46 protein-coding genes and 1 pseudogene (2 of these 47 running past the window's edge) are annotated in these 57,671 nt (G+C 67.5%); 24 read left to right on the top strand and 23 right to left on the bottom strand.

The features are described 5' to 3' along the window. The 7 genes from KZX45_RS09880 to KZX45_RS09850 form a co-directional block, all read left to right on the top strand. A protein-coding gene (locus tag KZX45_RS09880; RefSeq protein ID WP_248257565.1) for a sugar-binding transcriptional regulator crosses the window boundary here: on the top strand, nucleotides 1–591 show its 3' portion. Its footprint begins 384 nt before the window's first position; the window shows 591 of its 975 coding nt (coding positions 385–975); the start codon falls outside the window, past its left edge; its stop codon occupies nucleotides 589–591. 65 nt (nucleotides 592–656) lie between these two features. Beyond that, nucleotides 657–2,213 (top strand): autoinducer-2 kinase, encoded by a 1,557-nt coding sequence (gene lsrK, locus KZX45_RS09875; protein ID WP_248257564.1) that lies wholly within the window; start codon nucleotides 657–659, stop codon nucleotides 2,211–2,213. Between the two features lie 34 nt (nucleotides 2,214–2,247). Next, nucleotides 2,248–2,634: a cupin domain-containing protein gene (locus KZX45_RS09870; RefSeq protein ID WP_248257563.1), complete on the top strand. Its 387-nt coding sequence runs from the start codon at nucleotides 2,248–2,250 to the stop codon at nucleotides 2,632–2,634. 59 nt (nucleotides 2,635–2,693) lie between these two features. Beyond that, nucleotides 2,694–3,581, top strand: coding sequence for a 3-hydroxy-5-phosphonooxypentane-2,4-dione thiolase (lsrF, locus tag KZX45_RS09865; RefSeq protein ID WP_248257562.1), 888 nt, complete (start codon nucleotides 2,694–2,696; stop codon nucleotides 3,579–3,581). Nucleotides 3,582–3,664: 83 nt separating this feature from the next. Further along, complete coding sequence (locus KZX45_RS09860) at nucleotides 3,665–4,873, top strand: class II aldolase/adducin family protein (RefSeq protein WP_248257561.1); 1,209 nt, start codon at nucleotides 3,665–3,667, stop codon at nucleotides 4,871–4,873. A gap of 71 nt (nucleotides 4,874–4,944) precedes the next feature. Then, complete coding sequence (locus KZX45_RS09855) at nucleotides 4,945–6,108, top strand: hypothetical protein (protein ID WP_248257560.1); 1,164 nt, start codon at nucleotides 4,945–4,947, stop codon at nucleotides 6,106–6,108. A gap of 188 nt (nucleotides 6,109–6,296) precedes the next feature. Next, the gene (locus tag KZX45_RS09850) at nucleotides 6,297–6,929 is read left to right on the top strand and encodes a VOC family protein (RefSeq protein ID WP_248257559.1); all 633 of its coding nucleotides are present in this window, start codon (nucleotides 6,297–6,299) and stop codon (nucleotides 6,927–6,929) included. Nucleotides 6,930–7,038: 109 nt separating this feature from the next. Here the strand turns inward: KZX45_RS09850 and KZX45_RS09845 are convergent, their stop codons facing one another. The 3 genes from KZX45_RS09845 to KZX45_RS09835 form a co-directional block, all read right to left on the bottom strand. Next, nucleotides 7,039–7,785 carry a DUF559 domain-containing protein gene (locus KZX45_RS09845; protein WP_248257558.1) on the bottom strand — a complete coding sequence of 249 codons (747 nt, stop codon included), beginning with the start codon at nucleotides 7,783–7,785 and terminating at the stop codon, nucleotides 7,039–7,041. Between the two features lie 565 nt (nucleotides 7,786–8,350). Next, on the bottom strand, nucleotides 8,351–8,788 hold the full coding sequence (locus KZX45_RS09840; RefSeq protein WP_248257557.1) for a hypothetical protein: 438 nt from the start codon (nucleotides 8,786–8,788) through the stop codon (nucleotides 8,351–8,353). Nucleotides 8,789–9,382: 594 nt separating this feature from the next. Then, complete coding sequence (locus KZX45_RS09835) at nucleotides 9,383–9,631, bottom strand: DUF2530 domain-containing protein (RefSeq protein WP_248257556.1); 249 nt, start codon at nucleotides 9,629–9,631, stop codon at nucleotides 9,383–9,385. Between the two features lie 194 nt (nucleotides 9,632–9,825). Between KZX45_RS09835 and KZX45_RS09830 the strand changes: the two genes are divergently transcribed. After that, nucleotides 9,826–11,529, top strand: a complete 1,704-nt coding sequence (locus KZX45_RS09830) for a glycoside hydrolase family 55 protein (RefSeq protein ID WP_248257555.1) — start codon at nucleotides 9,826–9,828, stop codon at nucleotides 11,527–11,529. Nucleotides 11,530–11,768: 239 nt separating this feature from the next. Here KZX45_RS09830 and betT read toward each other — a convergent pair whose 3' ends face one another. The 9 genes from betT to KZX45_RS09785 form a co-directional block, all read right to left on the bottom strand. Further along, complete coding sequence (betT, locus tag KZX45_RS09825; protein ID WP_248257554.1) at nucleotides 11,769–13,982, bottom strand: choline BCCT transporter BetT; 2,214 nt, start codon at nucleotides 13,980–13,982, stop codon at nucleotides 11,769–11,771. Between the two features lie 293 nt (nucleotides 13,983–14,275). Beyond that, nucleotides 14,276–15,799, bottom strand: coding sequence for an NCS1 family nucleobase:cation symporter-1 (locus KZX45_RS09820; protein ID WP_248257553.1), 1,524 nt, complete (start codon nucleotides 15,797–15,799; stop codon nucleotides 14,276–14,278). A gap of 235 nt (nucleotides 15,800–16,034) precedes the next feature. Further along, nucleotides 16,035–18,134 carry a glycoside hydrolase family 3 protein gene (locus KZX45_RS09815; protein WP_248257552.1) on the bottom strand — a complete coding sequence of 700 codons (2,100 nt, stop codon included), beginning with the start codon at nucleotides 18,132–18,134 and terminating at the stop codon, nucleotides 16,035–16,037. Between the two features lie 256 nt (nucleotides 18,135–18,390). Beyond that, on the bottom strand, nucleotides 18,391–18,666 hold the full coding sequence (locus KZX45_RS09810) for a hypothetical protein (protein WP_248257551.1): 276 nt from the start codon (nucleotides 18,664–18,666) through the stop codon (nucleotides 18,391–18,393). Between the two features lie 332 nt (nucleotides 18,667–18,998). Beyond that, nucleotides 18,999–19,475, bottom strand: a complete 477-nt coding sequence (gene rraA / locus KZX45_RS09805; RefSeq protein WP_248257550.1) for a ribonuclease E activity regulator RraA — start codon at nucleotides 19,473–19,475, stop codon at nucleotides 18,999–19,001. Further along, a complete protein-coding gene (locus KZX45_RS09800; RefSeq protein WP_248257549.1) occupies nucleotides 19,472–19,891 on the bottom strand; it encodes a universal stress protein in 420 nt (139 codons plus the stop codon). Before KZX45_RS09800 ends, rraA begins: the two co-directional genes overlap by 4 nt. Continuing rightward, nucleotides 19,888–21,522 carry a tripartite tricarboxylate transporter permease gene (locus tag KZX45_RS09795; RefSeq protein ID WP_248257548.1) on the bottom strand — a complete coding sequence of 545 codons (1,635 nt, stop codon included), beginning with the start codon at nucleotides 21,520–21,522 and terminating at the stop codon, nucleotides 19,888–19,890. Before KZX45_RS09795 ends, KZX45_RS09800 begins: the two co-directional genes overlap by 4 nt. Beyond that, entirely contained in the window at nucleotides 21,522–22,100 is a 579-nt protein-coding gene (locus KZX45_RS09790) for a tripartite tricarboxylate transporter TctB family protein (RefSeq protein WP_248257547.1), read from the bottom strand. Before KZX45_RS09790 ends, KZX45_RS09795 begins: the two co-directional genes overlap by 1 nt. Beyond that, nucleotides 22,097–23,116, bottom strand: coding sequence for a tripartite tricarboxylate transporter substrate binding protein (locus KZX45_RS09785; RefSeq protein ID WP_248257546.1), 1,020 nt, complete (start codon nucleotides 23,114–23,116; stop codon nucleotides 22,097–22,099). The genes KZX45_RS09790 and KZX45_RS09785 overlap by 4 nt, the downstream gene beginning before the upstream one ends. A 249-nt stretch (nucleotides 23,117–23,365) precedes the next feature. On the opposite strand from KZX45_RS09785, the gene KZX45_RS09780 reads away from it, so the two are divergent. Continuing rightward, nucleotides 23,366–24,949, top strand: coding sequence for a sensor histidine kinase (locus KZX45_RS09780; RefSeq protein WP_248257545.1), 1,584 nt, complete (start codon nucleotides 23,366–23,368; stop codon nucleotides 24,947–24,949). Further along, nucleotides 24,946–25,611 (top strand): response regulator, encoded by a 666-nt coding sequence (locus KZX45_RS09775; protein WP_248257544.1) that lies wholly within the window; start codon nucleotides 24,946–24,948, stop codon nucleotides 25,609–25,611. Before KZX45_RS09780 ends, KZX45_RS09775 begins: the two co-directional genes overlap by 4 nt. A gap of 160 nt (nucleotides 25,612–25,771) precedes the next feature. Here KZX45_RS09775 and KZX45_RS09770 read toward each other — a convergent pair whose 3' ends face one another. The 7 genes from KZX45_RS09770 to KZX45_RS09740 all read right to left on the bottom strand — a co-directional run bounded on the left by KZX45_RS09770 (nucleotide 25,772) and on the right by KZX45_RS09740 (nucleotide 35,865). Next, a complete protein-coding gene (locus KZX45_RS09770; protein ID WP_248257543.1) occupies nucleotides 25,772–26,929 on the bottom strand; it encodes an SIR2 family protein in 1,158 nt (385 codons plus the stop codon). Nucleotides 26,930–27,154: 225 nt separating this feature from the next. Further along, nucleotides 27,155–28,318 (bottom strand): DivIVA domain-containing protein, encoded by a 1,164-nt coding sequence (locus tag KZX45_RS09765; RefSeq protein ID WP_248257542.1) that lies wholly within the window; start codon nucleotides 28,316–28,318, stop codon nucleotides 27,155–27,157. Further along, entirely contained in the window at nucleotides 28,315–29,751 is a 1,437-nt protein-coding gene (locus KZX45_RS09760; protein WP_248257541.1) for a hypothetical protein, read from the bottom strand. The genes KZX45_RS09765 and KZX45_RS09760 overlap by 4 nt, the downstream gene beginning before the upstream one ends. A 365-nt stretch (nucleotides 29,752–30,116) precedes the next feature. Continuing rightward, complete coding sequence (locus KZX45_RS09755) at nucleotides 30,117–31,196, bottom strand: hypothetical protein (RefSeq protein WP_248257540.1); 1,080 nt, start codon at nucleotides 31,194–31,196, stop codon at nucleotides 30,117–30,119. Between the two features lie 100 nt (nucleotides 31,197–31,296). Then, complete coding sequence (locus KZX45_RS09750) at nucleotides 31,297–32,139, bottom strand: CBS domain-containing protein (RefSeq protein WP_248257539.1); 843 nt, start codon at nucleotides 32,137–32,139, stop codon at nucleotides 31,297–31,299. Nucleotides 32,140–32,415: 276 nt separating this feature from the next. Further along, nucleotides 32,416–34,236 (bottom strand): calcineurin-like phosphoesterase C-terminal domain-containing protein, encoded by a 1,821-nt coding sequence (locus KZX45_RS09745; RefSeq protein ID WP_374112584.1) that lies wholly within the window; start codon nucleotides 34,234–34,236, stop codon nucleotides 32,416–32,418. Nucleotides 34,237–34,401: 165 nt separating this feature from the next. Continuing rightward, nucleotides 34,402–35,865 carry a polysaccharide biosynthesis tyrosine autokinase gene (locus KZX45_RS09740; RefSeq protein ID WP_248257538.1) on the bottom strand — a complete coding sequence of 488 codons (1,464 nt, stop codon included), beginning with the start codon at nucleotides 35,863–35,865 and terminating at the stop codon, nucleotides 34,402–34,404. Nucleotides 35,866–36,165: 300 nt separating this feature from the next. Between KZX45_RS09740 and KZX45_RS09735 the strand changes: the two genes are divergently transcribed. From KZX45_RS09735 to KZX45_RS09720, 4 genes are all read left to right on the top strand, one after another. Beyond that, entirely contained in the window at nucleotides 36,166–36,963 is a 798-nt protein-coding gene (locus KZX45_RS09735) for a class E sortase (RefSeq protein WP_308221722.1), read from the top strand. Then, on the top strand, nucleotides 36,963–37,118 hold the full coding sequence (locus KZX45_RS09730; protein WP_248257537.1) for a hypothetical protein: 156 nt from the start codon (nucleotides 36,963–36,965) through the stop codon (nucleotides 37,116–37,118). Before KZX45_RS09735 ends, KZX45_RS09730 begins: the two co-directional genes overlap by 1 nt. 98 nt (nucleotides 37,119–37,216) lie before the next feature. Next, nucleotides 37,217–38,431, top strand: coding sequence for a DUF1972 domain-containing protein (locus KZX45_RS09725; protein WP_248257536.1), 1,215 nt, complete (start codon nucleotides 37,217–37,219; stop codon nucleotides 38,429–38,431). Nucleotides 38,432–38,592: 161 nt separating this feature from the next. Then, on the top strand, nucleotides 38,593–40,065 hold the full coding sequence (locus KZX45_RS09720; RefSeq protein WP_248257535.1) for an NCS2 family permease: 1,473 nt from the start codon (nucleotides 38,593–38,595) through the stop codon (nucleotides 40,063–40,065). A gap of 108 nt (nucleotides 40,066–40,173) precedes the next feature. Here KZX45_RS09720 and KZX45_RS09715 read toward each other — a convergent pair whose 3' ends face one another. Next, entirely contained in the window at nucleotides 40,174–40,764 is a 591-nt protein-coding gene (locus KZX45_RS09715) for a low molecular weight phosphatase family protein (protein WP_248257534.1), read from the bottom strand. Nucleotides 40,765–41,038: 274 nt separating this feature from the next. On the opposite strand from KZX45_RS09715, the gene KZX45_RS09710 reads away from it, so the two are divergent. The 9 genes from KZX45_RS09710 to KZX45_RS09685 all read left to right on the top strand — a co-directional run bounded on the left by KZX45_RS09710 (nucleotide 41,039) and on the right by KZX45_RS09685 (nucleotide 52,072). Beyond that, on the top strand, nucleotides 41,039–42,751 hold the full coding sequence (locus KZX45_RS09710) for a DUF4012 domain-containing protein (protein WP_248257533.1): 1,713 nt from the start codon (nucleotides 41,039–41,041) through the stop codon (nucleotides 42,749–42,751). Between the two features lie 57 nt (nucleotides 42,752–42,808). Next, a complete protein-coding gene (locus KZX45_RS09705) occupies nucleotides 42,809–43,330 on the top strand; it encodes an LPXTG cell wall anchor domain-containing protein (RefSeq protein ID WP_248257532.1) in 522 nt (173 codons plus the stop codon). 72 nt (nucleotides 43,331–43,402) lie between these two features. After that, nucleotides 43,403–43,870: a CAP domain-containing protein gene (locus KZX45_RS20480; RefSeq protein WP_374112583.1), complete on the top strand. Its 468-nt coding sequence runs from the start codon at nucleotides 43,403–43,405 to the stop codon at nucleotides 43,868–43,870. Between the two features lie 565 nt (nucleotides 43,871–44,435). Further along, nucleotides 44,436–45,593, top strand: a complete 1,158-nt coding sequence (locus KZX45_RS20475; protein WP_374112582.1) for a glycosyltransferase family 4 protein — start codon at nucleotides 44,436–44,438, stop codon at nucleotides 45,591–45,593. Between the two features lie 220 nt (nucleotides 45,594–45,813). Continuing rightward, complete coding sequence (locus KZX45_RS09700) at nucleotides 45,814–46,680, top strand: glycosyltransferase family 4 protein (RefSeq protein WP_248257531.1); 867 nt, start codon at nucleotides 45,814–45,816, stop codon at nucleotides 46,678–46,680. Between the two features lie 54 nt (nucleotides 46,681–46,734). Beyond that, nucleotides 46,735–47,823 carry a polysaccharide pyruvyl transferase family protein gene (locus tag KZX45_RS20470; protein WP_374112581.1) on the top strand — a complete coding sequence of 363 codons (1,089 nt, stop codon included), beginning with the start codon at nucleotides 46,735–46,737 and terminating at the stop codon, nucleotides 47,821–47,823. 1,381 nt (nucleotides 47,824–49,204) lie between these two features. After that, nucleotides 49,205–49,861, top strand: coding sequence for a CatB-related O-acetyltransferase (locus tag KZX45_RS09695; protein ID WP_248257530.1), 657 nt, complete (start codon nucleotides 49,205–49,207; stop codon nucleotides 49,859–49,861). 2 nt (nucleotides 49,862–49,863) lie between these two features. Further along, entirely contained in the window at nucleotides 49,864–50,733 is an 870-nt protein-coding gene (locus tag KZX45_RS09690) for a glycosyltransferase family 2 protein (RefSeq protein WP_248257529.1), read from the top strand. Between the two features lie 433 nt (nucleotides 50,734–51,166). Next, nucleotides 51,167–52,072: an O-antigen ligase family protein gene (locus tag KZX45_RS09685; RefSeq protein WP_308221723.1), complete on the top strand. Its 906-nt coding sequence runs from the start codon at nucleotides 51,167–51,169 to the stop codon at nucleotides 52,070–52,072. A gap of 54 nt (nucleotides 52,073–52,126) precedes the next feature. On the opposite strand, the gene KZX45_RS20465 is transcribed toward KZX45_RS09685, so the two are convergent. The 3 genes and pseudogenes from KZX45_RS20465 to rfbA all read right to left on the bottom strand — a co-directional run bounded on the left by KZX45_RS20465 (nucleotide 52,127) and on the right by rfbA (nucleotide 56,404). Continuing rightward, nucleotides 52,127–53,095 carry a WcbI family polysaccharide biosynthesis putative acetyltransferase gene (locus KZX45_RS20465; protein WP_374112580.1) on the bottom strand — a complete coding sequence of 323 codons (969 nt, stop codon included), beginning with the start codon at nucleotides 53,093–53,095 and terminating at the stop codon, nucleotides 52,127–52,129. 169 nt (nucleotides 53,096–53,264) lie between these two features. Continuing rightward, nucleotides 53,265–54,428, bottom strand: a complete 1,164-nt coding sequence (locus tag KZX45_RS09680) for a Coenzyme F420 hydrogenase/dehydrogenase, beta subunit C-terminal domain (protein ID WP_282453505.1) — start codon at nucleotides 54,426–54,428, stop codon at nucleotides 53,265–53,267. 1,075 nt (nucleotides 54,429–55,503) lie between these two features. Further along, nucleotides 55,504–56,404: pseudogene (rfbA, locus tag KZX45_RS09675) on the bottom strand (glucose-1-phosphate thymidylyltransferase RfbA). 175 nt (nucleotides 56,405–56,579) lie between these two features. Here rfbA and KZX45_RS09670 point away from each other — a divergent pair. Next, a protein-coding gene (locus tag KZX45_RS09670; protein ID WP_248257632.1) for a sugar transferase crosses the window boundary here: on the top strand, nucleotides 56,580–57,671 show its 5' portion. Its footprint extends 393 nt past the window's final position; only the first 1,092 of its 1,485 coding nucleotides appear in the window; it begins with the start codon at nucleotides 56,580–56,582; its stop codon lies beyond the right edge, outside the window.

Raw genomic sequence — 57,671 nt, 5'->3', positions numbered from 1 at the left:
GTGCAGGCGACGGTGGACCTGGTGGCCGTCGACCTCATGACGCGCGTCTCCACCGTGACGCTCACGGGCGGGGTCAACGCCTACGTGAGCACCCTCCGCCGGGTCCGCGGAGCCGCCGCCGAGGGATGCACCGACGCCGTCATCCCAGCTCCGATCGTCGTCTCCTCTCCCACCCTCGCAGAGGCGCTCCGGCAGGAGGCCGGCGTCCGTGAGGTCATGGAGCTCTCGCACCGCAGCGACCACGCGCTCGTCGGGATCGGAGCGGTGACCGGCCAGGCCACCCTGGCGCAGCTCGGCTACGTCAACGACGCCGAGCTGGCCCGGATCGCCGAGGCCGGCGCCGTCGGCGACATCCTGGGGATCTTCTACGACGAGGACGGCCAGGTGGTCGACCTGCCGATCCACGAACGCCGCATCGGCATCGGCATCGACGAGCTCCGCGCGATCCCCAACGTGGTGGGTGTGGCCGGCGGGATCAAGAAGCTCGCCGCGATCCGGGGAGCGCTGCGCGGCGGGTACCTCGACGTGCTCGTCACCAACGAGGAGGTCGCCCGGGCGCTCCTCGAGGCCGAGGGCGTCGACGTCGACTGACCCGACCAGGCCGACGGCACCCTCCGACATCCATCACCCCGCAAGCAGAAAAAGGTCAGGGAAGCATGAGTCATCTACTGGCGATCGACGCCGGCACCGGGTCCGTCCGGGCGCTGGTCTTCGACGCCGCGGGAAGTCCCCGCGCGACGGCGAGCCGCCCCTGGGAGCACGATCCCGAACCCGGCGTGCCCGCCTCCATGGGGTTCGCGGTCGAAAGGAACTGGGCGCTCGTCGTCGAGGTCGTCCGGGAGGCCCTCGCCGCCGCCGGTGTCGCTCCCGACGACGTGCTGGCGGTCAGCGCCACGTCGATGCGGGAGGGGCTCGTGGTCCTCGACCGCGACGGCCGCGAGGTCTGGGCCTGCGCCAACGTCGACGCCCGCGCCGGGGCCGAGGTCGCCGAGCTGGCCGCCACGGAGGGGGTGGAGGAGTTCGTCTACCACCGCTCCGGCCAGACGTTCGCGCTCGCCGCCCAACCGCGGCTCCTGTGGCTCGCCCGCCACCGGCCCGAGCTCTACGAGCGGGCCGCCACGGTGCTGATGCTCAGCGAGTGGGTCCTCTACCGCCTGTCCAGCGTGTGCGCCATGGAGCCGTCCAACGGCTCGACGTCGGGGATGCTGGCGCTCGCCACCCGGGACGCCGACGACGAGCTCGCCACGATCTGCGGCCTGCGCACCGGCCTGCTGCCGCAGGTGGTCGAGCCCGGGACGGTGCTCGGCCAGGTCTCCGCGGAGGCGGCGCGGGAGACGGGGTTGTCGACCCGCACCCGCGTCGTCGTCGGCGGCGGTGACGCCCAGCTCGCGGCCCTCGGGCTCGGCATGACGGAGCCGGGCCAGGCGCTCGTCGTCGCCGGCACGTTCTGGCAGCAGATGGTCAACCTGGCCGAACCGGTGACCGACCCGCAGATGCGGGTGCGGGTCAACGCGGCCGCCGTGCCCGGGCTGTGGCAGGCGGAGGCGATCGCCTTCCACGCGGGCACCGCGATCCGATGGTTCCGCGACACGTTCGCCGGTCCGGAGGTCGCAGCGGCCCACGCGGACGGGCGCGACCCGCTCGACGTCCTGGCGGACGCGGCGGCCCGGATCCCCATCGGGTCCGACGGCGTCATCCCGATCTTCTCCGACGTCATGAACTACCGGAGCTGGAAGCACGCGGCGCCGTCGTTCCTCAACCTCCCGCTCGACGGCGGAGCCCGCCTGCGGGCCGCGATGTTCCGCTCCCTCCTCGAGAACGCGGCGATCGTCGCACGCGCCAACCTGGAGATGGTCGAGGACTTCAGCGGGGCCCGCGCGCACCAGGTCGTCCTGGCCGGCGGCTCCGCGAAGAGCCCCGTGTGGACGCAGATCGTCGCCGACGTCCTCGGCCGGCCGCTGCGCGTCCCGTCCGTCACCGAGGCGACGGCGCAGGGCGCGGCGGCGTGCGGGGCCAGCGGCGCCGGGCTCTTCTCGAGCCCGTCCGAGGCCGGTGCGAGCTGGGTCCGGTGGGACCGCGAGGTCGAGCCCGTGACCGGCAACCACGAGGCCTACGCGCCGGTGGTCGAGCGGTGGTCGCTCGCCTACGCCGCCCAGCGAGAACTCATGACAGCCGGCGTGACCACGCCGATGTGGCAAGCCCCCGGAACCTGACACACCCACGACTGAGAAGAAGAGGAACGAACACATGGAGACGAGCAAGGTCGACAGCGCCCCCTACCGGTTCGGGGAGTACGGGCCCGGCTACCTGCTGCGGGGACCGCGCACGGACTTCGGGGTGGTCCGCCTGCGGCCCGGCGACGACGCGTCCAACCACTACCACGCCCAGATCGAGGAGACCTTCGTCGTCCTCGAGGGCTCGGCGACCCTGTGGATCAACTGCACGGAGAGCTACACGGTGGGCGTCGGCGACGTCTACCGGTGCGAGCCGGGGGAGATGCACTACTTCGTCAACGAGACCGACTCCACCTTCCGTGCGCTGTTCGTCAAGGCGCCCTACGACCCGGCCGACGGCGTCCAGGTGCCCTGGACGCCGGGCGACCCGGTCCCCGCGGTCGCCACGACGGCGCGCTGACCACTGCCCCACCCACCCACCCGCCACGTCGGCGAACGAGACAACGAACGGACATCACCATGGCTGACCTCGACGGCAACCTCGCCGCGAAGAACTACCACCTCGACACGCCACAGGAGTCGGGAGGCTTCCACGTCAAGGGCGCGGCGAACCTCGACTTCGGGATGAAGCACCGGCTCGGTCGCATCTTTGACGCCGAGTCTGCCAGGACGGTCATGCTGGCCTTCGACCACGGGTACTTCCAGGGACCGACGCGCGGCCTGGAGCGGGTGGACCTCAACATCGTGCCGCTCGCTCCGGAGGCCGACGCGCTCATGGCGACGCGCGGCATCATCCGCACTGTCATCCCGCCCAGCGCCACGAACGCTCTCGTGGTCCGCGCCTCGGGCGGGCCCTCGGTGCTCAAGGAGCTCTCGGACGAGCGGATCGCGATGGACATCTCCGACGCGGTGCGCATCGACGCCAGCGCCGTCGCCGTGCAGGTGTTCATCGGCGGCGAGAACGAGACGCAGTCGGTGCACAACATGACCAGGCTCGTCGACGCCGGGCTCCAGCACGGTATTCCGGTGCTCGGCGTGACCGCGGTGGGCAAGGAGCTCACCCGCGACGCCCGCTACCTCGGCCTGGCCACGCGGATCATCGCCGAGCTCGGCGCGCAGCTGGTCAAGACCTACTACTGCGACGAGGGCTTCGAGCAGGTCACCGCCGCCTGCCCGGTGCCGGTGATCATGGCGGGCGGCAAGAAGCTGCCCGTCCACGACGCGCTCACCATGGCCCGCCGGGCGATCGACGAGGGCGCCGCCGGGGTCGACATGGGCCGGAACATCTTCCAGCGGGAGAACCCGCTGGCGATGATCCAGTCGGTGCGCGCCGTCGTCCATGGCGGCCTGAGCGCCGACGAGGCCGCCGCGATGTACGCCGACCTCTCCGGCGGGGCGCAGGACTGACCGGACTGCCCGTCCCGCGCCGCATCGCGGCGCGGGATGCGCTCGGTCCGGCGTCGGGAAGAGAGAGGAAGCACGTGCGGGACATGACGGGATGGGGCACGCCCACGGGGGTCGACGGGGTGCTGGCGCAGCGGGCGGAGCCGGGCGTCAACAGGTGGCTGAGGGAGACGCTGCATGCGTCGCGCCTGCTCGGTCGGGACCCGTTCCTGGTGCTGCACGGCGGCGGCAACACCTCCGTCAAGACGGAGGAGGACCTCTGGGCGAAGGCGTCCGGCTTCGACCTCGGCCGGCTCGACCTGGACGGTCTGGTGCGGCTCGACCGCACCGCGCTGGCCCGGATGCTTCGGTCCGGCGAGCTGAGCGACCTCGAGATGATGGCCGGGTACGCGGCCGCCAGCCGGCGGCCGGGCGCGCCCGCGCCCACCATCGAGAGCCTCCTGCACCACGCGCTCCCGTTCCGCTCGGTGCTGCACACGCACGCGGACGCGATCGTCGCGCTCACCGACACGGTGCACGGCCCGGACCTCGCGGCTCAGGTGCTCGGCGACGACGTCATCGTCGTGCCCTACGTGATGCCGGGCTTCGAGCTCGCCATGACCGCCTCGGCGGCGTGGCAGGCGCGCCGTGCGGACCGGTGCACCGCCATCGTCCTCGCCCACCACGGGCTGTTCACCATGGGTGACGACGTGGCCGAGGCCTACGACCGGCACCTCGAGCTGGTCCGGCGGGCCGAGGAGTTCCTCGGGCGGGAGGCGGGATGGCGCGCGGACCCGTTCGACGGGGCCGACGGTCGGGTCGCGGACGTGCCGCGCGAGCTGCGTGCGGCGCTGGACGCGGTCGCTCACACCCCGCCCGCGGTCGCCGTCTGCGCGGACCGGGAGGTGACCGATTTCGTCACCCGCGCAGACCTGCCCGTGGTGTCGCAGCGCGGGCCCACCACGCTGGAGCACGTCATCCGCACCAAGCGGCTGCCGTTGCTCGGCCGCGACGTGGACGCCTACGCGGAGGACTACACCCGCTACTTCGAGCGTCACGCGCACCGCTCGCCGGGGGCACGCATGCTGGACCCGACGCCGCGGGTGATCCTCGACCCCGAGCTCGGGCTGGTGACCACGGGCCCGGACCCCGCGACGGCGCAGGCCGTGCTGGACATCTTCCGGCACACGATCCGGATCATCGAAGCCGCGGAACGGCTCGGGGGCTACCGGACCATGACTGAGGCGCAGGCCTTCGACATCGAGTACTGGGAGCTCGAGCAGCGCAGGCTGCGTCCCGTCGACCCGTCCGGGTGAGGCCCGCCCGGCTCGGGCCTCGTCGCTCCGATCGGGCCCGCGGCCGGTCGTCGCCTCGCTACGCTCCCGCCGTGCCGACGACGACGCCGACCATCCCGGGCACCCGCACCTTCACCGCCGAGCGGGCGACGGCGGCGCGCGCGGTCGCCCTCGTGCTGGCCCTCGCGTGGTCCACCGTCGGGTTCGCGACGACGGATCTGTGGGTGGTGATCCCGCCCCCGCACCCGCTGTTCGCGGGCGAGCACGCCATGCTCGAGGCCGGCTGGGGCGTCACCATGACCTGCCTCGTGGTGGTGCCGCTCCTCGCGATGGTGCTGCGCCCGGGTCTCGGCCGCGCCGTCGCGGTGCAGGTCGCGCTGCTCGCGGCCTGCGCGGTGCCGGCCGCGGCCTTGGCGCTCGACGGCGCCGTCGTCCTCTTCGGTGCGGCCCAGCTGCTCACCGCGGGCGTCGTCGCCCTGGTCGCTCGGGGGCGGCGTGGTGCGCACAACGGTCGTCGCCGCGGGGAGCGCCGCCGTCGGGAGCGCCGCCGCGGAGTGGGCCGAGCGGGAGAGCCACGCCGGCTCACCGCCGTCTGGGCCGCCCTCACCGTGCTCGTGTTCGCCGGGCTGCCGTGGGTCGGCTTCATGCGCACCTCGGGCAGCTTCTACCCCGACGGGTCCCGCAACGGCGCGCTCCTCCTCGCGGCCACGGTCGTGGCGGCCTGGGCGCTGGTGTGGCTGGTCCGCCGGCCGGCCACGACGCCACCGGTGTCCCCGGCGGCCGCGACGCCCCCGGTGCCCCTGTCCGCCTCCGCGCCACCGGTGCCCCCGGCGGCCCCGACGTCACCAGAACCGCGGTCGGCACCCGACCGGGGGCGGCGCGGCCTGCCCGTGCTCGCCGTCACCGCGGCCGGGGCCGTGCCGTGGTTGGTGTACGTCTGGCACCTGACCGCCGAGGCCCGGGCGCCTGGTCACGTCCCGTACCTCACCAACGGCGTCGACCACTGGCCGCAGCAGGCCGCGGCGGCCCTTGCACTCGTGGTGCTCCCGGTGGCGGCCGTCGCCGGCCTCGGCTCGGTGCGGCTGGCGGGCTGGACCGTCGGGCTCTCCGCCGTCGGCCTCGGCGGGTTCTCGCTGCTCTACCCCGAGGTCGCGGCAAGCCTCGGCGCGACCTCGGGAGTCCTCTCCATGGTGTGGGGCGGGGGCCTCGTCGTCGCCTCGGCCGTCCACCCGGACGGGCGAGCGCCGGTGACCTGACGGCGCGGCGGCGAACCCATCCGGACGGGCGAGCGCCAGCGACCTGACCGCGCGCGGTGGCGCACCCGTCCGGACGGGCGAGCGCCGGCGACCTGACCGCGCGGCGGGCCACGCCCCTCGCGTCCCACTCCGCGGACCCCGGTCGGGGTGCCCGGCACCCGGCCACGGCGGGCCTGTACGGTGCCCGCGTGACCGACACCGTCCTGCCCCACCACCTCGACCACGTCGTCGTCGCCACGCCCGACCTCGCCGCGGCCGTCCGCGCGTTCGAGGAGGCCACCGGCGTCGCGCCCGAGCCCGGCGGCGTGCACCCGAAGTTCGGCACCCGCAACTACCTGGTCTCCTTCGGCGGCGACGCCTACCTGGAGATCATCGGCGCCGACCCCGAGAACACGACCTTCACCGGCACCCGCTCGTTCGGCGTCGACGACGTCCGGGAGACCGCCGTCGTCACCTGGGCCGTCCACCCCGGCGACCTCGACGCCGCACGTGCCCGGGCCCGCGAGGCCGGGCTCGACCTCGGCGAGGTGTTCGACGGCGCGCGACGCACCACCGACGGCACGCTGCTGGAGTGGCGCCTGACGGCGAACCTCGTGGAGCCCACCGGGCTGGTGCCGTTCCTCATCGACTGGGGGGCCACCACCTCGCCGGCGGTCACCACGAAGGCGCGGGTGCGGCCGACCGGGCTGGTCGCCACCCACCCGCGGCCGGAGGAGGTCACGCCGATCCTGCGGGCGATCGGCACCGATATCGAGGTCGGTCCCGGTGAGCCGAGGCTGCGCCTGACGGTCGAGGGGCCGGGCGGCAGCCTGACGCTCTGACAACGGGCCGTTCACTGGCGGCTCTGGTTCTCGCCGGCGCCGGGCGCTGGGCGGCAGGCGTTGGACGTTGGACGTTGGACGTTGGACGAGCCTCACCCGGCCATGAACCTCACCGTCGGGCGGACTGCAGGACGCGGCGGATCATCGCGACCATCTGGTCCCGCCGCGCGAACTGCGCGCGATCCACGACGAGCACGGTCCAGCCGGCAGCGCGCAGGGCGTTGAGGCGGGCGCGGTCGCGGGCGATCTGGCGCGGGTCGTCGTGGTGGGAGCCGTCGTACTCCACGATCACCCGCAGCTCAGGCCAAGCCAGGTCGACACGGGCGACAAACAGCCCGTCGCTCGTGCGGACCGTGTGCTGGGTGACGGGGCGCGGGAGTCCGGCCTCGACGAGGATCACCCGCAGCTGTGACTCACGCACGGACTCGGCGCCTGCGTCGACGAGGTCGAGCATCTCCGGGAGCCGGCGGATCAACCGCGCACCGCTGTGCTGACTGGTCACGTCCTCCACCTGCTGCCGCGTCAGACCGGTGGCGCGGACGAGGGCGTCGAGGAGCGGGACCGCGCGCAGCGGGTCGTCGTGGCGGCCGACGTCGAAGGCGGTGCGCGCCGGCGTCGTCACGCGGCCGAACCGAGAGCTCATCACTTCGGCGGGCAGAAGCTCGTCGCCGCGGACGTTTAGATACTCGCGGCTCCGCACGCGACGGTCGCGCGGCAGGACGATCTCCACCGGCTCGTCGGGCCATGCGACGTCGCCCCCGTGCACCCACACCGCGCTGATCCCTCCGAGCACCGCCGCCGGCACGGCGAGGCGCGTAGCGCGGATTCGGTCCTCGTGCGTGATCGGCCCGGCCACGGCGTGTATCCCTCGTAGCAGTCGCTGGTACGACGCTCCCTCGAGGATCTCGTCGCTGACCTGATCCAGCGCGGCATCACGACGGAACGGTCCTCCAGCGAGTTCCGGCGGTACGGGGGTGGGAGTGCGCATACCGCCACGCTCTGCGAGACCAGCCTTTCGGTGACGAGCTGGCGCCTGTGCTCTGTGCAGGTGCGGGCAGTCCAGCCTGATGTGGACAACCACGCGGCGTCAGGCCGACCACGCGGCGACAGCCAACCGTCTGAGCGCTGTGTCCGCCCCCGAGGCTGTTCGTGTCAGGTATCTGCCCGAAGCCCCGCGCCGAGTGAGACGTTGTCCGTCGAATAAGAGCCGGATAACACGGACAACGTCTCACTCGGCGCGGTGGCGGGCCTGCGGCGGGCCGGTGGGGGCCGGTGGCGGGCCGGTGGGGGCGGGGCGGCGACCCGGGCCGGCAACCGGTGGGGGCGGGGCGGCGACCCGGGCCGGCAACCGGTGGGGGCGGGCGGCGACCGGTCCGGCCGCGGGGTGGCGAGTGCTGGGTTCTTCGCGAGCCCATGTCAGGTCACGCCGGCATGGCCCCGACCGCGGGGACGCGGCGCAGCGCGTGGACCAGCAGCGCGAGGGTGACGGCGACGCCGACGAAGTAGCCGGCGAGGACCGGTCCGAGGTACAGGCCCGCGTCGCAGAGGACCCAGTGGCAGTTCTGGCGGGACTTCTCGACGCCGTCGATGAACCCCCAGACGCCATACCCGACCCCGACGACGGCGATCGCCAGGGCCGGCACCGCAAGTTTCCAGGATTGCCGGGCCCAGGCGAGCAGCGGCAGCGCGGCGAGCGCCAGCCAGAGCAGGCCCGCGGCGACGGGAGCGAGGTCGTCGCCGGGGGCGGAGCTGACCCCGAGGATGGAGACCAGCGCCGGCAGCACGACGAGCGTCGGGAGCGCGAGCAGCACGGTGGCGGTCACGGCCGCGGCGGTGCCCCGGCGGGCGGGTGTCTCCATCGGTGCTCCGTCGGTCGGTGGCGTCGGGCGGTCCCAGCGACGCGAGCCGCGCCACTGTTGCGAGCCGCGCTACGTGGCCGGCCGGGACGGCGTCCCGTCGATGCTGACGGATCCGCGACGGCGCCGGAGCGGTTTCGTCTGGATGCGGGGCGGGTCGGCCCGCCGCGCGGAGGTGTAGGGCTCGTGGGCGGAGCACGGCGCGGAGGCGCTGCGCTCGCGGCGGAGCAGCGTGCGGGGGAGTTTCGGTCGCGCGGGCGGGGCACCGCGCGGAGGACTAGCGCTCGCGGGCGGGGCACCGCGCGAAGGAGTAGCGATCGCGCGTCGCCGGGCATAAAAAGGCCCCCGGAGACAGACGACGCGTCTGGGGGAAAGCCGCGCCGGTGCCCCCGGGGGTACCTAGTAAAACACCCCGGACCCCGATTCAGTTCCCTGTCGGGCGGAGAATATTTGGCGGCCGACCCCACGCACCGCCGCGTACGCGGGGGACCGAGCCGGCGAGCGCACCGGCGGCGACGAACCTGCCACGAAAACCGAGCTAGACGTGACAGGTAGGCGGCGCGGCCGGATTCGTGACCTGCTGGCCGGAGAGCCCCGCTACCGGCGCTGGCGTCGCGCGGCCCGGTACTCGTGCACGTACCCCCAGCACACCGCGAGGAGGCCCATCCCGAGGCCCGCGAAGCAGACGTCGAGCCAGTTCCCCGGGACGCGGCCCATGAGGTCGAGCACCCCGATGACCGCCGTGGCGAGGATCCAGAGCGTCGTGAACGTGACGGTCAGCGTGATCGCGTTGACCTTCGCGGGCGGGGGATCCGCGCGACGTTCGAAGAAGTGCAGCTCCGGCATGCTCACGACTCTATCGGCGCCCGATGACACCGGTGCCCGCTTGGCCGGGCCGGGCATCGCCAGAGCACCGGCCCCGCTCGTCCACGGCAACAAACGGCAAGGGGTATCGGTCGCGGCCGTCCCGATGATCGTCTGGACCGAAAGTCCGTCCACGGTGCTGCCGCGGACGGGGACAACGACGTCAAGGGGGAACCGTGAACAATCCCGTGCTGCACCAGATCAGCCGCCGCAGCCTGCTGTCCGTCGCCGCAGCGACGACGGCGATGGCCGCGCTCGCCGCGCCCGCCGGCGCGGCGCCGGTCGCGCGCCCGAGCCGCGCCGTGCGCCCTGCCACCGGGGACCTCGGCCAGCAGCTGCTCGACGAGTGGTCGGCCTCGCCGTCGACCCACCGGCTTCTCGGCGACTTCACGCACGCCGGCTACCGGCTCGGCTCGCCGCGGCCGCACCCGCGCGTCGTCGCCAACGTCAAGCAGTACGGAGCCAAGGGCGACGGCGCCACGGACGACCTCGCGGCGTTCAACGCCGCCGTGCGCACGGTGGGGGAGAGCGGCGGCGGAACCGTCCTCGTCCCGGACGGCACCTACCACCTCAGCGGTCCGCTCTTCATCCACTGGTCCAACGTCGTCGTGCGCGGCGCGAGCACCGCGGACACCGTCCTGTACTTCTCCCGGCCGCTCAAGGAGGGGTACCGCGACAACTGGCAGGCGTCGAAGAACCAGGACCGCTGGTCGTGGGCCGGCGGTCAGATCTGGGTGATCCCGGAGCCCGTCAAGAGCAAGCTCGAGGTCGAGGAGTGGCTCGGCACGGAGGGGTGGATCCCCGGCGCCACGCTCGCCGCCGTCGCGCCGGCCCCGCGCGGCACTTCCGATGTCACCGTCTCCTCCACGGCCGGTCTGCGCGAGGGGCAGATGGTCCTCCTCGAGACCGAGAACCCCGCCGACGCCGGTCTGCTCGTCCACCTCGCGGGCGACACCGAGGGTGCCCGCGCCTACGACTGGCCGGTCGGCGCCCCGCAGCTGGTGCCCGGCACCGAGGGCTTCTACCCCCAGTACGGCACCCTCCAGTGGCCGGTGCGGATCGAGAAGATTCTCGACGGCGCCACCGTTCGCCTCGCCCAGCCCGTCAAGCACGACCTGAGCGACCGGTGGCCGTCGGTGCTCCGCGAGCTCGGCCCCGCCGTGACCGAGGTGGGGATCGAGCGCCTGACGATCCGCAACAAGCTCATCACGCAGACCCGGCACAACCAGAACCCCGGCTCCAACGGCGTGCACTTCCAGGCCGCTCACGACTGCTGGGCGGACCGGATCCGGGTGGAGAACACCGACGTCGGCTTCGGGCTGACGGGTGCGAAGTCGGTGACCATGTCCCGCGTCACGGTCGCCGGCCGCGCCACGCACCACCCGTTCGTTATCCGCATGCAGTCCCACGACAACCTCATCGAGGACTTCGAGGTCGAGCCGTTCACGGTGCCGTCCGTCGCGGGCGCGTGGCCGCACGGCATCAATGCCGAGGGGCTCTCGTCCGGCAACGTCTACCACCGCGGCGTCATGGCTGAGGGCACGTTCGACTCCCACCGGGCGCTGCCGTTCGAGAACCTGCGCTCGAACATCCGGATCAACAACACCGGCCGGGTCGGCGGCGCCGCCCAGTCTGGCCCGTACTTCGGCGCCCGCAACGCGCACTGGGGCATCGAGGTGACCAACGGCCGCCCCTACGCGGTGTGCCTGAGCGACGTCGCGCCCGCCAGCGTCACCCTCGACGTTGCCGGGGTGACCAGCGATACGAGCGAGCTGCGCCCGGACTACCCCGGGGGCCCGGAGGCGCTGGAGAGCGTCTCGAGCCTCGACCCCACCGTGGTCGAGGACCTCTACGAGGCGCAGCGCGGCGCGCGGCGCTGAGTTCTGCACGCAGGAGGAAACACGGCCGACGGCGGAGGGGCGGGATCGACGGGTCCCGCCCCTGTGCCCTCGTGCCAGGCGGGAGTGGTGCGAGGCACGCTCGCACCACTCCCGCCTGGCTGGCCCCGCCCGAAAAGGTCACCTTCGTCGGGCCGTCCGACGCCGAGCCGGCCCATGCTCGAGCCGCCCCGACGCGGAGCCGCCCCGAGACCGGAGCCGCCCCGACGTCGAAAATGGCGTCAGTCCGCGACGCGCACCACGTCGTCCGCGACCGTCGGCACGGCGGCCGGGGCCGCGGGAGTCAGGACCGAGGCGTAGTCGTGCTCGGTGGAGTAGCGCAGGAACGACAGGTGCGCCTCGTACCGGTCCAGGACGTCGTTGATGACCTGCTGCTGGGTCAGCCCCATCAGGTCGTAGCCCTCGGTGCCGGTCTGGGTGAAGACCTCCACCTTGTAGTACAGGTCGTCGCCCTTGGACATGGGCCGCCCGCCGATGCGGGGCACCGGGGCCTCGACCGCGGCCACCTGGTAGTGGAAGTCGCGGTGGTCGAGCATGTTCACGACCAGCGTGTGCTCGTCGACGCCGGTCTCGGCGTTCGGGGTGGTGGACAGCGTCGCCTCGTAGCCCAGCTCGCCGAACTCCGCGGCGACGGCGGTCAGCGCCGGCCGCACGGTCCGGTCCATGAACTGGGTGACGGCCTTCTTCGACGGGTAGGACCGCAGCTGTGCGAGGCGCTGCTTCCACGTCTTCTCCGGCACCTGCCCGCCGTGGGCGGCGGCCGAGCGGCGGCGGATGATCTGGCCCTCGCGCTCGGCCCGCTCCATGCGGAGCACCTTCCAGAACGAGGCCATGACCAGGTACGCGATGATCGTCACCGGGAACGCGAAGATCAGCGTGGCGTACTCCATGGTGGTCACGCCGCCGGCGACCAGCATGGCGATCGTGAGCAGCGCGGTGACCAGCGCCCAGAAGATGCGCAGCCACTTCGCGCCGTCCTCGGCGGGGTCGGGGATCGTGGAGGAGAAGTTCGCCATCACCATCGCGCCCGAGTTGGCGCTGGTGAGGTAGAAGAGCATGCCGGACAGCGTGGCCAGGCCGATGAGGAACGCCGCGCCGGGGAACATCTCGAGCAGCGCGTACCAGCCCTGCTCGGGCTGGTCGATGGCGAGCTGGGCGAACTCGAGGTTGCCGTCCATGACGACCGACAGCGCCGAGTTGCCGAAGATGGAGACGATGACGAAGTCGCACAGCACCGGGGCGGTGATGGCGGCGATGACGAACTCGCGCAGCGTGCGGCCGCGGGAGATGCGGGCCAGGAACAGGCCGACGAACGGGCCCCAGGCCAGCCAGAACGCCCAGAAGAACAGCGTCCAGCCGCCCATCCAGTCCGCGCCCCCGGACTCGTAGGCGAACGTCTCCAGGGTGCGCTCGGGCAACGTGCCGACGAACCGGCCGATGTTCGTGACCAGGGCGTTGAGCAGGAACGCGGTCTGGCCGGTGACCAGGATGTAGAGCATCATCGCGGCCGCGATCCAGATGTTCAGCTCCGAGACCAGGCGGATGCCCCGGTCGACGCCGGAGAGGCAGCCGGCCACCGTCATGACGACGGCGACCAGCACCAGGGCGATCTGCAGGCCCAGCCCCTGCGGCAGGCCGAACAGGTAGGAGAAGCCGACGTTGAGCAGGACCACGCCGATGCCCATGGAGGTCGCGACGCCGAAGACGGTGCCGATCAGCGCGAAGACGTCGATGGCGTCGCCGGCGGCGCCGCGCACGCGCTTGCCGAGCAGCGGGTACAGCGCCGCGCGGATCGACAGCGGCATGCCCCACCGGTAGGCGAAGTAGCCCATCGCCATGCCCAGCAGGGAGTACATCGCCCAGCCGGAGATGCCGTAGTGGAACATCGTCCAGACGACCGCGTCCTGGGCGGCCTGGGCCGACTGCGGGTCCCCGGTCGGCGGCATCATGTACTGCGCGATCGGGCCGGTCACGGAGTAGAAGAGCATGTCGATGCCCACGCCGGCGCCGAACAGCATGGCGACCCAGGTGAACAGCTTGTACTGGGGGCGGGAGTGGTCGGGGCCGAGGCGCACCGTCCCCTCCTTGGAGAACGCCACCCACAGCACGAAGAGGATCACCAGCACGACGGTGACCACGTAGAACCAGCCGAGGTTGGTCGCGATGTCCAGGACGAGCTCGCGCATGACGTCCGCGGCGCTGGTGGGGGCGAGCATCGCCCACAGCGAGAAGGCGACGATCACGGCGGCGGAGATGACGAAGACCCGCCAGTTGACCCGCGCCCCGCGGTCCTCCGCGAGCTCGGTGGGGCCCTTGCTGAGCTCGGCGCTGGAGATGGGCGCCCGGTACTCGTCGTCGGTCCGGGGCCTCCGTCGCTCCGTCACGCCGAACCGACCGCGGTCGATCGTCGACTCGGACGTCTCGTCCGGTCTCACTTCATGGTCGCGCGCCACTCGTTCTCCTTCGCCTCAGGACCTGATCCGCGGGCGGCCGGGCGCGCGCCGCAGCCGTCTCAGATCCGAGGCGGAGAGAAGAAGTTCGGCGGTGCCGTCACCTGGCCGTGCAACCGCCGTGGGAACACTAGCTCCCTTCCACCATACGTTTGGGGAACCGTTGGTCAAGGCTTTGTCGGGTATGTCTCAAGCGGGCGCACTCGTCCCGTTCGCCGGTTCTGCGGCGCCTTCCCGCGCCCAGGAAGGCGCCACACCCGCCTCGGATGTGACGAAGCTCAGTGCTCCTCGCCGGTCGAGACGATCACGTGGTTGCGCATCGCGATCCAGTGGAACAGGGCGCCGAGGATGGCACCGATCACCCACGCGAAACCCCCGAGCTGGGCGAGGGCGGGCACCCACACCGCGGCGATCGAGAAGATCGCGGCGAGCCCGCCGGCGGCCAGCGCCCGGGTGTTCCACCCGTTGCTGAAGTAGTAGATGCCTCCCGGTGAGGTCGAGTACATGTGCTGCAGGTCGAGGCGCCGCCGGCGCAGGAGGTAGTAGTCGCACACGAGGATGCCGTACAGCGGCGCGAGGATGGCGCCGAGCGTGTCGACGAACTTGGGGAGGCCCATCTCGCCGATGGCCGCGACCCACAGGGCGCCGATGACGAAGCCGATCGCCGCGGTGATGAGCCCGCCGGTGCGGAAGGAGATCCGCGAGGGCAGCAGGTTCGCGAGGTCGTAGGCGGGCGGGATGAAGTTGGCGACGAGGTTGATGCCGACGGTGGCGAGGAAGAACGTGATCGCCGCGATGATGGTCAGCCAGGTGTTGCCCACCTGCCCGACGATGTCCGCGGGGTTGACCAGCGGGTCGCCCTCCCCGCCCTGGAAGACGATGTACGCCCCCGCCGTGATGAACAGCGACAGGAAGGTGAACAGCGTCAGGCTGACGGGCAGGCCGAGCAGGTTGCCGCGGCGCATCTGCCGCGTGGACCGGGTGAAGCGGGCGAAGTCGCCGAAGTTGACGACGACGGCGGCGAAGTAGGCGATCATCGTGCCGGCGACCCCGAAGAACGCGAGGACCGCCGCCCCGCCGGTCTTCTCGCCCTGGAAGAGGGTGCCGACCGCCCCGACAAGCTCGCCGCCGGCCTGGGTCCAGATGGCGATGAGCAGCAGGGTCATCACCACGTAGACGGCCGGCCCGGCGAAGTTGAGGAACCGGGCGATCCAGTCCATGCCGCGCATGAACAGGGCCACCTGGAAGATGGTGACGATCACGTAGGAGACCCAGCCGACGGCGTTCATCCCGAGGAAGGTGGCGGTGGGCGGGTCGGTTAGGACCGCGTTGATCGCCAGGGCGACGGCGGTCGAGGCGAAGTAGGTCTGGGCGCCGTACCAGAACATGCCGACGATGCCGCGCAGCAGCGCGGGGAACCGTGCCCCGAACACCCCCATGCTGGTGCGGGCGATGACGGCGTACGGGACGCCGTAGTGGACGCTCGGCCGGCCGGAGAGGTTGACCAGCACCATGATGAAGAAGCCGGCGAGGATGATCGCGGCGAACACCCACCAGCCGCTGATGCCGGCGGTGATGAACAGGCTGGCCGCGAGGGTGTAGCCGGCGAGCGACTGCACGTCGTTGGTCCAGACGTTGAAGATCTCGAACCAGCCCCACTTGCGCTGGCCGGCGGCGACCGGGGCGAGGTCGTCGTTGTAGAGCTCGCCCTCCTTGGTCCGGATCGTGTACGCGTAGTCGTGCAGGAGCTGGTGGGCGGGGCGGTCCTCGCGGGCGGTGCCTGCGGTCTCTGGGTGGTCCATGGCTCGAATCTCCGGTGGGTGCGGAAGGTGCGCGCCGGTCGGGGCGCGGCGTCCGGGGTGCGACGGCGGTGTCGGCTGGTGACGCGATTCGACTGAGCTACAGGTCGGATCAAGTTAGCAGGCGTCGCACGCCCCTGGCTCGAACTGCGCCGTGCGAGCACAGAGAGAGGTCGCCGCGCTCGTACGAGCACGGCGACCTCTCGTTCACCGGTGGAACGTCGGGCGGACGCTCCGGCTACTCCTCGTAGCTCAGGCCGAAGCCGAACTCGTAGGTGTCACCCGCGGCGTTGGTGTACGCGTAGTCGAACGCCTCGGCGTAGCCGGGGACGTCGGACGCGTTCGCCTCGACCGCGGCCTGGTCGGCCGGCAGCGTGACCGGCAGCTTGCCCGTGGGGTTGAACTCCCCGCGGACGGCTTCCCAGATCGCCTCCGTCTTGACGTCGAAGGTGGCGACGACGGACGCCGCACCGGGCTCGATGTCCTCGATGACCCAGGGCAGCACGGCGTTGACGGCCAGGATGGTCGGGACCGTGGCCTCGATCTCCTGGATTCGTGCCACGTTCACGCCGGTGTTGGCGTCGAGCTCGACGGACTTCGCCGAGCCGTCGGGCAGCTCGTAGCTGTTCGGCCGGACGAGCACGAGCGCGTCGGTCGCCTCCTCGGGGGTGTCGACGATCTGGACCGAGGGGTCGGCCGCACGGATGACGTTCTTCAGCGCCGCCGTCTGGTTCGCCGCGTTGGTCCTGGTGAAGACCTCGACGTACAGACGCGTCTCCGCCAGCGCCTCGTCGGTCAGCGGCAGCTGGCCGGCGTCGTTGCGCAGGAGCGTCACCGACCTGCGGTGCGCCTCGTCGGCCACGGCCTGGGACTCCGCCGAGTCGGCGATCTCCTGGGCGTTCGCGGGGTCGACGTACGGGTTCTCGAACAGGCCGAGGGTGAAGATCTCCTCGAGGAGGGACTGGACGTGCGGGTCCAGGTCGGACTCGGGGAGCAGCCCCTGGTTCACGGCGTTGATCAGGCCGGTCGGGTCGTTGTAGTCGGAGAACAGGGCGATGCCCGCGTCCACGGCCTTGGCGTAACGCTCCTCGAGCGTCATGGCCTGGATGGCTTCGCCCCAGGCGGTGGTGGTGAGGATGCCGCTGTCGCTGTTGACGTAGCCGGTGAAGCCCATCTCGCCCTTGAGCAGGCCGTCGATGATGGCCTTGTTGTACGCGCCGGCGACCTCCTCGAACTGCTGGTCCTCGGAGTACCAGAGGTGCTTGGGCAGCTGGTCGGCACTGAGCTCGTTGCTGGGGACGTTGTAGTACGACATCACCGAGCTGGCACCGGCGTCGATCGCGGCCTGGAACGGGGGCAGCTGGTAGTCGTACAGGCTGCCCTCGGTGGGGTAGATCGCCCACTGGCCCTGCGCGTTGTGCGGGTCGAGGCCACGCAGCACGGCGCCGTCGCCGGGGAAGTGCTTGATGGTCTGGGCCACGGACTCGCTGTCCAGCTCCTCGCCCTGGAAGCCGAGGACGAGCTCGCGGGCGATGTCCGCGTTGAGCTCGGGGCTCTCGCCGAAGGTGCCGGAGACCCGGTTCCAGCGCGGCTCGGTGGCCGTCTCGATCTGGTAGCCGTAGATCTTGTGGATGCCGGCGGCGCGCCACTCCTCGCGGGCGATCTCCGCGAACCCGCGCACGACGCCGGGGTCGTGGCTGGCGGCCAGGCCGAGGCTGCCGGGCCAGAGCGAGAACTGGCCGGTCGCCTCGCTGATCCCGAACTGCTGGTCGGGGTTGACGTGGTTGCGTGGATTGGAGGTGAAGACGACCGGGATGCCGAGCCGGGAGGCCTCGGCGAGCTCCTGGTAGTCGTTGGCCCGGTCGGCGAGCTGGGCGGCGGTCGGGTTGTCGCGGATGACGAGGTACCGGATGTTCCGGTCCTCGACGTAGCCCACCGTGGGGGCGTACGGGTCGTCCACCACCGTGCCGGCCGGTGCGCCGCGCCGCTCGGAGGTGATGTGTATGAGGCCGGCCTTCTCCTCGAGCGTCATCCGGGACACGAGGTCCGCGGCGCGCTGCGACGGCGACTTCCCCCAGTCCTCGTAGGTGTCGACCTGGCCGTTGGCGTTGAGATCGCGGAACTCGCGCTGGCCCTTCTTGATGACGGGCTTGACGCGGGCCTCGACCTCCGGAGCGTTCTTCCCGCCGGCGTTGGAGTGGGCGGGTGGGTTGCCGCCGGCACTGGAGTGGTCCGGTGTCGCGGCGAGCGCCCCGCCCGCGAGTGCGAGCGAGAGCGGGAGGGCGACGGCGGCAGCTGCTGCTGCCCGTCCGTTGGCCCGTGTGCGGTGCTTTCCCATGGATGGTTCCCCCTTGAAACATCGACGAGCCGGCGGAGCGTCTGTGCTCAACCGGTTGCCTTGGACCATGGCGTCCGGAAAGCGCGGTGGCAACGAGTTGCCATCTCTTGCATTTCGCCGTCGGGGGGACCTCCGCTGAGGAGTGTGGGCAGGCCCCGGCGGGACGGGGGCGCGGCGGAGCGTGCCGCTGCGGCGGACTACCGCGACCGCGCGTCGCGACAGGGCGTTCCGGGCCGCTGATCGGGCGGCCGAGGGCTCAGCTCAGGTGCGTGTGGATCCAGCGCCGGACCTCGGGCTGCAGGCCGGTCCAGGACGCGTCGTCGGGTGTGATCGCCGTGACGATGAGGCCGTCGCCCGGGTGGAGGTGGGGCGTCAGGGCGTTGCGCACCTCGTCCGCCGTGCCGTCGGTCGCGACGAAGCAACCGGCGTCGAGGCCGTGGCACGTGGACTGAAAGTCCTCGAGCCGGGCCAGGAAGTCGTCGTACTGACAACCCGGCCTACGCAGGTCGTATGCGACGAGAAATGCAGCCATGGGTCCCAAGATATGGGGAGGGGCTGTACCCCTGGGGGTTTTTGACGCGTGATGTTCGCGCGGCCGATCGAAGCCTACGGTGCCGCCGCGCCCCAGGACCGCGTAACGGGCCGACGGGCTGCACTCCGGCCCAGACGGCCGCCGTCACGGCCTCGGCAACGACGGCGGACCGGGAGCGGTCGAGCAGGGCTCGCACCGCTCCCGCGGGGGTGACATCGCCGAGAAAGGTCACCTCGGCCCGGCAGAGAGCGCGCTCCCGCGCGCCCTACCCCGTGTCAGGTGAGGAAGCCCGGCGCCGCTGCCGGCGGCAGGCGAGCGACGCACACCGCGCCTCAGTCCGGCAGCACGACGACCCCGTCGTCGTCGCTGACCAGCCGCGCGCGCGGGGTGAACGTCGCGCCGCCGAACGAGACGACGACGTCGCGCTCCCCGGCCCCGGTCTTCGCGCTCTTGCGCGGGTTCGACCCCAGCGCCTTGACGCCCAGGTCGAGCTCCGCGAGGGCGCCGACGTCGCGCACCGCCCCGTGGATCACCACGCCCGCCCAGCCGTTGGCCACGGCCGAGCCGGCGATGAGGTCGCCCATCAGCGCCGTGTGCAGCGACCCGCCGCCGTCGACCACGAGCACCCGACCCTCGCCCGGGCTCCCGAGCACCGCTTTCACCAGCGCGTTGTCCTCGTGGCAGCGGACCGTGGCGATGGGCCCGGCGAACACCCGACGCCCGCCGTACTGGCGCAGCTGGAGGTCGCAGGACTGCAGTCGCTCCTCGAACTCGTCGTACAGGTCGGCCGTGCCGACGACGGCGGTCATGCCACGCCGCCCTGCTGCGCCACGCCGTCGGGCTTGACCGCGAGCACGGGGCAGGTGGCCTCGAGCAGGATCCGCTGCGAGTTGGACCCGAGCAGCAGCTTGCCCACGGGCGACCGGCGCCGCAGCCCGATGACGATCAGGTCCGCCCGGTGCTCGTCCGCCGCGGTGAGCACCTCGTCCGCTGCGGATCGCCCGCGCGAGGGCTGGACCAGCAGGTGCTCGACGCCCGCCGTGGTCAGCTGCTGCTCGGCGGTGCCGATGTCGTCCTCGGAGAGCACCCGCGGGTCGGCCGCGGACTCCCCGCGCGAGGAGTTCACGACGACGAGCAGCGCCTCCTCCTTCCGGGCCACCGTGATGGCGTGCTGGAGGGCGGCGTGCCCCTCCGGGGTCGGGATGTAGCCGACGACGATGGTCATCTCTGCTCCGTGGGTGTGGTCGGGGTCCGGGTGTCGTCCGGGGTGGTCTGGGAGTCGGCGGGGGAGGCGGGGGAGGCGGGCGCCTCGTCCGGCGTGACGGGCACGGTGCCCGTGGTCGCCCCGTCGAGCATCCCGGGCCCGGTGGTGCCGCGCGCGCGGCGCACGCCGGACGCGAGGAACGGCCAGACCAGGATGAGCGCGATGATCACGTAGATCGCCACGGCGAGCGGCTCGTCGAACAGCCCGGACGGGCTCCCGGCCGAGAGCTGCAGCGCCCGGCGCATCTGCTGCTCGGCCAGCGGGCCGATGATGACGCCGATGATCAGCGGCAGCACGGGCAGCCCGTAGCGCCGCATCATCAGGCCGAGCAGCCCGAGCAGGAGCAGCAGCACCAGGTCGAACGCCTGCAGGTTGACCGAGTAGGCCCCGAGCGTGGCGAAGAAGATGATGCCCGCGTACAGGTAGGGCCGCGGGATCTGCAGCAGCTTCGCCCACGCCGGCGCCAGCGGCAGGTTGATCACCAGCAGCAGGGCGTTGCCGATGAACAGCGAGGCGATCAGGCCCCACACCAGCTCCGGCTCGCGCTCGAGAAGCAGCGGCCCGGGCTGGATGCCGAACTGGATGAACGCGGCCAGCATGACGGCGGCCGTGGCGTTGGTCGGCAGGCCGAGGGCGAGCATCGGCACGAGCGTCCCGGCCGCGGAGGCGTTGTTCGCCGCCTCCGGCCCGGCCACGCCCTCGATGGCGCCGTGCCCGAACTCCTCGGGCTTCCGGCTCAGCCGCTTCTCGGTCACGTAGGAGAGGAACGTCGGGATCTCCGCCCCGCCCGCGGGCAGCGCGCCGAACGGGAACCCGAACGCGGTGCCGCGCAGCCACGGCTTCCACGAGCGGCCCCAGTCCTCCCGGGACATCCACGGTCGGCCCACCGGGATCACCGCCGTGGAGGAGCGGCGCAGGTGCGCGGCCACCCACAGCGCCTCGCCGACGGCGAAGATCGCCACGGCGACCACGACGATGTCGATCCCGTCGGAGAGCTGCGCCTCGCCGTAGGTCAGGCGCCGCTGCCCGGTGACCGGGTCGAGGCCGATGAGCCCGATCGCCAGCCCCAGGGCGAGGGCGGAGAACCCGCGCACCCGCGACTTGCCGAGCACCGCGGTGACCGCGACCAGCGCGAGCAGCATGATCGCCAGGTAGCTCGGGGCCCCGAGCTCGATGGCGAAGCGCACCACCACGGGGGCGAAGAACGCCAGGAGGGCCGTGCCGATGGTGCCGGCCACGAAGGAGCCGATGGCCGCCGTCGCCAGGGCCTGCGCGGCCCGGCCGGCCTTGGCCATCTTGTGGCCCTCGATCGCGGTGACCACGGTGGAGGACTCGCCGGGGGTGTTGAGCAGGATCGACGTCGTCGACCCGCCGTACATCCCGCCGTAGTAGATGCCGGCGAACATGATGAACGCGCTCGTCGGCTCCAGCGCGAAGGTGACGGGCAGCAGCAGCGCCACCGTCATGGCCGGGCCGAGGCCCGGGAGCACGCCGACGGCGGTGCCGAGCAGCACGCCGATGGTGGCGTAGAGCAGGTTCACCGGCGTCGCCGCCGTGACGAAGCCGTCGGCGAGGGCGTTGACCACGTCCATCAGAGCACCCCCTCCAGGAGCCCGGCGGGCAGGTGGATGCCCAGGCCGAGGTAGAACCCGTAGAAGCTGCCCAGCGCGAGCAGCAGCGAGACGACCAGGTCGCGCACGTAGTGCCGGCTGCCCAGGGCCACCACGGACCCGAAGAACAGCAGCGAGCCGGAGAGCACCCACCCGAGGGTGTCCACGAGCGCGATGTTCGCGGCGAAGACCGCCACCAGCGGCACCACGGTGCGCCAGTCGGTCGGGTGGGTCAGGTCCACGTCCTCCCCGCCCTCGGCCTCGCCGCGCCCGCCGCGCAGCACGTCGACCGCGAGGACGAGGGCGCACACGAGCAGCAGCCCGGCGACGATGTACGGCAGGGCCTTGGGCCCGACCGGGTCGGACTGGGAGTAGGGGGCGTTCAGGCCCACCGTGTCCAGCAGGATCAGCGCGCCGAGCACCGCGAGGAAGGCGGCGACGCCCAGCTCGGAGCGCCCGGTCACCCGCCCCCGCCCGGGGGCCGTCGCGGCCGGCCCGCCCGCACCACCGGTCCCGGCCGCGTCGCCGCGGCCGGGACCGCTCATGGCCGCGGAGCTCATGCCAGTCCGAGCTCCGTCAGGACGTCGGCCACCCGCTCGTCCTGCTCGGTGAGGAACTCGGCGTACTCGTCGCCGGTGATGAAGGCGTCGGTCCAGCCGTTCTTCTCCAGGGCGGCCTCCCACTCGGGCGAGGCGTGCATCTCCTCCAGGGCGGCGATCCAGGCGTCGCGGTCGGCGTCCTCGATCTCGGGCGGGGCGACGATGCCGCGCCAGTTGGTGAAGACCAGGTCGATGCCGGCCTCGGTGAGGGTGGGCGCGTCGATGCCCTCGACCGGCTCCTCGGAGGAGACGGCGAGCACGCGGATCTCGCCGGTCTCGATCTGGTCCTTGAACTCGCCCGCGCCGGAGGTGGCGAAGTCGAGCTTGGAGCCGAGGATGGCGGGGAGGAGGTCGCCGCCGCCGTCGTAGGAGACGAAGTTGACCGCCGCGGGGTCGACGCCGACGGCCTGGGCGAGCTGCATGGGCAGGAGGTGGTCGGGGCCGCCGGGGGAGGAGCCGCCGCCCACGGACAGCCCGCCCGGGTCGGCCTTCCACGCCTCGACGAGGTCGTCGATGGTCTGGAACTCGGAGTCGGCGGGCACCATGACGGCGCCGGGCTCCTCGATGAGCTTGGCCAGCGGGGTGGTCTCGGTCAGGGTGGCCTCGGACTCGTTGGTGTAGCTGGCGCCGACCACGCCCAGGCCCATGAGCATGGCGAGGTCGCCGTTGCCGGTCTCGGAGACGGTGCGGGCCAGGCCGACGGTGCCGCCGGCGCCCTCGAGGTTGAAGACCTCCATGCCGGAGGAGATGCCGGTCTCCTCCATGACCTGCGCGGCGGTGCGGGCGGTCTGGTCGTACCCGCCGCCGGCGGAGTTGGGCACCATGATCCGCTTGTCGGTGAGCGGGCCGGCCTCGGCGGCGCCGGTGGTGGCGCCGTCGGCGCCCGCCTCGGACTCGGTGCCGGTGACGCCGCACGCCGTCAGGGCGAGCGCGGCGCCGGCGAGCAGGGCGGGGATCTTGAACGTGGAGCGAAGCATCGTCGGCCTCTTCGTCGAGGGGGCAGGAACGTGGACGATCATGGACGACGGCGCGGCCGCCATCACCGTTGCGGTCGCAGCGGTCGTTGAGTTCTTTGTGGTCACGGCCGGGTCCGCGCCCGCGCGCCCGCCGGCGCCGTCCCGGGTGGCACGATGTGGCTCTCGCCCCGCGCGCCTGACGTCGCTGCGCGGACGTGCCCCGACGACGGCGCAGCCGCCTCGCCGGACGACGCCGGAGAAGAGGTGGACATGCGCAGGAACCGGATGACGCTGGCCGGGCAGTTCCTCGTGCTCCAGCTCGTCATCGTCGCGCTCGTGGTCATCACCGTCGGCGTGCTGTCCTTCGCCCAGACCGGCGAGCAGCTCCAGCGGGTGGAGAACCGCCGGGCGCTGTCGGCGGCGGAGAACCTGGCCGGCAACCCCACCGTCCGCGCGCTCGTCGGGACGGCGCTGCCCGGCGGGAGCGCCCCGCTGGCCGCGGTGGGGGAGACGGTCCGGACGGTCTCGGGCTCCGACGTCGTCGAGCTGCTGCGTCCCGACCGCACGGTGCTGGAGTCCTCCCGCCCGGGCGAGGTGGGGCAGCTCCTCCGGGACGACCGGCCCGACGTCCCGACCTCGCGCTCCTGGGTCGGCCCGGTGGCCGGCGGTGCCGCCGTCGCCGCGGAGGTCCCGGTACTCGACGACGGCGGCGCGCTGGTCGGGGTCGCCCGGGTGGAGCGGGAGCTGCCCGCCGTCACCGAGCGGCTCGCCATGGCCGGCCCGAGCCTGCTGGTGTACGTGGGGCTCGCGACGACGATCGGCGTCATCGGCTCGACCATGCTCGCCCGCCGGATCAAGCGGCAGACGCTGGGCCTGGAGCCCACGGAGATCGCGGGGCTGGTGGAGCACCGCGAGGCGCTGCTGCACGGCATCCGCGAGGGCGTCGTCGCCCTGGACACCGCCGGGCGGGTCACCCTCCTCAACGACGCCGGGCGGCGGCTGCTCGCCCTGCCCCCGGACGCCGTCGGACGCCCGCTGGCGGAGCTGACGGCGGACGCCGAGCTGCGCGAGGCGCTGACGGAGGACGCCACGCGCGACCGGCTGGTGGTGGTGGGGCCGCGGCTGCTGGTGCTCAACCGGATGCCGGTGCGCAGCCACGGGGCGGTGATCGGGTCGGTGACCACCATGCGCGACCGCACGGAGACGAAGGCCCTCGAGCGGGCGCTGGACACCTCGCGCCGCACCACCGGCACGCTGCGGGCGCAGACCCACGAGTTCTCCAACCAGCTGCACACCATCTCGGGCCTGCTGCAGCTGGAGGAGTACGAGGAGGCGGTGCGCTTCGTCGAGGGCGTCAGCCGCCACCGCGACAGCCTGTACACGCAGATCACGGCGCGGATCTCGGACCCGCCGATCGCCGCGCTGCTGATTGCCAAGGACTCCCTGGCCGCCGAGCGCGGGGCGCGCCTGGTGCTGGCGGAGGAGTCGGCCGTGGCCCGGGTGGACGAGGACCTCTCCCGGGACCTGGTCACCGTGGTGGGCAACCTGGTGGACAACGCCCTCGACGCCGTCGCGCAGGCGGCGGAGAAGCTCGTGGAGGTGGCGCTGACCGAGGACGAGGCGGCGGTGACGGTGCGGGTCCACGACTCCGGCCCGGGGGTCGCCGCCGCCGCCGCGGAGCGGCTGTTCCGCTCGGGGTACACCACCAAGGGCTCGGCGGAGGCGGGCGGGCGCGGCTACGGGCTGGCCCTGGTGCGGCTGGTGTGCCGTCGACGCGGCGGGGACGTGGCCGTGCATAACGACGACGGCGCGGTATTCACCGCCCGGCTGTGCAAGAAGGAGGAGGGGCCGTGATTGGGGTGCTCATCGTCGACGACGACTACATGGTGGCCCGGATCCACGAGGGGTTCGTGCGCCGGTGCGACGGGTTCGAGGTGGTCGGGGTCGTGCACGACCCCGCGGCCGCGCTCGAGGCCGCCGCCCGGCTGCAGCCGGACCTGGTGCTGCTCGACGTCTTCCTGCCCGGCGCCTCCGGGCTGGACATCCTCGCGGACATGCGCGAGGCGGCGCCGGACATGGACGTCATCGTGGTCACCGCCGCCCGGGAGGCGGACACGGTCAAGCGGGCCGTGCGCGGCGGGGCCGTGCAGTACCTGATGAAGCCGTTCACCTTTGCCGACCTGCGCGAGCGGCTCCAGCACTACCGGCAGACCCACCGCGCGCTGACCCCGGGGGCGACGCCGGAGCAGACGGACGTGGACCGGCTCTTCGCCACGCCCAGGCAGACGGCGGCGACCCTGCCCAAGGGGCTCAGCGCGGAGACGCTGCAGCTGGTCGGGCAGGTGCTCGCCGACGCCGGGCGCGACCTCTCCGCGGCCGAGGCCGCCGAGGCGGCCGGGATCTCCCGGGTCAGCGCGCGGCGGTACCTCGAGCACCTCGCCGAGACCGGCCGGGCGGAGGTCCGGCTGCGGTACGGCGAGGTCGGCCGGCCCGAGCGGCGGTACGCGCCGCGGTGACTGCGGCGCAAGCGGGAGGACGGCGGGGACGCGGTATTTGCACGCCAAGAGTCATCTGTACGTTCAAGGTGCAGTGTGTTGAACTCGGGCCGGTCTGGCCCTGAACGCTGCACCACGGCGAGGCCACCCAAAGCGACGGCGCGCCGCGGTTAGCGACGGGTCAGGTCGATGTGCTGTTTGTGACGAAGTTGCGCCAGTCCTCGGTAGCTTGGATGCCGTTTGCGCCTTCGCGATTGATCGCAAGCCAATGTGCGGAACTCCCGTCCTCGACGCCCCATCCCAACGCTCGCTCGATCTCCTTGCGAGTTGGCTGGTCCCCAAACGTTACGACGAGGACGTCTGGTTTGTCGTTGGCGGTCCGCTCCGAAAACTCAAGGCGAAGCATGTCGTTTACGCAGACGTCTCTGAAAGAGTATCCTACTATCAGCCAATTATTGGAGTTGTGGAGGCCTTCGGCGAACATCTCGTACGCTACCGAGAATGGAAATTCGCTCACGTGTTCTGATTTATCGCGCTGATTTGCGAGGACTACTACTGGCCGCACGTTAGTCCGGTTCTCACGTACGGCAACCCACTGATCGTGCTCGCGCAGAAATTCTGTGCTGAGCTTTGCGTAGACCTTCGTGGAGCGATTGGCCCAGTACGTAAGTGACCCGTGGAGGTGGAGCAACCGGACGCGTCGGTTACTGGGAAAGTCGTTTGCCGACTCCCGCAGTGCCGGCACATCTGTGGTCTCGTCGTCCTCCGAACTGGTGACTTTGACCGTACGGTAACCGTGCCCCAGGTCAGCCAGTTCGCGCTGGCAAACGTCGAGAAGAGCGGACAGGAGCAACGTGTCGTAATTGAGGTTCCCGATAGTGACTCGGCCGGTGAAGTCTTGAGTGAGCGATTGTGTGAAGGCGATTAGGTTGCGCGACCTATGGCGTTCCGCTTGGGACCGTTCGAAGATTACTTCAAGTACGTGGCTCAGGCCCCTGTCTCGGATTGCTTCGGCGAACTCTGCGACTACTCCGATCGCTTCAAGTAAATCTTGGTCAGTCGGCTTCACAAGGGTAGCCAGTCGTTCGAGATGCGAAAGTGTTGTGCGCTCTGCGCCGAAGGCCCCGACCAGCACCTCGAAGTCATGGTCCGCTGTGGCGCCACCCGGAAGGGCCCGCTCAGCAATCTCTTGCATGGCGACGACGACGTCTGAACCATTTTCGTCCTCGTCTTCGAAGCGATCGAGCACCTCTTGAGTAATCTCTCGGAGTGAGAGGGCGGGGTTGAACGCAATGCTCAAACCGTTGCCCACCAACACTGCGACGTCGTCGTCCGACAATGAAATCCCTTTCATCCCGGGGCTACCCCACGGTAACCGGCGGTAATATTCGCTTGGCGGTCCGGTGGCGATCAGTTACCGTCCGAAGTGAGCTGATCCAAAGTCTGGTGGGCGGACAGGCGGCGTGGATTCGACGAGCAGGAATCCGAAGGAACCTCATCCTTCGCTCTGAGGGCAATTTTGTTAAGCGGATCGCCCCGAAGGGCTTGCCCGTCTCCAGTCCGATTAGCGTGACGCTGTCCGCTCTGCTCTTGCCTCGGCCTCAGGCGCTGGAAGAACCAAATCCCCGTTGGCGGGCTCGACCGCCTCGTCGTCGGCCTGGACCTCTCGAGAAGCCTCGGCCGGGTCGTCCACGGCAACCCCGACAGCATCCTCGCCGGCCGGCCCCTCGTGGTCGTCGCTCACCGTCACTTCGCTCTGGACCGCCTGGTTCGGCGCCGGCTGCGGGGCGGAGAAGGGCGCACCGGTGAGGGCGTCCACCGGCACGCTGGTGCCGGTGAGCGTGGCCAGCATCTGCCGGACGTTGGAGAGCTGGGCGTTGATGCTGTCCCGCCGCTGCGAGGCGGCCACCAGCTCGCGCTCGGACTCGGTGCGGATCCGCTCGGCGCGGGCCTTGGCCTCGCCGAGGAGCTGCTGCGCCTGCCGCTCGGCCTCCTCCACGGTGCGCCGGGCCTTCTGCTCGGCGTCGGCCAGCTGCTGCTCGCTCTCGTAGCGGATCGCCTCGGCCTGGTTCTGCTGGGCCATCAGCCGCTGCTCGGCGGCGACGGAGCGGGCCGCGAAGTCGTCCTCCGCGTGCTGCCGGCGCTGCGCCAGGGTGGTCTCGAAGTCGGCGGCCGCCTGCGCCGCCCGGGCGCGCTGCTGCTCGTAGACGGCCTCGGCCTCCTCGCGGCGGGCGGTGGCGTCCCGGTCGGCCTGGTCGAGGATGTCATCGGCCTCGCGGCGCGCGTGCTCGAGGGTGCGGGCCGCCTCGGTCTCGGCGGCGCTGCGGGTCTGGGCGGCGTAGCGGTCGGCGTCGGCCCGGACGCGCTCGGCGGACTCCGCGAGCTCGCGGCGCTGCTCCTCGATCTCCCGGCGGGCGTCGTCCCGCAGCTCCTCGGCCTCCTCCTCGGCCAGCTGGAGGATGGCGCCGATCCGCTTGCCGAAGTCGGCCCAGGTCGGCTCCGGCGCGGGCTGCTCGCTCCGGCGGACGGCCTCCTCCTTCTGGCGGTTGGCCTCGGCGACGGCGGCGGCCGCCGCGGACTCGGCGGCCTCGAGCGCCTGCACGCGGCGGCCGAGCTCGTCGGTGTGCTCGCGGGCGCTCTGCAGCTCCCCGGCGAGCTGGCGGACGTGCTCGTCGACCTCGGCGGGGTCGTAGCCGCGCAGGACGGTGCGGAAGGATGTCTGGCTCATCGGGCGTCGGGTTCCTTGTCGTCGTGGGTGGTGAGGTCGGTGAGGGTCGTGCCGGGGGAGGGGTCGGGGACCGCGAGGGCGTCGATGACGCCAGAGAGCTGGCCGAGCTCGGCGGCGATCCGGTCCCGGCGCAGGGTGAGGGTGCGGACCTCGGCGCGGGCGCCGTCCAGCAGCTCGTGGGCGAGGGTGCGCAGCCCGTCGGCCTCGGCACGGGCCTCGGCCACGATGCTGGCCGCCTCGGCACGGGCCTCCCGACGGCGGTCCTGGGCCTCGCGCTGCGCGGCCCCGGACTGCTGGGCCGCCTGCTCGCGCAGCACGCGGGCGCCCTGCTCCGCGCCGGCCAGGCGACGCTCCGCCCGCTCGACCATCGCGGACGCCCGGGCCTCCGCCTCGGCCAGCACCCGGTCGGCCTCCTCGCGGGCGCGCCGACGCTCGGCCTCGGCCGCCGCCCGCGCGGACTCCAGGTGCTCGTCCGCGTCGGCGCGCACGGCCGCCGCGGCGTCGTCCGCGGCCTGCAGCAGAGCCCGGGCCTTGGCCGCGGTGGAGGCGATCACCGGCTGCAGGCGCCGGCGGACCGCACGGATCTTCTCGGCCCCGACGGCGTGGCCCTGGCGCTGCAGCCGTTCCGCCTCCTGCTCGGCGGCGGCCACCAGCTGCTCGACCGTGCGCTGCGTCCACGCCATCTGCTCCGCGGCGAGGGCAATGTCCGCCTCCGCGGTGGCCCTGGCCTCGTCCCGGATGCGCCCGGCCTGCTCGGCCGCCGTGGCGAGCTCGGCCGCGGCCTGGCTGCGGGCCCGCTCAAGCTCGGCGGCCGCCGCCCGTCGCATGGCGTCGACGGCCTGGGTGGCGTCCGCGCGCAGCTGCTCAGCCTCCGCGCGGGCCGCCTCGAGCACCCGTGCCGCCTCGTCCGTGGCCGCCTGCCGGACGCGCTCCTCCTCAACGACGAGGGCGGCCGTGCGCCGCTCGACCTCGCCGTCCGCCTCCTCGAGGAGCTGCCGGCTGCGTTCGCGCGCCTCCTCGAGAAGGTTGGCCGCCTGCGTCTCGGCGTCGACGGCTGAGCGCTCGGCGCGCGAGCGCAGCACCGCGGCCGTCGACTCAGCCTGGGCAAGCACCTCGTCGCGCGCGCGGTCTGCCTCCGCCAGCACGAGGGCCGCCTGCTCGGCGGCGTCCTGGACCAGCTGGGCCGCCTCCTCCTGCGCCTCGTCCAGCTGCACGCGGGCGGCGCGACGAGCTGCGTCGGCCTCCTCGTGCAGGCGTGCCGCCTCGGCCCGCAGACGTTCCGCCTCGTCCCGGGCCGCGTCGGCGTAGCGCTGTGCCAGGGCCAGCATGTGCACGGCCTCGTCCGCCGTCGTCGGCGCGGCCGGCGGCGGAAGTGCCTCGTCCGGGCCCGCGGGGCCCAGGATCACCGCCTCGCCCGCATTCGGTGGCTGCATGGCGGGCATTCGGCTCAACTGGTCCTGTCGGTCGGTCGGCGTCGGTGCGTTGTCCTCGGTGCGTTGCCGCCGTCCGTGGCGGTGGAGGAGCTGCCCGGGACCTGTACCGACGAGAGATTGGAGGAGTCCTCGCCCGATATTACCCCCGGTCGAGTTGCGGATCCTCCGCATAGGCCGCCAGCCGCGGCGGCGCGAGTGGGACCGCGGCGAGGACCGCGTTGAACGCGGGCGCCACCAGTCCTACGGCGAAGCGCGGGCAGCCGCGGACCTTCTGGGCAGCGTCATGCAGGAGACGAGTTCACGTGCTCAAGAGTTACTTACTACCCCCCTGCGCTCTGCTAGACCTTGGACGGTTCGCTCACAGATTACTGGGCGGCAAGTAGTTGGGTGACATCGCGTTCGACTTCAGGATCCAGCGTCACGAGTTCTGTTCCACGAGCGAAGACAGCCTGCGCAATGTCTCGAATTAGGGCCTCCTTCGATGGGCGGGACCACCACAGAAGCCTGGTCCGATCAGGAAGGAGCCAGTCGGCCTCAACATTCCCTCGGACAAGCACCTTGCCTGGGCCAAAAGTTTCGAGGACCACCTGCCGTTGCTCAAAGTCGACCGACGAGTTGACGATCGAAACATCCATGTCGCGCATACGTAAAATGTCGGCCACGTACTCGGCGTCCGAGAGGCGATTTGCTGTTATAAGAAGAGGTCGATTCTCCGACATGGTTTGTTCGGCGACTGCGATCACTGCTTGAGCGCGTGGTTCCCACTCCAAGGCTTCGAGACGCTCGAGCAGGTCGATAGCATGCGTCGCCCTCGACGAATCGGCACCGTGCTTGCTCACATGTTCGACGCTCTCAGCTTCTGCGGAGAGCAGCGCGTGAAGGTACGACAGCGAAGCCGAGGCACCCTCTATGGAGTCGGTCCCAAGAAACTGCTTGACGTCTTCGCGGAGACGTGATTCGACAGGGTCCGATTCGAGTCCGACGCACACAACGGTGGGCGCCCGCCCCCAGTCGCGCACCGCGTCGCTCAACCTGTACTCCAACACCTTCTCAAACTTGTTGTCCGCGTCATCGCCGGGGCCGAGGACTGCGACCGTCTGATCGGCTCTGTTAATCCAAGTGGCAGCCGTGCGACCGAGAACTCCGTCAGCCCTCGATGGCACACCGTCGAGGACCAGAAGCGCGGGCTCCAAATTTGATAGAGAGTGGTGATCGCCCTTAGCTGCTAAGAGCTGAACCGTGGCAATCGTGACTCCTGGCGTCGCAAAATTGCTGCCGCCGGCTTCGTCCATGGCTAGGAGGTATGTGGAGCTTCCTGCCAACAATGTGACCCTGAAATCGGACGCGTGGAGGCGGGCGGCCCACTGGTCAGCCTGCGCACGAGAAACCGTGATTACAAGGACGCTGGCGCCACCCAGGGCTGTGCTGCTGACCTTCTGTTTCATAAGGCGTCCTACGCCGGTCCCCGGCGGCGCAACTAAGGCGATCGTGCGTGCAGAGGAAGTCGCTAATTCATGCGCTAGCGACTGGAATGCATTGTTTTCGTTATTGGTCACGGTGTGTCCTCGCCCTCTGGGCATCCAGTCTGCGTCCCAGGTAGCGCCGGGCGTTAATGAGAGCGTCGAGTTCTTCACTCGACACCTCGTCCCGGAAGTGGAATACTTTATTTCGAACTTCGCGAACTGGCTCCAAGAGTGAACTGACGAGCGGGCGGTTGGTGCCGAAAGTTGCTCGGAACAACTTCCCGTAATTCGCCTGATTGAGCAGGACGCTAAGAAGTTCTCCCATGGAGAGAGTTGCAAGAACGGAGTAACTGTCTCCTGTCGGGCGGCCCCGGTTATCGTTGACTATCATCTGCACGTGCTTGCGGAGTTCATCGGGATCGGAACATGCCTGTTCCATGAGGCTCCGCACTGCTAGTTCGATGTCTTGGAGAAGGACGAACGGCTTAGTCACCTGCCACAAGTAATTTGCGGCGTCGCTGAGTGTCATCACTGCGTCAAGGCGGTCCTCTTCGCCAACTAGCACAGCTCCGTCAGCGTTGAGACGGTCCATGATGGCGCCGACATCCATGCCTGCGCGAACAAACTCAAGGTCTTCCAAGTAGTCCTCGACGGGCTGTGCCAAAGGATCATCGTTACGTCTGATGTGCTGAATGCCTTGCGCGAAGGAGCGGTACGAGAACACGCCGATCACACTGGCACCGATGCATACCGGCAATTGGTCGAATCCGTGCGCCTGCATGACGTTCAGGGCCTCGCGCACCGATTGCTCTGCTTGGACCGTCACGACTTCTTGGGCTGAAGGAATAAGGCGCGCGACGCGTAACAAGTCGTGGTTGCTTGCCCAAGCTGCCCGCTGCTCCATACACCCCCCGACGCCGATCACGTGTGAGTACGGGATCCAATCTAGCGGTGTAAGGCGAGGTCGTGCGTGCTTCTCACCGGGGGCCCGTCAGGCGGCAGCACTTGTTGATGTCCAGAGCAAGGACTTCGCCGCTTCTGGCAGCGCCCCAATCGCCATGACCGACCGCACGTCGGCGCGTGTGAGTCAACTTCCGTTGTAAGAACGAGGTGGAATGGGACAGCTGCCGCTCCTGTTAGTGCCGGGCTCTTGCCAAAGGGGCGGAGCCCGCAGACCCCGCCCCTCTCGTGATCGTGAGAGCTACTCGGTGACCTCGAAGGTGAGGGTCTCGGTGAAGGTGCGGCCGTGGACGTCGGTCGCGCTCACCTCGGCGGTGTGCTGGCCGACGGCGAGGTCGGCCGGCAGCTCGAGGCGCCACAGGTGCATCGAGCGGTCGGCGAGGCTGCCGCCGTGGACGAGCTGCTCCTGCACGACGGCCGGGTCGGACCACTCGGCGCCGACGAGCTGGCCCTCACCCTGCATCTGCTGGGTGCGGACGGCCTCGACCGGCTCGCCGCCGTCGATCACGACGTCGACGGTGGAGCCGGTGCTGCCCATCCAGAAGTTGGTGGTCAGCCAGGTGGCGCCGGCGAGGTCGGCCTGGGAGACGACGAGCGGGTTCTCGAGCTCCGGGGCGGACCCGCGGCTGGTGCGGTACTGGGCGTACCAGTCGCGGTAGCGCGGGGTGTTCAGGCCGAGGGCCATCTGGTGCTCGCCGTCCTCGCCGCGGACGGTGAAGCGCTCCTGGAACTCGGTGTTCTTGATGTCCAGGGTGAGCACGCCGGGCCGGCCGCCGTCGCGCTGGATGGCGGTGGGGTAGCCCTCGTCGAGGAGGCGGCCGGAGTACCAGTCGCCGGAGATGGCGCCGGAGGTGACGTGGGTGAAGGGCAGGCCCTCGACGCCGAAGAGCTCGTTCCAGCCGGCGAGGCTGTCGCCCTCGCGGAGGTTCTCGATGCTGTGGGTGTGCCCGCCGACGGCGACGACCTCGCGGCCCTCGAGGATCTCGTAGATCTCCTGGACCTGGGCCACCTGGTGGCGGGCGGCGCCCTGGTCGGCGTAGTCGAGCAGCGGGATGTGGGAGGCGAGGACGATGAGCTGGTTCTCGGGCACCTGGGCGATGTCGCTGCGCAGCCACTCGAGCTGCTGGGCGTCCAGCGCGCCGGTGTAGGAGGTGCCCGCCTTGTACTCGACCGTGTTCAGGGCGACGACGTGGGCCTTGCCCGAGTCGTAGGAGTAGTACTCCGGGCCGAGCTTCGCGCGGAAGGTGTCGAACGTGTGCTCGCTCGTGGTGGCGTCGAAGTCGAGGTCGTGGTTGCCGGGGAGGAACCGTGCCGGGCCGTTCAGCATGCTGGCCAGCTCGCGGGTCTGCGGGTAGAGGGAGAGGTCGTCGCCGACGACGTCGCCGATGAACGTGACGCCGCAGCCGGCATAGTCGGTGCGCTCGGCGAGATCGGCGAACGCGCCGGCCCGGGCGAACTCCACCTCCTCGAGGTCGTAGGTCTGGATGTCGCCGCCGATGACGCAGCTCTGGTCCGGGGACTGGGTGAGCGCGCTCTGCGCGAGCGGGAAGTTCACCGCGTCCGGCAGCGGGCCGGTCGGGGCGATGCCGCCGAAGCGCAGCGCCGGCGAGCCCTCCGGCAGGTGGTGGTAGAAGAACTGGGCGACGTTGTCCGCGTCCACCGGCACCTGGTAGCCGCGCGGCTGGGTGACGGAGACGGTCATGTTGTCGAACGCCGGCAGCTCATAGCGGCCCTGGCCGTCGGTGGTGGTGACGTCGCGGCCGTTGGTGACGGTGACGCCCGTCAGGCCCTGCTCGTTGGCGTCCTGGACGGAGTTCTTGTTCTTGTCCTCGAAGACGGTGCCGTCGATGGTCTCCGGGGTCTCGTCGGTGCCGGCGACGATGTCGACGCCGCCGCGGTAGGCCGTCTCGGCCCAGTTGCTGCCGTCAGCCGAACCGGCGGGCGCGGCGGTGGCGACGGTGGTGGAGAGCACCGCGCCGCACGCCGCGAGGGCGAGGGCGGTGGTGGTGAGGCGCAGCGGTCGGTGAAGGCGGGCGTTGGACGAACTTTCGGGCACGTTCACGTTTCGGGCTCCTGTCGGGATGCGACCGGTCCCCCTGACCGGCCACACGCGACGTTTTCAGCCGTACGTGAACGAAAAACGGCGCTCGGTTGACGCCGGGGTGCAGCGCCGTCGACGACTCGACGAGGCGCAGGTGAACGGACGGAGCCTCAGCCGTCAGTACGACTACGGCCTGCGGCTCTGCGCCGCGAGCGGCTTGCCCGGCCAGGTGGCCCCACGGGAACCCGACTCCATGCGCCGGCCGTTGCGGCGCGCGCCGCTGTCCGCGACGGTCTCGCCGGACGTGTACGACTCGTACGTGTACTCGTAGCCGTCCCGGCCCTTCTGCTCGACCTTGTTGAGCACCAGGCCGAGCATGCGGGCGCCGACGTTCTCCAGGTTGTCCAGCGACTCGCGCAGCTGGGCCTTGTGGATGCGGTCTGCGCCAGCGACCACCACAGCGCCGCCCGCAAGCTTGGTCAGCACCGCGGCGTCGGTGACGGGGAGCAGCGGCGGGCTGTCGATGAGCACCATGTCGTAGGACTGCGTGAGCGTGCCGAGCAGCGTCGCCATCGCGCGGGATCCGAGCAGTTCGCTCGGGTTGGGCGGGATCTGCCCCGACGGCAGGACGTCGAGCGAGGTGTCGCGCCAGGGCTGGACCACGTCACCGATCTCGGCGCGCCCGATGAGCACGGTGGTCAGGCCGACGCGGCCCTCGAGGCCCATGTAGTCGGCGATGGACGGGCGCCTTAGGTCGGCGTCCACCAGCACGACGCGGGCACCCGAGTCGGCCAGCGCGACCGCGAGGTTGATCGCCGTCGTCGTCTTTCCCTCGCCGGGCACGGAGGAGGTCACCACGATCGAGCCCGGCCGGTCGGCGAGGTCGACGAACTGCAGGTTGGTCCGGAGGCGGCGCATCGCCTCGGCCCTCTGACCGGTCGGGTCGTCGTACATGAAGACCGGGTGCTCGACACCCGTGGAGTCGAACCCGATGGTGCCGATGACGGAGCTGTCCGTGACGGCGCTGATGTCCTTCTCGTCGCGGACCTTGGTGTCCAGCATCTCGCGCAGGATCGCGACGCCGACGCCGAGCATCAGCCCCAGCACGGCACCGAGAGCGAGGTTGCGGGTGATGTTGGGGGAGGAGGGGTCGGCCGGGGCGGCGGCCGGGGTGGTGACGGTGGCGCGCACCGACTCGGAGCCGTCCTGGCGCTCGGGGGAGAGGTCACCGACAGCGATGCTGAGCTGCTTGGCGACGGCGTTGGCGATCTCGGCGGCCCGCTCAGGATTCTCGTCCGTTGCGGTGATGTCCACCATCATCGTCTCTGGCGGCACGGCGACGGCGAGGGTGCTGGCGAGGTCGGTGGGCGACGTGTCGAGCCCGAGATCCTCGATCACGGGCCCGAGGACGAGCGGGGTGGTGGCAACCTCGGCGTAGGAGGTGATCTGCTTCTCGGTGAACGTGGAGCCCTGGGCCAGGTCGGAGACGGTCTCGCCAGCCTCGACCGAGAAGAACATGCGGTTTGTGGCGCTGTACTTGGGCGTCATCAGCAGCGTGACGGCAGCCGTCGCGGCAAGCGTGGCAAAGGCAATGATCGCCACGCTGACCCAGCGCTTGCGCAGGATGCTGATGTACTCGTTCAGTTCCACGGAAGGCCCCCCGGTGTGCTCACAACCCGAGCCAGTCTCGCATAAACTCCGCGGCCCTCCAGAAGTGGTCGTTCAGCGGTCGTCCAGTGTTGCGGACCGATCCTCCCCTGAACTGGTGAGGAGCTGCACGACGCGCTCGGACGCTCGTGGCGGGGACGCCTTCCGGTCTGCGAGGATGCCGGGTATGGCCCGCAAGAAGATGTCCTACAGCGAACGTCAGCGCTACTGGCGTCGCGTGGAGTACGTCGCGCTCGGCGTCATGGTCGTCGCGACCGTAATGCTGGTCGCCGCGCTGTTCATGTGACGCCACCCGACTCCGTGAGCACCGACGTCCTCTCACCCCCCGATCGCAGCGGCGGGCGGCCCGAACGACGCAGGGCCCAACGCCGTGCTCGTCCCAGCCTCGGTGCGCGCGTCGCTGGCGTAGTCGGGGAGTTGTTGCTGACAGCTGGCATGCTGCTCGGCCTGTTTGTCTTGTGGCAGGTCTACTGGACCGACGTCGAGGTTGCGGGCGACCAGGCTACCGCTATCGAGGAAATGCGGCAGGGGTTTGAGGTGCCCGAAGCGCCGGAGCCGGTCCAGCCCAGGACCGACGCGCCGCCGGTGATGGAGCCCGTCGGCGAGGCCGAGAGCCTCGCCATCCTGCACGTGCCGCGCTGGGGCGCCGACTACGAGGTGCCGATCCGCGAGGGCGTCGGCATGTGGGACGTCCTCAACAGCGGCGCCGCCGGCCACTATCCCGGGACAGCGATGCCGGGCGACGTCGGTAACTTCGCGCTCGCCGCGCACCGGCAGTCCTACGGCGCGGCGTTCGAGCACGTGGACAAGCTGCAGAACGGCGACCGGATCATCGTCGAGACCGCGCAGGCGTGGCTCGTGTACGAGGTGACCGAGAACTACGTGGTGACACCGGACCAGGTGGACGTGGTCGCGCCCGTGCCGGGCGACCCGGCGGCCGTGGCCACCGAGCGGACGATCACCTTCACCACCTGCCACCCGCTGTGGAGCACGCGGGAGCGGTGGATCACCCATGGGCAGTTCGTCGAGTGGATCCCACGCGGCGAGGGCGTGCCCGCCGACCTCGTGGAGGAGAACTGATGTATGGGGCGATCTGGCGGCTCCTTCCCGGGCCGCGGTGGCTCAAGGCGATCGAGGCGCTCGTGCTGGCGCTCGCCGTCGTGGCCGTGCTGTTCACCTGGGTCTTCCCCTGGGTGGCCGAGAACTTCGGGATGTTCGAAACCACCGTGGGCTGACACCGCTGCTCAGGTGACCTCACGGACCGGTCGTGCGGAAGCCTCGGTCCTCCTGGGATACTGGGCGACGGTCGACCACATCCAACCGGGGGCAAAGCATGACGCACACCAATCTCAGTATCGCCATGATTGGAACGCGGGGCGTGCCCGCGCGTTACGGAGGCTTCGAGACCGCCGTGGAGGAAGTAGGGCGACGTCTAGCAGACAAGGGTCACCACGTCCGGGTCTACTGCCGAAGGCGGGAGGAGAAGGACCACCCCACGTCGTACCTCGGGATGGAGCTCGTCACGCTTCCCGCGGCACGGAAGCGCTCACTCGAGACGTTGAGCCACACAGCCCTTTCAGTGGGACACCTGCTGCGCCACCGGGTGGACGCCGCGTTTGTCTTCAACGCGGCGAACTCGCCGTTGCTACCGCCCATTCGAGCCGCCCGTATCCCAGTAGCAACCCACGTCGATGGCCTGGAGTGGAAGCGCGGTAAGTGGGGCCCAACCGGCAAGAAGTACTACCGCGTGGCCGAGGCCCTCGCGGTGCGCTGGTCGGACGCTTTGATCGCAGACGCCGAAGGAATCGCGGACTACTACCAGCATGAGTTCCAGGCGGCGTCGGATCTCATCTCCTACGGCGCGCCGATCGTCACACCGGGGAGCGATCGGCTCGGCGAACTTGACCTAACGGAGCGTGGATACCACCTTGTGGTCGCCCGCTTCGAGCCCGAGAACCGCGTCGACCGTATCGTCGAAGGCTACTCCAAGAGCTCTGCGAAGCGTCCCCTCATCGTGGTGGGCTCGGCCCCGTACTCGGACGAGTACACCGCACTGATCCACGAGAAGGCGGACAAGAGACGCGTTCGCTTCCTCGGCGGTGTCTGGGATCAGGAGCTCCTCAACCAGTTGTATGCGAATTGCCTGACCTACGTCCATGGGCACTCTGTTGGCGGTACTAATCCGTCTTTGCTCCGTGCCATGGGAGCTGGCGCCCCGTGCCTGGCCCGCGGCGTCGTCTTCAACAGGGAGGTGCTCGGTGATGCTGGCATCTTCGGGGAGGGCGTCGCAGACGTTGCTGCCCGAATCGAGGAGGCAGAGGCCGACGTTGACGGCACGGTGCAGCGCGGCGAGGCATGCCGCCAGCGAGCCCGCGACTACAACTGGGGCGATGTCGCGAGTCGGTACGAGGACCTTGCACGCCGTTTGGCTCAGTCTGGGCCCCGACGCGACCGCCCGTCCGGTCGTCGAACTGGACTCGGCACGAGATTGGTGAGTGAGCAGGAAAGCGAGCCGAGTCTCGGACAGAGTTCCCTCAAGGTTGGATGAGGGAGCAAGTCCGACATCCGGCCGGTTCTGGCCTTGAGCGAGTGACCGGAGTCGTGAGGTGCAGTCTCATCGAGGTCCGGCGGCGTTGCGCCCCTGCGGACTAACGATCATCGCGAGACGGTTGTTCCCTCTTTCGGGGCGTTCTGCGACAATCCGCCCTTGTGAGCACCCCTGCGCAGAGCGCGCCCCCCAGGACTACTGACAGCTGGCTCGACCGGACGTTCCGGATCACCGAGCGCGGCTCGACCGTGGGCCGCGAGATCCGCGGCGGACTCGTCACGTTCTTCGCAATGTCCTACATCCTCGTGGTGAACCCGCTGATTCTGTCCACGCCGGACTCCACCGGCGCGTTCCTCGGCGGCGGCTCCGAGCCGAACCTGCCGGCGGTCGCCGCGGGCACGGCCCTGGTCGCCGGACTCATGTCGATCCTCATGGGCGCCGTCGCGAACTACCCGCTGGCGCTCGCAGCCGGCATGGGCATCAACGCGCTGCTCGCCTTCACCATCGTCAACCTGCCGGGCATGACGTGGGGCGACGCCATGGGCCTCATCGTCCTCGAGGGCCTGGTGATCCTGGTCCTGGTCCTCACGGGGCTGCGTGAGGCCGTCTTCCGGGCCGTCCCGCACTCCCTCAAGGTCGCCATCTCCGTCGGCATCGGCCTGTTCATCGCCCTCGTCGGCCTGGTCAACGCCGGGATCGTCCGCCCCGGCGGCACTCCGCTCCAGCTCGGCGTCAACGGCTCGCTCGTCGGCTGGCCGGCGCTGGTGTTCGTCGTCGGCCTGCTCCTGATCGCCTTCCTCATGGTCAAGGGCGTGCGCGGCGCGATCCTCATCGGCATAGTCGTGGCCGCGGTGCTGGCCGTGATCGTCGAGGCCGTCGCCAAGGTCGGCGCCGCCGACCCGGAGAACAACGTCGGCGGCTGGGCGCTGACCGTCCCGGCCCTGACCGGGTCCCCGGTCCAGGCACCCGACTTCGGCACCCTGGGCGAGTTCTCGCTCTTCGGCGCCTTCGAGAAGCTCGGCCCCGTCGCCGCGATCCTGCTGATCTTCTCGATCATGCTGGCCGACTTCTTCGACACCATGGGCACGATGGTCGCCATCGGCGCCGAGGCCGACCTGCTCGACGAGGACGGCAACCCGCCGCGCACCCGCTCCATCCTCGTGGTTGACTCCATCGCCGCGGCCGCCGGTGGCGCCGCCGGCGTCTCCTCCAACACGAGCTACATCGAGTCCGCCACGGGTGTCGGCGACGGCGCCCGCACCGGTCTGGCCTCGATCGTTACCGGCATCGCGTTCCTGCTCGCGACGTTCCTCTCTCCGCTGACGGCGTTCGTGCCCTACGAGGCCGCGACGCCGGCACTGGTGATCGTCGGCTTCCTGATGATGATGCAGGTCACGGAGATCCCGTGGCGCGACGCCGCCATCGCCATCCCCGCGTTCCTCACGATCATCCTCATGCCGTTCGCCTACTCCATCACCGTGGGGATCGGCGCGGGCTTCATCGCCTACGTCGTTCTCTCCGCGGCTCGCAAGGGCGGCGCGCGGAAGGTGCACTGGCTCATGTGGATCGTGGCGTTGCTCTTCGTCGTCTACTTCGCCATCGGCCCGATCGAGCAGGCGCTCGGGCTGCGCTGACGACCTCGCGACACCAGCAGCCCCCGGCCGTGCGGCCGGGGGCTGCTGTGGTTCAGCGGTGCCGTGCATCGGGGCCACGGCGACTTCCGCCGTCGGGAAGCTGAGGGATCAGAGCCGCAGCGCGATCTGAGCGATGGTGCGCACGGCGGGGAGGATCTGGTCGAAGGACTGCCGGTACACCGGCAGCTCCCGCCGGTAGGGGTCGACGACGTCGTCCAGCTCCGGGTCGACGGCGGACCTGTGGGCGGCCGCCAGCGGTACTAGGGCATCGAGCCGGGAGGCGGGCGTCGCGTTCGGGCCACCTGCCTTCTCCTCGAGCTCGTCCCGGTCCACCTGGGACGCGAGCCGGGCGAACTCACGCAGGGTGAAGGTCCGCCGCACGACGGCAGGGGCCAGCTCGACAACGTCGGACCGGTGCTCCCGGGTTAGCGGCAGCACGAGGCCTGCGTCTCGCAGCATCTGCTCGGTCACTCGTCGGGCCGCGAAGCCGCCGGCAGGGACGTCGACCTCCCGAAGGAGGTCCGCCATCGGCCCGTGCACCGCCTGACCGACGAGCGCCCCGGTGCCCGCGCTGGCGAAAACGACTCCGCTGTTCCTCCCGAAGGCGGCGCGGAAGAGGTGCTCGACTGCGGGTGAGCGGCAAATGTTGCCCGTGCACACCGATAAAACGGTGAAGTTGTCGCCTGATCGGTATGCCATGCGTGTCCTCGCCTTGGTCTGAAAGTCAGCCGTCCACGGTATCGCGGGCTGTGTGTGCTCATGCGGACCTCACCTAGTATCGGGGGCTATGCGCCCTGGAACCTCTCTCGATCCAGCACGCCCCGAAGGGACCTCGCACGGGCCGCCGGGCCGGGTACAGCGGCACTGTGAGGGACGCGTGACTGGCCCGCGAAGATCGCGCCACGCTTCGAGGCCAGGACGTCGCAGGCTGAACTCAGTCCTGGGCGCCTTGGGTGGCGTCCTGAGCGGCCTGATGGTGGTCGTCGTCATTGTCGGGGCTGCTCTGGCGCTCGACGTGCGTACTGCATACGCCGAGCTGCGAACTGTTGCAGACCAGGTACGCACACTGCAGGCGCAGGTGGAAGCCGGTGACCGAGAGAGCGCTGCGGCGACCGCGAAGGAATTACCGGAGCACACGGCAAAGGCGCGGCAGGCGACTTACGGTCCGCATTGGACGCTCTTGGGCAAGGTGCCCGGGCTCGGCGTGAACGTCCATGCTGTGCAGACGGTGAGCGCAGTAGTGGACGACCTTTCCACCGGCGCACTGAGCGATCTCATCGAGGCCGTTCAGATTGTCGATCCGTCGCGGATGGCGCCCGTGGAAGGCCGCATCGATCTTGCCCCAATCGTAGACGTTGCCCCGCAGGTGGTCAGGGCGGACGAGACGCTCCAGACGGCACGGTCAACTCTAGAGAGCGTCGATCCCAATGCGCTCGCGGAGCAACTGCGCGGGCCGATGGCCGAACTCACCGGTCAGGTTGATGCCATCGCCTCGCTCACCGCCACCGCCTCCCGCGCGGTCCGACTAATCCCGCCCATGATGGGCGCCGATGAACCGCGCGACTACCTGCTGCTGGTGCAGAACAACGCGGAACCGCGCGCTACTGGCGGCATTCCTGGAGCAGTAGTGCTGCTGCGCGCAGACCGGGGCGTCATCGATCTAGTCGAGCAGCGGCCGGCGTCGTCGTTCGGTCCGTTCGTAGAACCTGTGGTTGAGATCACCAACGTCGAGCGCGCCATGTTCGGCACTCAACTCGGACGGTACATGCAGGACGTGACCTTCACACCAGACTTTCCCCGCAGTGCCGAGATTGCGCACGAGATGTGGCGCCGGGAAGTTGGCAGTGAAGTAGATGGTGTTCTCTCCATCGACCCCGTCGCGCTGCAGACGCTGCTGCAGGCAACCGGTCCGGTCATGCTTCCCACCGGTCAGCAACTGACGTCAGAGAACGCCGCCCAGGTACTGCTGAACCACGTATATCTCGATATCGAGGACCCGTCCGTTCAGGACGAGTTCTTCTCGATTGCAGCGGGCTCTATCTTCGGTTCGGTGATGGGCGGCGGTGCGGATCCTGCTGCCACCGTTGGCTTGCTCGACCAAGTCGCCGACGAGGGACGTCTCATGGTGTGGTCGGCGCACGAGCCTGAACAGGCATTGCTCGCGGGGACGACGCTTAGTGGAGAGCTCCGAGGAAGCACTACCGACGCGCCCGTGGTCGGTGTGTACCTGAATGACCGCAGCGCGGCCAAGATCGGCTACTACGAGCGGATGAAGGCGAAGATCACTGCCCACCAGTGTCGCTCGGACGGGTCCCAGCAATTCACACTCGTCGTCACGGTTACTTCATCGGTGCCGGAGAACTACGCCGAGCTTCCCGCATACCTGAGCGGTGGGGGACACGCGGTGCCCGTGGGCAACATCCGGTCCGACGTGCTCGTCTATGCTCCCACGGGTGGACGCATCATCGATGCCAGGTCCACCAGCGACGCTACGAGTTACACGCCGCGTGTGCACAACGGACTCTCGATGGGAACGCACAAGTTGGAGCTTTCGCCGCGGCACTCGGTCACGTTCGAGTACGACATCGAGACGGCGTCCGACCAGCCCGGCGCCCCACAGGTGCGCATGACGCCGGGGCCCGTCAGTGGTCAGTTCTGGACTTCAACTTCCCCTTGTGGAACTTGATTGGTACGGTTTCGGACGACAGCCAGCTCTTGTCGCACTCCACTGGGGGAACACACCATGCTTCGACGCGCACTCAGCACAACCGCGGCCACCGCGGCCATCATCCTCGCGCCCACCGCCGCCCTTGCCTACGAAGACGACCCGTACGAGGCTGACGTGCCCGCGTCCGTTGCGCAGGGCGTGCCCTTCGACATCAACCTGGAGGGTCCGAACGAGAACGCGCTCTTCGGCCTCACCATCGCCTCGGCGAACGTGCCGAACTCGGCCATCGAGATCGCCGGTTCGCAGACGATGGAGAAGGCGACCGTAAACGGAGCCGCTACCTTCAGCGTCACGCTGAACGAGGAAGCCGTCTACACCATCACCGCCGTCGACGAAAACGGCGAGGTGGTCGAAGAGTCGACCGTGACGGTCGGCGACCCGGCGACCGGGGCCGGCACAGGCAGCGATGACGCAGCGGGCGGGACCACCCTTCCCGACACCGGTGCCACCAGCACCCCGCTTGTAGTTGGCGCGGCGGCACTACTGGCAGCAGGCGCTGGCGTGCTTGTCTTCGCGCGTCGCCAGGCGCAGGTCTAGGCCAGCGACTACACATCAGCGAGGGGCCCCCGCGCATATGCGGGGGCCCTCTCGTTGTTGCAGAGAATCATCATGAGTCGTCGACGGTACATGGGTCTGATCTGTTCGTGCTTGTTGTTCTTAGTTGCGTGCGGCGATGTCCGTCAGCCGCATCCTTCTAGCATTCCATCACCTTACCCGCCTACCGATTATGCTCACGAACTCTTCGTGCAGACGAACGACTTCCGCGAAGCTGAGGGTCTGCCCCCGTTCACAGAGTCCACCTGTGCTGAAGCTGCCGCCCTCACTCGGGCTGCTGCCCTCATCGGGGCTGCCGAACTCAGCCACGCCCCAATGAAACCCGTCCTTGACAGTTGTGACGTTAACTTATCCGCTGAGAATCTAGCCAACAGCAGCGCTTCGCCTCGCGAGGTCGTTGCTGCTTGGATTGAGTCTCCCGGCCACAGGAACAATATGGTGGACGCATCTCTGCAGAAACTAGGCGTCGGATGTGTTCAAAACGGCGACGATATGCTGTGCGCACAAATTTTCCTAGGGTGACATTGACAGAGTCTCTCCCGAGGAGGTTTGGGGCGATGGAGGACATCTACCGTTGTGTGGGCGGGCACGGACGTCCCGACTGATGTGCTTATAGGAACGAGAAGACCTTCACGGTCGCATAGGGACGGCGGCAGGGATCGAACCAGCCCGCCCGCGGCGTTCCTGGCGGGCGTCATGAGCTGTGAAGCGATCACCTCGACCATGCCACGGCGAATGTGAGAAGTCGGACAATGATCGAGGTGCTTCGGCTGTTCCGATATAGTCGTACTACTCCGTGGGAAGTGGCCCGCGCGCTCAGACCCTCTCGGGTCTATGCATGTGGAGGCCTGGGTGCGTGTCGTCACGGGCGATAGTGCAGGTGGTGAACCTTGCGTGAGTCGCCTGGAGAATGGCGCTTGTCGGTCGACGTTCAACGAGTGAAGGATGGGTAGAGCGATCTCATCGTGAACCCTCTTACCGCAGCGAAGGCTTGGATATCTGCTCCAGAGCACAGTTCCTCGTCTGCTGAGCAGTCGTGGAAGGCGCTGCGAGCAGCCCGCCAAATCGCGTCTCAACTGGAGCATTGATGTCCCGAATAGTATTCGCTCATCCTGGCACAGAATTGTACGGAAGTGACCGCATGGCAGTCGAGACTGTCGCTGCTCTCGTTGCTGCGGGTAATGAAGTGACGGTTATCGTTCCGGATCATGGACCCCTGGGACGTGAGTTCCATTCTGCTGGAGCCGCCGTCTTGGATCGGCCAGTGCCGGTCCTGCGTAAGCGTGACGCGCATCCGCTGAGACTCATGAAATTGATGGTGGCGAGCATTTACGGGCTCGCTAGCATCCTGCGAATCCTCGGACGATCTCGACCCGAGCTGGTATATGTCAATACCATAATTCAACCGCTGTGGCTCATCGGGGCGTGGCTGTTTCGGATACAGTCTGTTGTGCACGTAAGAGAAGTCGAAGCAAGCATTTCTAGACCCTTACAAAAGGGGCTTACTGCTCCTTTGAGGCTAGCATCGGCAATCGTCTGCAACAGCGAAGCAACACGTTCATTTGTCGTACGAAATCATTCCCGACTCAGTCAGCGTAGTGTAGTCATTTACAACGGGAAAGATTGGGAGCCATATTATAAGTACTCCCCGCGTGCGATAGTGGGCGAGGTCTCTCTGTTGGCGGTCGGTCGTTTGAGTCCGCGAAAGGGACAGGACGTTCTGCTCGAGGCAGTGCTGCACCTTGTGCGCCAAGGCGTAGACGTGAAACTTGATTTGGTCGGTGACGTATTCCCCGGCTACGAATGGTTCCGCGACGAGTTGGCGGAGTTTGTTCGGACGAATGGACTCTCCGATCGAGTCCACTTTTCTGGCTTCAGGAGTGACGTCGCTGTGTCCCTAGCGGAGGCAGACATTGTGGTGGTACCTTCGCGAATGGAGCCGTTCGGTACGGTTGCAGCTGAGGCAATGGCTGCCATGCGTCCAGTTGTGGTCACCGATGTCGAGGGGCTTCGCGAGATTGTAGAACACATGCACACGGGTATACGGGTTCGGCCCGAAAATCCGTCCGAACTCGCTGAGGCAATCCGATTGATTGCCTCAGACGAAGAACTGTGGCGCAAGTTGACCCTTGCGGGATACGAATACGTCCGCGATAACTTTTCAAAGACTCGATACCAACAGCAAATAGCGAACGTGTGCGAGACCGTAAGTAGGCCTCTGAAAGGGGGCGCTCGTGGCGAGTAGCGCCATGGTGGTTAGCATTACCGACCCATACAAGTCGCGTCACGGCGGGACCCTTCGTACCCGTGCGCACATTGATGCGCTAAGGCGAATCGGCTTCGAAGTGTCCCTCGCGTACCCGCGGGCTGCTCTGGGCGATGTCAGTCCTTCCACGGGGACAGGGGACGGTGCGCTCGCTGATGTGCGCCGCCAGGTAGGGCGCGTAAAACGGCACTTTTTGCCGATGCCCACCATGTTGGGCGCAAGGGACGCGCACCTCAAGGGACTTATCCACAATAGCAAAACCGACATTGTGCTTATCAGTGCGCTCTCGCAGGCCCCATATTCCGGGCTTTCGTCTGCAAGACTATGGCTCGACTTCATGGATGTCTGGAGCGACGTCGCGCGACGAGAAGGACACGTCAGACGTGGCGCGGCCCGCTTATCTGCAAGACTCCAAGCTGCCTACCTAGCACAGCACGAACAACGATACGCAAGTCGGGCCCACATAGTCACTACGACAGGCTGGTCGGATCATAAGCTGCTCCGCTCCCGAGGAATCGACAACCTCTGGATTCCGTCCACGCTGCCTGACGATGAGTTCCAGGCCGTCAATCGTCGTCATGGAGGCGGCGCGAAAGTGGCAGGCTTTATCGGAAACTTTGAATACTGGCCTAATGTTGACGCGTACCGAGTGCTCGTCGATAGTTGGTTGCCCCGCCTGCGGTCAGAGGGTTGGTCCGTCCTAGTTGCCGGCCGACACTCGCATGTGTTGGGTGAACCGCCGCCAGGCATCACGCTTCTTGGTGAAGTGCCGTCTGTGGCGGACTTTTATCGTGAGGTTTCCGTTACGCTTGCTCCGATACGCCTCGGTGGGGGTATGAAGGTGAAAGTATTGGAGTCGTTGGCCAAGGGAGTGCCGGTGATAGGGACCGACTTCGCTTTCGATGGGTTCTCACCCGAATTGCGAGGCAAACTCCTTGCATGCGATGTGACCCGGCCCGATTTCCACTCGCTGGACGGGATCGAGCCATTCAGCCCTTTGGATCCCGTACTCGAGCCGTATCGGCTCAGCGCAGTCACCAAGAAGCTGGCAAGTGTGCTGGCATAGGGTTACATCTTCCATCGGCACAAGCCCGCTCCGGTAAGGCACGTGAGGAAATCAATGAAGTTACTTGTGATGTGGGCGGAACCAGAGTCGCCGAACTTCGGCGTAAGGGCGCTAGCAGAAGGCGTTGCTGCCGGTGTACCGGACGGCTTCGAAGTGACGTTCGCGAGCCATGCGACCCCGTTGAGCTCTGGATCGCTTTCTCTTAAGCGATTGACTTATGCGGCGGTATCGCCCGTCAGTGCGACGAGGAAGGAACTCCGTTCGTACGACCTGATTATTGACGTGGGGGAAGGAGATAGTTTCGCTTCCATCTATGGTTGGAAGCGGTTTGGCAAGATGACTATGTCCAAGATCGCTGCCCGGAGGTCTGGAACGCCGTACATTTTGGCACCCCAAACCCTCGGTCCATGGCGCGGCCACCTGAGCAGGGCGCTTGCCAAGCGAGCAACGGACGGTGCCGTGACGGTATGGGCTAGAGACCACGCAAGCAGGCGAAGGGCAGAGTCGTTAGGAATCCGAAACGTTCAACTCGGCTCCGACTTGGTTTTTGCGATAGCGCCGCCGAGGTTGGCCGGCGATCAAGGCATGCGAGACGTACTTCTTAATGTGAGTGGCCTGCTCTGGTCCGTGAACCCGCACGTCGACTCGGACTCATATCGGGAATACGTTCGCACACTAGTCGGTGGCGCAATAGCCGACGGTATCCGTGTCACTCTTCTGGTGCATGTAGCGTCACCAGGGTCGCGTGACGATGATATGGCTGCAGCCGTAGCCGTACGGTCGGAGTTTCCCACGGTGGACGTCATCGCCCCGACGTCACTCAGCTCGATGCGGACGGAGATCGCGCGATCCAGATTGGTTGTCGGGAGCCGTATGCACGCGTGTTTGAATGCAATAAGTGTTGGAGTTCCGACCGTAGCACTTGCATACTCTGACAAGTTTGCGCCCTTGTTTTCCGATCTGGGGTATGGGGCTGTGATTGATTTGCGATCTGGCTCCAAGGCGGACCCAACGGATCTAAGATCCTATCTCGAGAATTCAGCGCTCGTAACTGATGCCCTTGAGGCGCGCGCGCTGGGCAGACGAAAAGTTGAACTCTTCTTCCGTGCCATCGAAGACAGCATTATGGGGCCTAGTCGTTGAGTATCGCGAGGGGATCCTTGATCAGAATCGCCCGTTTTGCTTTCGCAGGTCGGGCTGAGAGCTCACTGCCTTCTTCTCCATTGGGGGCACGTTGAGGTCTCTCCTGTTATACCTAGGCAACGTGGCACCGATGGTGTCAGGACTCGTTACCGCGCCTCTTACAGCGCACGCGCTCGGCGTCGAAGGGCGCGGGCAGATCACTGTGATTACGTTGGTCTCTTCGGTCATCGTTGTGGTAGGCAGTTTTGGGATTGGCTGGGTGATCAGAGATGAAGTGGGGAAGGACCCGACCACACGAATCTTTTGGCAACATGCCGCTCAGCGAATTAGTATGGCTTTCGCCCCTGTGGCGCTTCTGCTAGCGGTCGGGGTTGCCGAGTGGCTCAAACTGTCTTCGACAGATAGGTGGTTCGTAGCCGTTTACTATTTAGTCGCCGCGACCGCTGCGACGCGGAGTGCGGACGGAAATGTGCTGGTCTCGCTCGGTCGGACTAGTTCCGTCGGGTTAGCGAATATGTCGTTTGCAAGTGCGACGGCGCTTCTTTATACCGTGCTGTTTGCGCTCGGACAGCTTGATCTTCGAGCGGCGATAGCGGCGAACACCGGTGGCTTGGTTGTGCAGATCTTGCTCCTCAAAGGATTCGTGCTTAGAACGAGCCGTAGCGAAGAACGCGGCATGCTTAGGCGAAGACGGCAGGAAATTGTTACAAGCGGGGTCTGGTCTGGGACGAAACTGGTCCGGCGGAGTGCGCGGGCGTGGCGAGCCCAACTCATTGATACTCTCGTCGGCAGATCTGACACCGCGCTGGTGTCGCTTCTTAACGACGCTCGCGCGCTCGGCTTATACTCGGTGGCAGGTCTTATCCCACAGGTTGCGTACGCTACTTTCAACACGCTCGTTCAGCTGTCTTTTTCTGCCAGCCCGCGGCTAAATCCGGATACACGGCTCAAGAACATTTTGCATGCTGGGATACTGGTGGGACTTCTCCTGTGCTTGCTGGGCGGAGCCGCCGCGTATTGGCTCATCCCGCCCATTTTCGGGAAAGGCTTCGAGCCGTCACGGAGCTACATCGTACCAGCGTGCTCTATGGTTCTAGGGCTTGGTGCCTACTCTGCCTTGGCGCAAGACTTGTCCAGGCGCGCCCGGTCTGGGGGCCTTGTGGGTCTCACCGTTGCCATCTCTATCGTCAGCGGTTTAAGTATGGCCTACGTTGTTTCGCCTCAGGTGGGTATATGCGTCCTCGGGGTGCTTCTATTTTTGACCGGAATCGGGTACTCGGCTTTTCGGTTGGGTTCGGCGGTCTTTCGGTTTGAACCCAGGAGTATCGCTGCCTCATTTCGGAAGTAGCGGGACTACGGATAATCGTGGAGGGACAGCGTCATGGCACCACATAACCGCTTTGGCCCGAGGATGAAGCTTTCCGTTCTCGGCCAGCACCTCGTGACCAATTATCGGCCAGGACGGCGGTGGTGGCAGTACGCGCTCGGCATGGTCGTGGACGCAGAGGGTGGCCAGATGACATCCGTAACTCTTCGAAGAATACTCAAAGAACACTATGGTGTAATTGTCGGACCGTACAGTTACGGTTCGCTCCTTTCGCCGGGAAATTGCGATCCGCATACTGAAATCGGAAACTATGTATCTATTGGTCCGGGGGTGCGGCGGTTCGGAGCGTCTCATCCGCTGAAATTTCCGAGCCTTCATCCGTACTGGTACAACGCTTCTGCATATGGTCGAGAAGCGATCACGGCGATACACCGCAGTGCGATATGGATCGGCCATGACTCGTGGGTTGGTGCGAATACGGTGATTCTGCCGCAAGTTGCGCGGATTGGGATTGGTGCCGTCATCGGCGCAGGCTCCGTCGTTACGAAAGACGTCGGTGATTTTTGTATTGTAGCGGGAAACCCGGCGCGAACTATTGGCGAGCGGCTCACTGCGGATCTCCGGTCACGACTGCTGCATGATGAGCCCTGGCTCAGATCACCCGCAGAATGCGAGGGTTACATGCGCCAGTTGAGTGAACGGACGAACTAGGTATGGCAGTCACGGCCATCATCGTCAACTTCAACACGTCGAAGGATGTTTTGACCTGCGTTGACTCGCTCTTCGCGGCAGGGGTCCAGGATGTTGTTGTGGTTGACAATCATTCAAACGACACCGACCAGCAACTCGAAGCTATTCAGCGATCCGGTTCGATGGTACGTGTGTACCGTCTCCCGGCAAACGTTGGATTCGGTGCAGGAATCAATCGAGGGTTCGCCCTAGCGGGTGACTTGAAGAGCGAGGACTACATTTGGATCGTCAACCCAGATCTCCGCGTCAGCGAGGAAAGCGCGATGGAGCTCCAGGCAGCGCTGAATAGCGGTTGGGACATTGTATCCCCCGTTATTTTCACTGGGAACAAGGATGCTCCTCGCGTATGGTACGCCGGCGGGTATATGAACGTCAGGAAGGGACTCAGCCAACCACTTGCGGATCTGCCCCGGAACTTCGGGCCCGTTCCAGTATCCTTCATCACTGGTGCGGCGCCCATGCTCAAAGTCGAAACTTGGGAGGATCTCGGTGGATTTCGCGAAGATCTCTTCATGTACTGGGAGGACGCAGACCTTAGTCTGCGAGCGAAGGATCGAGGATTAAAACTTGCGGTCGTTCCCGCGGCTACGGCTTGGCACGACGTCGGTGGAAGCCAGGGAGGCGGTTCGGGCAAGAGCAAGTTGTATTACTACTACATGTCTCGAAACAGGCTGGTAGTTTGCGGTGAGCGCCATAGTCGCTTTCGCATTGCCTTCGTTGATGGCGTCAGAATTTCCCTTCGCCTCTTGGCGGCGAGCCTACGGGAAAAGGAATCGAAGCTGTCGAAAGCCTCGGCCGTTCTGGTTGGCATGTTAGCGGGGTTCTTGGCATGATCGCGGCGCGGAACCGCCTCATATCGCCTGATCGGGTGTCGAGCTGCCACCGACTTAAGGTCGCCGTGTGTTAGCGGCCCTCACCGGAGCGGTTGCCGGCGTGGCTGTGACGGTGCTCTTCTTGAGCTACCGACACTCACATGCGCTCACACTCCACGTGCTAATCGCGGTGGTCTACTGTGCAGGCGCGCTTAAAGATGCGCTACCAGTACGCTACTTCATAGCTCTGCTTCTAACGGTATCCATTGGAAAGTTCGCCATACAAGTTGGTAGGACGAACAACGTCCGAACGGCCGCGTTCGCGGCTAGTTGCGTGTACGGGGCGCTTGGAACGGTCGTCTTCGTTTTAGGGCGCCCATTCTCGCCAGATATAGGTGAGGCGTCTTTCAGGTACGTTGTTCTGTTCCCGCTTGCGTTTGTCTACGGCGCGGCAATGGTCAAAGCTGGCCTTCTGAGTAAGTTTGCCCGGGCCTACCTCGGATGGTCGTTGCTGTTTGCGATTCTAGCTACGGTTGAGGCTAGTCGCGATGCGGTGATCTTTCCAGGTATGGCACCAACCATTCTGCGAGACGGGGAGGTCCGGGCGGTGTTGTTATCTGAACATCCAATTTTGCTCTCCGTGTATTTCGTTGTCTGCGTCCCATTTGTATGGCGCACTGTAAGATCACCCATATTGAGGTGGGCTTTTTGTGTAGTGCTAGTATCCGGCATTTTGAGCACTGGTAGTCGTGGTGCTCTGGTGCTAGTAGCCGTTCTTGCAGCCGTGAACTTGGTGTCACACTTGCGGCGCGCGCGACAGGGGGCGCGCATGACCAACGTGCTCGTTTTGGGACTCTCCATTGGAGTCGCGCTCGGCATAGTCACACTCGTTGCTGGAGTAGAACCGTTCGAAGGCGCATCTATTACGAGCAGCGATCCTACGGTAGCAAGTGTCCAATATCGCGGTGTGTTGTATGCGGAGGTTGCTCAGTCGCTCAAGCAAATGCCGTTTGGTTGGGGAGTGGGTGGACTCCCTGAAGGGCAAATCATCGTTTCGAGCCCGTTTGGACCGAAGGACTTAGCGCTAACGGTGGATTCGGAGATCGTGCTCCTCGCGTTCGACTTTGGTGCCGCTGGTGTAGCTGCCTACCTTGCTACCATGCTGTGGCTCGTCCTCGGTCGCGGTTTCCGTAGTCCCGTCTCCGGAGCGGCAATAGTGGCAATGTCGGCCGGACTATATGTCGCTATCCACGCGTGGACGGGTTTGCCCACGTTGGCACTCTTTCTCGTTGGAGCTACTGCTTCGGCGCCGACAGTAACAGCCGACAGAAGCCTCGCGTCCGGTGCATTATCTCGCTGATCTTGCGCCTAGATGCGTGGACATGAAACCGATACCGATCAAAGAAGGAACCGGTTATAGAAGGCCCGCCCTGTGGAGTACTTCCCCATGTTCGCGGAGCGCATGTTCCAGAATTTCTCCCCGCGCGGTGTAATATTCCAGGTGGCTTTCTAGGAGGCGCTTTTCCAACGTCAACGTGTTTGCAATAGTCCATAAGGATTCCGTCGATGTCGTAGTGTAACCGAGGGCGTGTCGGATGTGATTATGGACTGGAACAACCGTCGAGGATAGAAGCTCGTAGTCCAGGGGGGCTAGTACGTCGGAATCGAGCGAAAGAGCGTCCATGATTCCTTGCACGGCGACGTCCATGAGATCATTTGACGGGTGGTTCACTGTCCAGAAGGCGGTATCTCTAAGGGGCGCAATGGCATGGCTCACCTTTATATCTAGGCGCTCTTCGCGTCGTTTTAGTTCGTTTAGCGATTCTGATGCCACGGCTCGAATCCATTCAGCGTTTCCCGTGTAATCCTCGAGCCACCGACTTGCTTCGGCTGGGCGCATCCGTCGAGCGGCTGCCGCGATGAAACGTAGGTCGTGGTATCCCTCCGTCCGGGGAGCAGGTGTTCCTAGTGCACCGTTGGCGTGCACGTAAACGAGGTAGGGGTGCAGTCCGCGGTAGTACATCACAGGGTAGGTAACAACCTGTGCTCCAGATGCTAACGCCGAGACGAATTGCGACGTTCCCAGGGGCAGACCGCGGTAGTCGTTCTTTATCTCTTGCGTTATAAATATGCTCGTCTTCCGAAGTATCTTGCGGATAGTAGGAAGTTGGTGCGCGGTGATCTGGTGTGCGCCAGGAATCCAGGCGATCGTGAATTTGTTGCTGAACGACGGGGACCGTTGTAGTAACGTCCTGAGTGCGGAGGCTTGGCAGTTTCCGTAAACAGTTACGACCGGCCTGTTTTGGCGGACATAGGCGGATCGCAGCAACTTCCCTGCAGTCGCAGCAGACCGCGGTACTCTACTGAGTCTGTTCAAATGCATCAGGTTGCCCTCTTGTGGACGTCGTTTGGACGGAGCACTTCGTAGTTCCCACGGTCACGGTTTGGTTTGCGTGGCGGAGTCGCGCGACGTCGCCGCAGGCGTAGAGGTTTCACCGTTTCATCATTTGTGATCCGCCGTAGCGCACAGCACGAACATGTGTTTTCAATGCTCATTGTGGGGAAGATTGATGGGTCAGGCTGCTGGTAGCGGTATGAACCGAGCGCCTTGAGCGTCGCCAAGTCCCGACCATAGTTCGAATTCCCGTGACTGGCTTTTTGAGCGCTCCACGCCAGAGGTGGTAGCCCCGGTACTTGGGGACCGAGAAACCTGCAATTCGTCGACCCAGTAGCCTTGCGCGAAGTGTGAGTATCCGTGTGACTTGTAGGGGCTGGATTTGTGCTACATCGCTGAGCTGGGCAGGGCTGACCTCTATGACGCCGGCGTTTGCGGCCTGCAAGAGTATTGCGTGGCCGCGCGCAGTTCTCGCAATAGCCACTGAATTGCCCTCGCCTTGCGCGAATATCGGGTAGCCCTGTTCGTCGGAGTCCCAGAAGTCCCCAACCGAGATATCGGCGTCTGCGCCCGTGCCGTCAACGCAAAGTTTGCATCGCCACTGGAGGTCGCGCCCGAGGTGCTGGCCCCAAGATTCGTTATAAGAAAGTGACGCGCGCAACGGCGGGTTGGATGACTCAACAATAAATTCACCGGGCCAACCGTTGCCCCGATACTTCAGATCGGTTACGTTCGCCTGACCTAAACCGAGATTGGAGATCAGTGATTCTGTTGCGTTTTGGCTCGGCGTGCCAGCGCAGAAGAATGAGAGTTTGATCGGACGGTTTGCCTCAGGAACGCCGAAAGCGTTATCTGCTCGATCAGCGGCCGAGACCTCACAGGGCTTCCCTACTAAGCTGCGGTACGGGTCGTTGGGGTTATAGAGAGCGACATTACCGACCGGTGCGTATCGGGATCCGGCGGAAGCCAGTGCCGCGTCTCGGGTAGTGATTGTCACTGGGACTGTTCGAGTTGGCTCCGATCGAGACGCGCGGCTCCCGATGACCTCGGTGCTTCTATCTGTTTCGATCAACCACGTAGAAAGTGCTGTTAGTACACCGGCGCTACTCCCTTTGTGTCTGATCATCGCATCGGTCGCCGAGGCTGCCCATACTGAGACATGTCGCCCAAAAATAGGATGACTGTCTCCGGCCGGGGTGGGTGAGTGAAGTTCTATGCCCGGGCAGATTTGCTTGAATAAACTGGCTTCAGAAGTTTCTAGTTCCGCTTCGCGAGGAATTGTCACTTGAGGCCGTAGGAAGCCGTCGTCAGCGAGCACCATCCGTATCCGGTCTGACGCAAGAGTACACCCCGCGCACCCAGAGCAATTTCCGTTGTCAACTACATCCTTGACGACATCACTGAGCGTCGATTGTTTTGCTCGCGTGGGCAGTCTCATACTCTTCCTTCTAGAGACCTACGGATGATGCGCTTGACGGGTGGAACCTCGGGCGCGTTGCCTACCAGCGTAACCCTGAACGTAACCGCACATGAACAGGGCGGCGTGTCCATCGGGGAGTCGGAGCCGTGTGGTCGGTTCCGCCTGTATAGGGAGGTGGTGGATACGGTTCGTGCGAGCGGGGCAGCTGGCTCACGCAGGCTACGCACTATTGCCCTACCTTGCCTCGCTCGTACGTCTGACTGCTCATACTAGGGTTGGGTATACAGGTGTGCGAGGCGCAGAGGTGATGAGGGCATTCGGTGGGACTGGGCATATCCGGTTTAGCAGTGTTCATAGGTAGGAGTTTCTCGCGAGATCGAGTTCGGACCTTGCTCGGTATGTTTCCAGCGTCAGCGCTGCTTCGGTGCCAAGGTTCTGTCGCGATTTCGTCAGAATCTCCGGATAAGAGATCTACGTCAGCTTTTCGCGGAGCGCCGGGCTAGTGGGGCCTGGCGTGGGTAGCGCTTGAATGTGCTGACGCTGGCAAGCGGTAGTACTGAGCACGCATAACGCTAGTCAATCGGGGAGAGCTGCCACGCGACCAGCATTCAAAATGCACACCCGTTGCATCGCGAACCTGGGTGTCGCCCCAGAGTCCGGCGGTGCCGGTGTGTCTTCTCTCGTCTGCCGGAGAATGTAGGTCCCGCCGATTCAGGCGGCTTGGTATTGCTTCAACACCCCAGGTCGCCGACCGCCCACGCGTGACCAGTCGTAGGCTGATGGCAACACCAGACCGCGGGAGGACCTCGGCTAGGGCTGAGTTGCTGGTTTTCCGTTCCAGTCTGATGGACCCATGTCCTGTGTCACTACAGCGACCGTTGGCAAGTTGTCGCAGCAAGAGTGTGTCGTCGAGGCCGATAGTTGCTTCCGGCAACGCAGTCGGGGTCGGCCTACGTCGATTACGTTGCGAGTGTCGTTAATGCTTGTGGTGGAGCAGGTTCAAGAGGTGCGCGCCGTAGCCGGACTTGCGCAGCGGCTCGGCCCGCTGCACGAGCTCGTCGTCGGAGAGCCAGCCCTTGCGCCAGGCGACCTCCTCGGGGCAGCCGATCTTCAGGCCCTGCCGGGCCTCGACGGTGCGCACGAACGCGCTGGCGTCGGCGAGGGAGTCGAACGTGCCCGTGTCGAGCCACGCCGTGCCGCGGGGGAGGACCTCAACCTTGAGGCGGCCCTGCTCCAGGTAGGCCTTGTTGACGTCGGTGATCTCGAACTCCCCGCGCGCCGAGGGCTCGAGGTTCTTGGCGATCTCGACGACGTCGTTGTCGTAGAAGTACAGCCCCGGTACCGCGTAGGAGCTCTTGGGCTCGGCGGGCTTCTCCTCGAGCGAGATCGCGCGGAACTCCTTGTCGAACTCGATGACGCCGTACGCGCTCGGGTCGGACACGTGGTAGGCGAAGACGGCGCCACCGTCAATGTCCTCGAAGCGGGCGAGGGTCTTGCCCATGCCGGGTCCGGAGAAGATGTTGTCACCCAGCACCAGGGCGGCGGAGTCGTCGCCGACGAACTCCTCGCCCAGGACGAAGGCCTGCGCCAGCCCGTTGGGGACCTCCTGGACGGTGTAGGAGATCGAGATGCCGAACTGGGAGCCGTCGCCCAGGAGCCGGCGGAAGGACTCGGCGTCGTGCGGGGTGGTGATCACCAGCACGTCGCGGATCCCCGCGAGCATCAGCGTGGTCAGCGGGTAGTAGACCATCGGCTTGTCGTACACCGGGACTCACGCCCTGGGTGATCGGGTGCAACCGGGTGCCGGACCCGCCGGCCAGAATGATTCCTCGCTTGAACGGACCGTCGCTGAGCGCGACGCCGTGCTTCTGATAGATCGCCTGATGGTCGGGCGCTAGCGAAGGTTGGGAGAAGCGGCGGTTCGACCACGTCTGCAACTCGTGATGCGTCCTGGACCGTAGGCGGACGGTTTCTGTCTGATGTCGTCTCGTCCAACTACCATCGATCATTAGTTGGACTTGTCGAGGGTTCGGGGGAGACGCTGTGGCGACGATGGAGCGAGTGCTCGATGCCCGGTCGCGTATCTGGCAGGACGACCCCCTCACCTCGCGCCGAGCGATCGCTCCGTGGTACGAGAAGTACCGTTACGCCCTCTTCGTCACCGACTTGGTGATGATCGTCGTCGCCTTGCTTACGGCGCAGTACAGCCGGTTCGGTGGCGAGTCGGGCGCGCTTGCCGTCGGGCCGTGGCAGTTCGGCTATGGCATCGTCGGCCTTGTCATCGAGCTCATCTGGGTCTTTGCGCTCACGGCGACTGACTCGAGAAGCAAGCGAGTCATCGGAGCCGGACTCGAGGAGTACCGCGCCGTGCTGAACGGGACTGTCGCCGCGTTCGGCGTGGTCGCCGTGCTGTCGTACCTGTTCGAGATCTCCCTCTCGCGGTTCTACTTCGTCGTGGCCCTGCCTGTGGGCCTCGTCCTCCTCCTCATCGGTCGGCTCGCCTGGCGTCTCTTCCTCAGCCGTGTGCGGCGTGATGGGCGCGCGCTCACCGGCACCGTCGTCGTCGGTGACTGTGAGGAGGTCGAGGCGACGCTGAAGGACATCCGCCGGCACCCCGAGGCGGGGTACCGGGCCCTTGCGGTCTCGCTGGTGGGCCCTGACGTTGAGGATGACAGAGCAGATCCGCTTCTCTCGCTGCTGCCGAGAGTCGATCGACAGGATCTGCCCACCCTCGTGCGGGACGCTCGGCTGGGAGCCGTCATGATCGCCGGAAGCCTGCCGCGGCGTGCGATCCGGGTCCTCGCCTGGGAGCTCGAGAACACCAACGTCGAGCTCATCCTGCTCTCCCGACTGACCGACGTCGCCGGCCCACGCATGCACATGGTTCCGGTGGACGGGCTTCCCATGGTTCACGTGGACCTCCCGCAGTACACCGGCTTCAACCACGTGGCCAAGCGAACAATGGACATTCTGTTCTCGGCAGCCGTGTTGACGGTCCTGAGCCCGGCCCTGGCAGCGATCGCGCTCGCCATCAAACTGGATGACCGGGGGCCGGTGATTTTCCGCCAGGAACGCGTCGGTCTCAATGGCACGACGTTCACCATGCACAAGTTCAGGTCCATGGCGGTCGACGCCGAAGCCCGC

Source organism: Georgenia sp. EYE_87 (assembly GCF_023148685.1).
Lineage (GTDB): Bacteria > Actinomycetota > Actinomycetes > Actinomycetales > Actinomycetaceae > Georgenia.
The sequence above is the reverse complement of the archived record's forward strand: the minus strand, read 5'-3'. Positions and strand labels throughout refer to the sequence as shown.

Coding starts and splice junctions, on each gene's coding strand:
- lsrK (WP_248257564.1), top strand. CDS start 657: ATGAGTCATCTACTGGCGATCGACGCCGGCACCGGGTCCGTCCGGGCG.
- KZX45_RS09870 (WP_248257563.1), top strand. CDS start 2,248: ATGGAGACGAGCAAGGTCGACAGCGCCCCCTACCGGTTCGGGGAGTAC.
- lsrF (WP_248257562.1), top strand. CDS start 2,694: ATGGCTGACCTCGACGGCAACCTCGCCGCGAAGAACTACCACCTCGAC.
- KZX45_RS09860 (WP_248257561.1), top strand. CDS start 3,665: ATGACGGGATGGGGCACGCCCACGGGGGTCGACGGGGTGCTGGCGCAG.
- KZX45_RS09840 (WP_248257557.1), bottom strand. CDS start 8,788: ATGGAGACACCCGCCCGCCGGGGCACCGCCGCGGCCGTGACCGCCACC.
- KZX45_RS09835 (WP_248257556.1), bottom strand. CDS start 9,631: ATGCCGGAGCTGCACTTCTTCGAACGTCGCGCGGATCCCCCGCCCGCG.
- KZX45_RS09820 (WP_248257553.1), bottom strand. CDS start 15,799: ATGGACCACCCAGAGACCGCAGGCACCGCCCGCGAGGACCGCCCCGCC.
- KZX45_RS09815 (WP_248257552.1), bottom strand. CDS start 18,134: ATGGGAAAGCACCGCACACGGGCCAACGGACGGGCAGCAGCAGCTGCC.
- KZX45_RS09810 (WP_248257551.1), bottom strand. CDS start 18,666: ATGGCTGCATTTCTCGTCGCATACGACCTGCGTAGGCCGGGTTGTCAG.
- rraA (WP_248257550.1), bottom strand. CDS start 19,475: ATGACCGCCGTCGTCGGCACGGCCGACCTGTACGACGAGTTCGAGGAG.
- KZX45_RS09800 (WP_248257549.1), bottom strand. CDS start 19,891: ATGACCATCGTCGTCGGCTACATCCCGACCCCGGAGGGGCACGCCGCC.
- KZX45_RS09795 (WP_248257548.1), bottom strand. CDS start 21,522: ATGGACGTGGTCAACGCCCTCGCCGACGGCTTCGTCACGGCGGCGACG.
- KZX45_RS09790 (WP_248257547.1), bottom strand. CDS start 22,100: ATGAGCTCCGCGGCCATGAGCGGTCCCGGCCGCGGCGACGCGGCCGGG.
- KZX45_RS09785 (WP_248257546.1), bottom strand. CDS start 23,116: ATGCTTCGCTCCACGTTCAAGATCCCCGCCCTGCTCGCCGGCGCCGCG.
- KZX45_RS09780 (WP_248257545.1), top strand. CDS start 23,366: ATGCGCAGGAACCGGATGACGCTGGCCGGGCAGTTCCTCGTGCTCCAG.
- KZX45_RS09765 (WP_248257542.1), bottom strand. CDS start 28,318: ATGAGCCAGACATCCTTCCGCACCGTCCTGCGCGGCTACGACCCCGCC.
- KZX45_RS09760 (WP_248257541.1), bottom strand. CDS start 29,751: ATGCAGCCACCGAATGCGGGCGAGGCGGTGATCCTGGGCCCCGCGGGC.
- KZX45_RS09755 (WP_248257540.1), bottom strand. CDS start 31,196: ATGAAACAGAAGGTCAGCAGCACAGCCCTGGGTGGCGCCAGCGTCCTT.
- KZX45_RS09730 (WP_248257537.1), top strand. CDS start 36,963: ATGTATGGGGCGATCTGGCGGCTCCTTCCCGGGCCGCGGTGGCTCAAG.
- KZX45_RS09725 (WP_248257536.1), top strand. CDS start 37,217: ATGACGCACACCAATCTCAGTATCGCCATGATTGGAACGCGGGGCGTG.
- KZX45_RS09715 (WP_248257534.1), bottom strand. CDS start 40,764: ATGGCATACCGATCAGGCGACAACTTCACCGTTTTATCGGTGTGCACG.
- KZX45_RS09710 (WP_248257533.1), top strand. CDS start 41,039: ATGGTGGTCGTCGTCATTGTCGGGGCTGCTCTGGCGCTCGACGTGCGT.
- KZX45_RS09705 (WP_248257532.1), top strand. CDS start 42,809: ATGCTTCGACGCGCACTCAGCACAACCGCGGCCACCGCGGCCATCATC.
- KZX45_RS20480 (WP_374112583.1), top strand. CDS start 43,403: ATGAGTCGTCGACGGTACATGGGTCTGATCTGTTCGTGCTTGTTGTTC.
- KZX45_RS20475 (WP_374112582.1), top strand. CDS start 44,436: ATGTCCCGAATAGTATTCGCTCATCCTGGCACAGAATTGTACGGAAGT.
- KZX45_RS09700 (WP_248257531.1), top strand. CDS start 45,814: ATGCCCACCATGTTGGGCGCAAGGGACGCGCACCTCAAGGGACTTATC.
- KZX45_RS20470 (WP_374112581.1), top strand. CDS start 46,735: ATGAAGTTACTTGTGATGTGGGCGGAACCAGAGTCGCCGAACTTCGGC.
- KZX45_RS09695 (WP_248257530.1), top strand. CDS start 49,205: ATGGCACCACATAACCGCTTTGGCCCGAGGATGAAGCTTTCCGTTCTC.
- KZX45_RS09690 (WP_248257529.1), top strand. CDS start 49,864: ATGGCAGTCACGGCCATCATCGTCAACTTCAACACGTCGAAGGATGTT.
- KZX45_RS09685 (WP_308221723.1), top strand. CDS start 51,167: ATGGTCAAAGCTGGCCTTCTGAGTAAGTTTGCCCGGGCCTACCTCGGA.
- KZX45_RS20465 (WP_374112580.1), bottom strand. CDS start 53,095: ATGCATTTGAACAGACTCAGTAGAGTACCGCGGTCTGCTGCGACTGCA.
- KZX45_RS09680 (WP_282453505.1), bottom strand. CDS start 54,428: ATGGTGCTCGCTGACGACGGCTTCCTACGGCCTCAAGTGACAATTCCT.